General features: G+C 64.9%; 53 protein-coding genes and 1 pseudogene (1 of these 54 cut by a window edge). 20 read left to right on the top strand and 34 right to left on the bottom strand.

Annotated elements, in window-relative coordinates:
- Positions 1-173: pseudogene (locus tag HMPREF3088_RS10405) on the bottom strand (IS256 family transposase); the annotation flags it as partial.
- A 184-nt stretch (positions 174-357) separates the two neighbouring features.
- On the opposite strand from HMPREF3088_RS10405, the gene HMPREF3088_RS06075 reads away from it, so the two are divergent.
- The gene (locus tag HMPREF3088_RS06075) at positions 358-1,056 is read left to right on the top strand and encodes a TVP38/TMEM64 family protein (RefSeq protein ID WP_070758896.1); all 699 of its coding nucleotides are present in this window, start codon (positions 358-360) and stop codon (positions 1,054-1,056) included.
- Positions 1,057-1,162: 106 nt separating this feature from the next.
- Positions 1,163-1,813, top strand: coding sequence for a DNA-binding protein (locus tag HMPREF3088_RS06080; protein ID WP_070758897.1), 651 nt, complete (start codon positions 1,163-1,165; stop codon positions 1,811-1,813).
- A gap of 94 nt (positions 1,814-1,907) precedes the next feature.
- On the opposite strand, the gene HMPREF3088_RS06085 is transcribed toward HMPREF3088_RS06080, so the two are convergent.
- The gene (locus HMPREF3088_RS06085; RefSeq protein WP_070758898.1) at positions 1,908-2,747 is read right to left on the bottom strand and encodes a DUF3097 domain-containing protein; all 840 of its coding nucleotides are present in this window, start codon (positions 2,745-2,747) and stop codon (positions 1,908-1,910) included.
- Here HMPREF3088_RS06085 and HMPREF3088_RS06090 point away from each other — a divergent pair.
- Positions 2,734-3,636: a hypothetical protein gene (locus HMPREF3088_RS06090; protein WP_070759061.1), complete on the top strand. Its 903-nt coding sequence runs from the start codon at positions 2,734-2,736 to the stop codon at positions 3,634-3,636. The genes HMPREF3088_RS06085 and HMPREF3088_RS06090 overlap by 14 nt on opposite strands.
- Before the next feature lie 57 nt (positions 3,637-3,693).
- Here the strand turns inward: HMPREF3088_RS06090 and HMPREF3088_RS06095 are convergent, their stop codons facing one another.
- Complete coding sequence (locus HMPREF3088_RS06095) at positions 3,694-5,667, bottom strand: DIP1281 family NlpC/P60 protein (protein WP_070759062.1); 1,974 nt, start codon at positions 5,665-5,667, stop codon at positions 3,694-3,696.
- A 577-nt stretch (positions 5,668-6,244) separates the two neighbouring features.
- Positions 6,245-6,775 carry an Rv1476 family membrane protein gene (locus HMPREF3088_RS06100; RefSeq protein WP_070759063.1) on the bottom strand — a complete coding sequence of 177 codons (531 nt, stop codon included), beginning with the start codon at positions 6,773-6,775 and terminating at the stop codon, positions 6,245-6,247.
- 358 nt (positions 6,776-7,133) lie between these two features.
- On the opposite strand from HMPREF3088_RS06100, the gene HMPREF3088_RS06105 reads away from it, so the two are divergent.
- Entirely contained in the window at positions 7,134-9,944 is a 2,811-nt protein-coding gene (locus HMPREF3088_RS06105; RefSeq protein WP_070758899.1) for an aconitate hydratase, read from the top strand.
- A gap of 123 nt (positions 9,945-10,067) precedes the next feature.
- Positions 10,068-10,622: a TetR/AcrR family transcriptional regulator gene (locus tag HMPREF3088_RS06110; protein ID WP_070758900.1), complete on the top strand. Its 555-nt coding sequence runs from the start codon at positions 10,068-10,070 to the stop codon at positions 10,620-10,622.
- A 9-nt stretch (positions 10,623-10,631) separates the two neighbouring features.
- On the opposite strand, the gene HMPREF3088_RS10720 is transcribed toward HMPREF3088_RS06110, so the two are convergent.
- Both HMPREF3088_RS10720 and HMPREF3088_RS06115 read right to left on the bottom strand, forming a co-directional pair.
- Positions 10,632-10,799 (bottom strand): hypothetical protein, encoded by a 168-nt coding sequence (locus HMPREF3088_RS10720; protein WP_246818102.1) that lies wholly within the window; start codon positions 10,797-10,799, stop codon positions 10,632-10,634.
- A complete protein-coding gene (locus HMPREF3088_RS06115) occupies positions 10,723-11,010 on the bottom strand; it encodes an NAD(P)H-binding protein (RefSeq protein ID WP_246818078.1) in 288 nt (95 codons plus the stop codon). Before HMPREF3088_RS06115 ends, HMPREF3088_RS10720 begins: the two co-directional genes overlap by 77 nt.
- A 55-nt stretch (positions 11,011-11,065) precedes the next feature.
- Between HMPREF3088_RS06115 and HMPREF3088_RS06120 the strand changes: the two genes are divergently transcribed.
- The 5 genes from HMPREF3088_RS06120 (at position 11,066) to HMPREF3088_RS06140 (ending at position 15,054) form a co-directional block, all read left to right on the top strand.
- The gene (locus tag HMPREF3088_RS06120) at positions 11,066-11,335 is read left to right on the top strand and encodes an ACT domain-containing protein (protein ID WP_070758901.1); all 270 of its coding nucleotides are present in this window, start codon (positions 11,066-11,068) and stop codon (positions 11,333-11,335) included.
- A gap of 11 nt (positions 11,336-11,346) precedes the next feature.
- Positions 11,347-12,711, top strand: coding sequence for a PFL family protein (locus HMPREF3088_RS06125; RefSeq protein WP_070758902.1), 1,365 nt, complete (start codon positions 11,347-11,349; stop codon positions 12,709-12,711).
- Between the two features lie 48 nt (positions 12,712-12,759).
- A complete protein-coding gene (locus HMPREF3088_RS10195; RefSeq protein ID WP_083317341.1) occupies positions 12,760-13,467 on the top strand; it encodes a MerR family transcriptional regulator in 708 nt (235 codons plus the stop codon).
- Complete coding sequence (locus HMPREF3088_RS06135; RefSeq protein ID WP_070758904.1) at positions 13,460-14,059, top strand: hypothetical protein; 600 nt, start codon at positions 13,460-13,462, stop codon at positions 14,057-14,059. Before HMPREF3088_RS10195 ends, HMPREF3088_RS06135 begins: the two co-directional genes overlap by 8 nt.
- Positions 14,060-14,268: 209 nt before the next feature.
- The gene (locus HMPREF3088_RS06140) at positions 14,269-15,054 is read left to right on the top strand and encodes a hypothetical protein (protein WP_246818079.1); all 786 of its coding nucleotides are present in this window, start codon (positions 14,269-14,271) and stop codon (positions 15,052-15,054) included.
- A 69-nt stretch (positions 15,055-15,123) separates the two neighbouring features.
- Here HMPREF3088_RS06140 and HMPREF3088_RS06145 read toward each other — a convergent pair whose 3' ends face one another.
- A complete protein-coding gene (locus tag HMPREF3088_RS06145) occupies positions 15,124-16,755 on the bottom strand; it encodes an ABC-F family ATP-binding cassette domain-containing protein (RefSeq protein WP_070758905.1) in 1,632 nt (543 codons plus the stop codon).
- A 44-nt stretch (positions 16,756-16,799) separates the two neighbouring features.
- On the opposite strand from HMPREF3088_RS06145, the gene HMPREF3088_RS06150 reads away from it, so the two are divergent.
- On the top strand, positions 16,800-18,047 hold the full coding sequence (locus tag HMPREF3088_RS06150) for a lycopene cyclase family protein (RefSeq protein ID WP_083317342.1): 1,248 nt from the start codon (positions 16,800-16,802) through the stop codon (positions 18,045-18,047).
- Here HMPREF3088_RS06150 and HMPREF3088_RS06155 read toward each other — a convergent pair.
- The 7 genes from HMPREF3088_RS06155 to HMPREF3088_RS06185 all read right to left on the bottom strand — a co-directional run bounded on the left by HMPREF3088_RS06155 (position 18,044) and on the right by HMPREF3088_RS06185 (position 24,597).
- Positions 18,044-18,448, bottom strand: coding sequence for a metal-sulfur cluster assembly factor (locus HMPREF3088_RS06155; protein ID WP_070758906.1), 405 nt, complete (start codon positions 18,446-18,448; stop codon positions 18,044-18,046). The two genes, HMPREF3088_RS06150 and HMPREF3088_RS06155, sit on opposite strands and share 4 nt — an antisense overlap.
- 73 nt (positions 18,449-18,521) lie before the next feature.
- Positions 18,522-18,989, bottom strand: a complete 468-nt coding sequence (gene sufU, locus HMPREF3088_RS06160) for a Fe-S cluster assembly sulfur transfer protein SufU (protein ID WP_070758907.1) — start codon at positions 18,987-18,989, stop codon at positions 18,522-18,524.
- A gap of 111 nt (positions 18,990-19,100) precedes the next feature.
- Positions 19,101-20,348 carry a cysteine desulfurase gene (locus HMPREF3088_RS06165; RefSeq protein ID WP_070758908.1) on the bottom strand — a complete coding sequence of 416 codons (1,248 nt, stop codon included), beginning with the start codon at positions 20,346-20,348 and terminating at the stop codon, positions 19,101-19,103.
- 110 nt (positions 20,349-20,458) lie between these two features.
- Entirely contained in the window at positions 20,459-21,220 is a 762-nt protein-coding gene (gene sufC / locus HMPREF3088_RS06170) for a Fe-S cluster assembly ATPase SufC (RefSeq protein WP_070758909.1), read from the bottom strand.
- 44 nt (positions 21,221-21,264) lie between these two features.
- Entirely contained in the window at positions 21,265-22,482 is a 1,218-nt protein-coding gene (gene sufD, locus HMPREF3088_RS06175; protein ID WP_070758910.1) for a Fe-S cluster assembly protein SufD, read from the bottom strand.
- A gap of 5 nt (positions 22,483-22,487) precedes the next feature.
- Positions 22,488-23,918 carry a Fe-S cluster assembly protein SufB gene (gene sufB, locus HMPREF3088_RS06180; protein WP_070758911.1) on the bottom strand — a complete coding sequence of 477 codons (1,431 nt, stop codon included), beginning with the start codon at positions 23,916-23,918 and terminating at the stop codon, positions 22,488-22,490.
- Positions 23,919-23,925: 7 nt separating this feature from the next.
- The gene (locus HMPREF3088_RS06185; RefSeq protein ID WP_070758912.1) at positions 23,926-24,597 is read right to left on the bottom strand and encodes a helix-turn-helix transcriptional regulator; all 672 of its coding nucleotides are present in this window, start codon (positions 24,595-24,597) and stop codon (positions 23,926-23,928) included.
- Positions 24,598-24,724: 127 nt separating this feature from the next.
- Here HMPREF3088_RS06185 and mptB point away from each other — a divergent pair, with 127 nt between their 5' ends.
- The 4 genes from mptB (at position 24,725) to HMPREF3088_RS06205 (ending at position 29,674) form a co-directional block, all read left to right on the top strand.
- Positions 24,725-26,455 carry a polyprenol phosphomannose-dependent alpha 1,6 mannosyltransferase MptB gene (gene mptB, locus HMPREF3088_RS06190; protein WP_256374472.1) on the top strand — a complete coding sequence of 577 codons (1,731 nt, stop codon included), beginning with the start codon at positions 24,725-24,727 and terminating at the stop codon, positions 26,453-26,455.
- 43 nt (positions 26,456-26,498) lie between these two features.
- Positions 26,499-27,530 (top strand): ABC transporter ATP-binding protein, encoded by a 1,032-nt coding sequence (locus HMPREF3088_RS06195; RefSeq protein WP_070758913.1) that lies wholly within the window; start codon positions 26,499-26,501, stop codon positions 27,528-27,530.
- Entirely contained in the window at positions 27,527-28,435 is a 909-nt protein-coding gene (locus HMPREF3088_RS06200; protein WP_070759067.1) for an ABC transporter permease, read from the top strand. Before HMPREF3088_RS06195 ends, HMPREF3088_RS06200 begins: the two co-directional genes overlap by 4 nt.
- Positions 28,436-28,600: 165 nt before the next feature.
- The gene (locus tag HMPREF3088_RS06205; protein WP_070758914.1) at positions 28,601-29,674 is read left to right on the top strand and encodes a COX15/CtaA family protein; all 1,074 of its coding nucleotides are present in this window, start codon (positions 28,601-28,603) and stop codon (positions 29,672-29,674) included.
- A gap of 127 nt (positions 29,675-29,801) precedes the next feature.
- On the opposite strand, the gene HMPREF3088_RS06210 is transcribed toward HMPREF3088_RS06205, so the two are convergent.
- Positions 29,802-30,104, bottom strand: a complete 303-nt coding sequence (locus HMPREF3088_RS06210; RefSeq protein ID WP_371441312.1) for an SdpI family protein — start codon at positions 30,102-30,104, stop codon at positions 29,802-29,804.
- Positions 30,105-30,246: 142 nt separating this feature from the next.
- Entirely contained in the window at positions 30,247-31,173 is a 927-nt protein-coding gene (locus HMPREF3088_RS06215) for a heme o synthase (RefSeq protein ID WP_187440843.1), read from the bottom strand.
- A 351-nt stretch (positions 31,174-31,524) separates the two neighbouring features.
- Here HMPREF3088_RS06215 and tkt point away from each other — a divergent pair, with 351 nt between their 5' ends.
- The 5 genes from tkt (at position 31,525) to pgl (ending at position 38,373) form a co-directional block, all read left to right on the top strand.
- Positions 31,525-33,573 (top strand): transketolase, encoded by a 2,049-nt coding sequence (gene tkt, locus HMPREF3088_RS06220; protein ID WP_070761408.1) that lies wholly within the window; start codon positions 31,525-31,527, stop codon positions 33,571-33,573.
- 100 nt (positions 33,574-33,673) lie between these two features.
- The gene (gene tal / locus HMPREF3088_RS06225) at positions 33,674-34,786 is read left to right on the top strand and encodes a transaldolase (RefSeq protein WP_070758916.1); all 1,113 of its coding nucleotides are present in this window, start codon (positions 33,674-33,676) and stop codon (positions 34,784-34,786) included.
- A 46-nt stretch (positions 34,787-34,832) separates the two neighbouring features.
- A complete protein-coding gene (gene zwf, locus HMPREF3088_RS06230) occupies positions 34,833-36,368 on the top strand; it encodes a glucose-6-phosphate dehydrogenase (RefSeq protein WP_070758917.1) in 1,536 nt (511 codons plus the stop codon).
- A gap of 44 nt (positions 36,369-36,412) precedes the next feature.
- Positions 36,413-37,426: a glucose-6-phosphate dehydrogenase assembly protein OpcA gene (locus tag HMPREF3088_RS06235; RefSeq protein ID WP_070758918.1), complete on the top strand. Its 1,014-nt coding sequence runs from the start codon at positions 36,413-36,415 to the stop codon at positions 37,424-37,426.
- Between the two features lie 44 nt (positions 37,427-37,470).
- Complete coding sequence (pgl, locus tag HMPREF3088_RS06240; protein WP_070758919.1) at positions 37,471-38,373, top strand: 6-phosphogluconolactonase; 903 nt, start codon at positions 37,471-37,473, stop codon at positions 38,371-38,373.
- A 111-nt stretch (positions 38,374-38,484) separates the two neighbouring features.
- Here the strand turns inward: pgl and secG are convergent, their stop codons facing one another.
- The 18 genes from secG to HMPREF3088_RS06330 all read right to left on the bottom strand — a co-directional run.
- Complete coding sequence (gene secG / locus HMPREF3088_RS06245; RefSeq protein ID WP_070758920.1) at positions 38,485-38,718, bottom strand: preprotein translocase subunit SecG; 234 nt, start codon at positions 38,716-38,718, stop codon at positions 38,485-38,487.
- 120 nt (positions 38,719-38,838) lie between these two features.
- A complete protein-coding gene (gene tpiA / locus HMPREF3088_RS06250) occupies positions 38,839-39,630 on the bottom strand; it encodes a triose-phosphate isomerase (RefSeq protein ID WP_083317343.1) in 792 nt (263 codons plus the stop codon).
- A 97-nt stretch (positions 39,631-39,727) separates the two neighbouring features.
- Complete coding sequence (pgk, locus tag HMPREF3088_RS06255; protein WP_070758921.1) at positions 39,728-40,936, bottom strand: phosphoglycerate kinase; 1,209 nt, start codon at positions 40,934-40,936, stop codon at positions 39,728-39,730.
- Between the two features lie 110 nt (positions 40,937-41,046).
- Positions 41,047-42,072, bottom strand: a complete 1,026-nt coding sequence (gene gap, locus HMPREF3088_RS06260; protein ID WP_070758922.1) for a type I glyceraldehyde-3-phosphate dehydrogenase — start codon at positions 42,070-42,072, stop codon at positions 41,047-41,049.
- 133 nt (positions 42,073-42,205) lie between these two features.
- Positions 42,206-43,192, bottom strand: a complete 987-nt coding sequence (gene whiA / locus HMPREF3088_RS06265) for a DNA-binding protein WhiA (protein WP_070758923.1) — start codon at positions 43,190-43,192, stop codon at positions 42,206-42,208.
- Positions 43,193-43,257: 65 nt separating this feature from the next.
- Complete coding sequence (gene yvcK / locus HMPREF3088_RS06270) at positions 43,258-44,295, bottom strand: gluconeogenesis factor YvcK family protein (RefSeq protein ID WP_070758924.1); 1,038 nt, start codon at positions 44,293-44,295, stop codon at positions 43,258-43,260.
- Positions 44,296-44,382: 87 nt separating this feature from the next.
- Positions 44,383-45,267: an RNase adapter RapZ gene (gene rapZ, locus HMPREF3088_RS06275; RefSeq protein WP_070758925.1), complete on the bottom strand. Its 885-nt coding sequence runs from the start codon at positions 45,265-45,267 to the stop codon at positions 44,383-44,385.
- Positions 45,268-45,272: 5 nt separating this feature from the next.
- Positions 45,273-47,363: an excinuclease ABC subunit UvrC gene (uvrC, locus tag HMPREF3088_RS06280; protein ID WP_070758926.1), complete on the bottom strand. Its 2,091-nt coding sequence runs from the start codon at positions 47,361-47,363 to the stop codon at positions 45,273-45,275.
- 3 nt (positions 47,364-47,366) lie between these two features.
- Entirely contained in the window at positions 47,367-47,843 is a 477-nt protein-coding gene (locus HMPREF3088_RS06285; protein ID WP_070758927.1) for a PH domain-containing protein, read from the bottom strand.
- A 51-nt stretch (positions 47,844-47,894) separates the two neighbouring features.
- Positions 47,895-48,377, bottom strand: a complete 483-nt coding sequence (ribH, locus tag HMPREF3088_RS06290) for a 6,7-dimethyl-8-ribityllumazine synthase (RefSeq protein ID WP_070758928.1) — start codon at positions 48,375-48,377, stop codon at positions 47,895-47,897.
- Position 48,378: 1 nt separating this feature from the next.
- Entirely contained in the window at positions 48,379-49,647 is a 1,269-nt protein-coding gene (locus tag HMPREF3088_RS06295) for a bifunctional 3,4-dihydroxy-2-butanone-4-phosphate synthase/GTP cyclohydrolase II (RefSeq protein WP_210401496.1), read from the bottom strand.
- Between the two features lie 89 nt (positions 49,648-49,736).
- Positions 49,737-50,327: a riboflavin synthase gene (locus tag HMPREF3088_RS06300; protein WP_210401497.1), complete on the bottom strand. Its 591-nt coding sequence runs from the start codon at positions 50,325-50,327 to the stop codon at positions 49,737-49,739.
- Positions 50,328-50,407: 80 nt separating this feature from the next.
- Positions 50,408-51,505 carry a bifunctional diaminohydroxyphosphoribosylaminopyrimidine deaminase/5-amino-6-(5-phosphoribosylamino)uracil reductase RibD gene (gene ribD / locus HMPREF3088_RS06305; protein WP_083317344.1) on the bottom strand — a complete coding sequence of 366 codons (1,098 nt, stop codon included), beginning with the start codon at positions 51,503-51,505 and terminating at the stop codon, positions 50,408-50,410.
- The gene (gene rpe / locus HMPREF3088_RS06310) at positions 51,498-52,184 is read right to left on the bottom strand and encodes a ribulose-phosphate 3-epimerase (RefSeq protein WP_070758931.1); all 687 of its coding nucleotides are present in this window, start codon (positions 52,182-52,184) and stop codon (positions 51,498-51,500) included. Before rpe ends, ribD begins: the two co-directional genes overlap by 8 nt.
- 14 nt (positions 52,185-52,198) lie before the next feature.
- Entirely contained in the window at positions 52,199-53,740 is a 1,542-nt protein-coding gene (locus HMPREF3088_RS06315; RefSeq protein ID WP_070758932.1) for an RsmB/NOP family class I SAM-dependent RNA methyltransferase, read from the bottom strand.
- Complete coding sequence (gene fmt / locus HMPREF3088_RS06320; protein ID WP_070758933.1) at positions 53,737-54,726, bottom strand: methionyl-tRNA formyltransferase; 990 nt, start codon at positions 54,724-54,726, stop codon at positions 53,737-53,739. The genes HMPREF3088_RS06315 and fmt overlap by 4 nt, the downstream gene beginning before the upstream one ends.
- Positions 54,727-55,227 (bottom strand): peptide deformylase, encoded by a 501-nt coding sequence (gene def, locus HMPREF3088_RS06325; RefSeq protein WP_070758934.1) that lies wholly within the window; start codon positions 55,225-55,227, stop codon positions 54,727-54,729.
- 9 nt (positions 55,228-55,236) lie between these two features.
- A protein-coding gene (locus tag HMPREF3088_RS06330) for a primosomal protein N' (RefSeq protein WP_070758935.1) crosses the window boundary here: on the bottom strand, positions 55,237-56,482 show its 3' portion. The gene runs 893 nt beyond the window's last position; the window shows 1,246 of its 2,139 coding nt (coding positions 894-2,139); its start codon lies beyond the right edge, outside the window — the gene reads right to left on this strand; its stop codon occupies positions 55,237-55,239.

Raw genomic sequence — 56,482 nt, forward strand, 5'->3', positions numbered from 1 at the left:
GTGGTGCAATGCTCGATGAACTGGGTGAACACTGACGTGTTGGTGATGTCGTTTCGGTGTTTCACGCTGGAGGCGCCGCATTGTTTGCAGCGCCATCTGGTGGTGCCTTTGCTGGTGGTGCCGTTTCGTTTCATTTCACCGCCGCAGTAGCAGCGAGGTTGGTTCTTTGACATTGCGACACCACACCACGCCGCACATAGCACACCAACGCTGCCACACCGTGGATTTCCCGGCCTGAGGCCAGATATATGCTCCCGGAGCATATACTTTCCTGAAACCTACAGGTCAACCCCTGAAAATCGGCGATTCCGGACACACTTTTTGACCCTTAACCCTGGCTGGAAGGGGCGCCCTCAAGTGCTGACCCATCTTCGCGAACGTTGGGCGCAACTTGGAACGTGGGCTCAAATCGGTCTCATCCTTGCCTCGCTCGCCACGGTCGCGTGCCTTTTCTTTATCCCGCTGCCCTCCCCGCACACCATCCGCGACTGGGTGGGGTCAACTGGCCCCTGGGCGCCACTGGCATACCTGGTGTTGATGGTTCTGTGTACCCAGTTCCCGTTCCCTCGCACAGTCTGGACGCTGACCGCGGGGCTGATGTTTAACCCGTTGCTGGGCATCACACTGATGTTCCTGGGGCTCGCGCTGTCAGCCACCATCTCCGTGCTGATTTTCCGCCGCGTCGGCGGTCGGTGGCGGCCGGCCGAGGATGGTGACGACCCGCGCGTTGGGACCTTGCGCGAGCTGATTGAACAGCGTGGTTGGCTGGCCGTGCTGGGGCTCCGGCTCGTGCCAGCGGTGCCGTTCAGCTTGTTAAACTACGCCTGTGGCCTGGTGCGCATCCCCCTCCCGGGTTTCCTTTTTGCCACGGTGGTGGGCAGCGCTCCCAATACTGTTGGCCTCATCATCGCGACCAACAGCCTTACCTCCCAGCACATGGACTCCGGGACGCGAATGCTGTGGCTCGTGGCCTCGGCCCTGTTGATGCTGGCGGGCCTGGCTATCGCGTCCCGTGAGGCCTGGCTCTGGCGCAAGCTCGTGAGCAGCAGGCCTTAGAATAAAAATCACCGGCGCACACGCGCCGCTTTGTTTGGTGTGCCCCCGCCACCGCAGGCCACCAGCTAACGTCCCGCAGTTCCCAATAAGAAAGCTCTGACAGCAAGTGTTCGCAATTTTCGCTTCCTACCGTGGCCGGTCCCGCCGCCGGGCGGAATACGTCGAAGAGGTCACCGAAGCCTTCGCTAATGCGGACTCCGTTTTGAACGTGGAACAGGTCGGGGTCGAGGACCTGCTCTGCCACACCGAGGGGGCTGAGGAGACGCTCGCGGTGGTTCTGAGCCTGATCCAGGCCGGGGACTTCGCCATCGGTATCGGGCGGACGGTGACCATGGCTGAGAACTACCCAGAAGGCGCTGAGGAATGGGAGGAATTGGCACCGCACGAGCAGATGGCTGCCACGGGCGAGGTCGCTCGGCGGGCGGTCCGCATCCGGCAGCGGGCTGGCGAAGTGAGCGTCCGCCTGGAGCTTCCTGGCTCGGACCACACGCAGGCGCCGGCCAAGGGGACGGAGATCGCCGAAGATATTGCCGCCGCGTTTACCCTCATCGCCCATGTGTTGGCCCGGCGGACAAAGGAGGGGCGCGAGGCTACTGCCCTCCTGCGTTCCGGTTACTCGCAGTCGGAGGCAGCGGAGGTCGTCGGCATCTCCAAGCAGGCGATGAGCCAACGGCTCGCTTCTGCGGGTTGGCAGGCCGAGCAGGCCGGATGGAACCTTGCGGTGCACATGCTCGCCCGCGTGGACGAGCTGGGCTGACTCACACCGAGCTTGAGGCAACTGCCGAAGTTGGCACTGACCCTGCCTGGGGCCAACCGTGTGGCGCAAAACGCCCCGTGGAAATAAGGGTTGGCTACTCCCCGACCGTCACGAAGTCGATCAGCCGCTCCACTGCCCCGAGCAGCGAGGAATCGAGGTCCCGGAAGGTCTTCACGGAGGAATAGACCTTCCGCCAGCCATCCTGCGGGGTTCCCCAACCGAGTTGCTGGCACACCCCGGTCTTCCAATCGATCCCACGCGGAACGTGAGGCCAGGCTTTGATCCCAACTGAGGACGGCTTCACGGCTTCCCAGATATCGATATACGGGTGGCCGGTGACCATCACATGGGGGCCAAGGCTCTGCACGAGCCGCATTTCCTTGGTGCCTTCGATCAGGTGATCGGCGAGTACGCCGACCCGCCGATCCGCGGTGGGCTGGAACTCGGCGAGCCTCTCGTGGAGGTTGTCCAGGCCCTCGATGTACTCCACCACGATGCCCTCGACGCGGAGGTCGTGCCCCCAGACCCGCTCGACGATCGCGGCGTCGTGAATCCCCTCCACCCAGATACGGGAAGGGGCGGCGACCTTTGCTTCGACGTTGGCGACCCGTCGGGAACCAGAATTAGAGATCGTTGGCTGAGCGGGCACCTCGCGGGGCGCGACGTACCGGCTGAGGCTGACTCGCTGCCCCTCGAGGAGAAAACCGCCAGGGCGTAGCGGGAACAGGCGCTGGGAGCCATGGCGGTCCTCGAGCTTGACGCACCAGCCGTCGATCGTCTTCTCGCCGCCGACGACCTCTCCCACGAAGTCATCGGCGAGAACCTCGATGATCAGCCCAGGTTCGGCGGGCACCTCCGGGTACTGTGGCCGCTTCGTGCGGGCGTGACCTTGAAAAATGTCGCCTGCGTAGGGGTCGCGATTGTTGAAGCTCATGGCTGTCAAGCTTAGGCTAAGGCGGATGAAAGAGGTCGGTGGCGCAATGCCTAATGCTGAAACGAAGCGGCTGATCCGCAGCCAGCTGTGGTCCCCGGTGCAGAACACGTCCCTATGGTTGGCGTGGTGGCTGCATGGCGTCATTAGCACCGACGAGGTGATCGACTCCTTCCATGCGGTGCAGGGCCGGCATCACCGAGTGCTGGCCCGAGCCGGTGGGACGGTATCCGGAACTGCCGCAGAGGCGGATGAGGCCACCGGTTTGATCGACCTCCTCAAGACCGTGCGCGCAGTCACTGAGGGAGCACCCGTCGGCCTGGAACACCGGCCGTTGGTGAATTTGGTGCTGGCTGGAATGGGGGATCCGCCCCCACTGCCGGCCGGCGAGGCCGCTTCGGCGGTCGCCGCGGCGGGTGCAGGGATTGCCTTTGCGGACGCGACCCCAGATGTCCACCACGTCGCCGTGCCCGAGATCGTTGATTCCTCGGTGATCTACTGGCACTGGCACACCGCCGAGGGCCGGGCTCCGCAACTGCCAACCAACGGGCCGGGCGACGCGGATGCGATGTTGCGGCAGGCGACGGATCGGGCGGTTGCAGGAATCGAATCCAGTGGAGTGATAGTTCGCTGGCCCACCGGCTCGGTCGAGCCACGGATGTTGGTGGGGGCGCTGAGCGATGCTTTCGGTGTGCCGGGGTTGCCGGTGAACGTTCCCTCGCGCGCGGAGAAGCTCATGGCTCGTGCGGACTATGTCGCGGCCATTATTGATGTCGCGCGGAATTCGGCGCCGCAGTCAAGCCTCGACCCTTTTCTCCTGCCGCTGGGGCGGGCGGTGCGTATCGCTCGGATGACCGCGGTGGATTACGCACAACGAGAACTGCTCCGTTAGTCAAGTCATCCACCTTGACTAACGGAGCAGTTCCCTAGGAGCTCTTCTAGCGTCTCATCACTCGATCATGCGCACCGCGTAGGGGCTCATGCCGTTGTAGCGGACGTCGGAAATCTTGACCACATCGCCCGACTGCGGGGCCTCGATCATCTTCCCGTCGCCCAGGTAGATCGCGACGTGGAACTCGGCGTTCGGTCCCCAGAAGAGCATGTCGCCACGCTTGATCTCCGAGACCGGGATCTTGCGACCCTGGTTGTACTGGTAGCCGGTGTAGTGACCGATATCCAGGCCCACTGCGGCGAAGGCGTAGAGGGTCAGACCGGAGCAGTCGAAACCGATCTTCTGGTAGTCGCCGTACGTGTCAGCCACACCCCAGTCGCGGATTCCGAGCGTCGGGCCATTGGCGTTTCCGCCGCCCCAGGCGTATTGCACGCCGAGCTGGCTCATCGCGCGGTCGATCACACGCTCGATCTTCTCTTCAGCGGTACCGCTGGTGTCGACGGTGGTGTCCGCGGCCGGCAGGTTGTCGTTATCCGGTGCCGTGACCGGTGGCATCTCGCCGGGGCGCTCCTCCTGAAGGCCCGTCTCCGGGTTGATCAGGATGCCCTGGGACTCAGCCTGCTGCGCCGGGTTGTCGCTCTGATCCTGGGTCTCTGCCTCTGCGGTCTGCTCGGCCTGCTGTTCAGCGGGCTCCTGCGCAGACTCAGGGGTGGTCGCAGGAGTGGTCGCCGTCTGGTTCTGTGATGGCGCCTCAGTGGCGCTCGGGGCGGTCTGCGCGGTCTGTGCGCTGCCTGCGTTAGCGACGAGCTGATCGTAGTGCTGACCGGCGGTATTCCGGCCTGCTTCCCCGGCGGCGCGCAGCGCGGCGGCACGATCCTGCCCATTGGCGGTGGCGGTGGCGCCTGCCCGGAAGGCGTCTTGGCCGGCTGCAATCAGGCCGTCGATAGCCTTCTGACGGTGGTCGTCGCCAGCGTTGGACTGCTCGAAGGTAGCAGGTGTCTCCGGTGCAGCAATTACCGCGGTATCCGGCATAGGTGCCTCGGATGGCGCCTGGGTCTCGGTAGATGCTGCAGTGCTTTCAGCAGTGTTGTTGCCGGACGTCGCTTCCTCAGTCTGCGGGGTGTTCTGCTGTGGTGCGCTCGGCTGCTCGGACTTCTTATCGGAGTCCTTCTCCGCCTTTTTCTCGACCAGGTTCGCGGCCTTCTCCGCTGCAGCACGCTTTTCAAAGGAGGAAGCCTTGGGCTTCTGGTTTGCTAGCGTCTCGATCGCGCTCTTGGCTGCGCGAAGCTTTGCCTGAGCCTGCTCGGCCTGGCGCTTGAGCTTCTGGTACTCCGCCGAGATCTGCTGCAGCCGCTGCTGGGAGTTGCGCAGCGTGTCCACGGCAGTCTGGTGCGCCTTGACCGCGTGCTGCACCGCGTTATCCGCGGCCTCGCGGGACGCGCGCAGGCGAGACTCCTCGTTCGCGCTCTGGGTGCGAGACAAGTCTAGACGGTTGACTACGCCCTGCTGCTTCTCCGTCGCGAGACGAACATAGCTGGCGCGATCCATCTGGGACGCGGCGGAATCGGCGCCCGCGGCGAGAGTGACCGGAGCCGTGTGGCCGCCCTGCTTATATGCGGAGCGAGCAATTTCGTTCAGCTTTTCCTGGGCGGTGTTGACGTCCTTTTCGGCGCTGTCGAGCCGCTTGCGCGCGGACAGCGTCTTATCCTGCGCTTCCTGGGCGGCCTTCTGGCTACGCTCCAGGTCCACGCGGGACTTATTTGCTGCTTCGCGGATGCCGCCCATCTGGTTGAGGATGTTGTCAACCTCGGACTGCTTGCTGGACGTCTGATCCACCAGGTCCGCGAGATATGCCTCAACGGACTCCTGGTCGTCTGCTAGTGCGGGTGCGGTGGCCGTGTGCGCATAGATGCCGGCGGTCACAGCGACCGCGAGAAGAGTGCGACTAGACCGCGCGATGTTTGCCGTGTCGTTACGGCCGATGCTCGGGCGAGATAGCACGTTAAAGGTCTCCTGGTTGACGGTGGACATCCACAAGAAGGTCACCCGCGGTCCGGTTTATCTCACTTCCCCATGAGATGAAGCACGGTCCAGGGGGGTGTCCGAAGGTTTCGGTGCAGCTCGAGTAACTCGAGTGCCTTCCTGTTTCAGTCGATGACGTTCAAAACCCTAGGGCACAAATGCATAACTGAGCGACTCAATTCACATAAGTATCAAATTAAACACACGCCACTTTGGTCATGCCACATGGCTTGACCAGCGAAAAGGTAAAGAATTGGCAACATTGTGAGGTGGGTCACAATTTGGAAGATGCTGGCGTGTCTGCTTGAAGGGTGCAAGAAAGCGTGTAAATCGCTCAACTCTCGATTAAGGTCTGTCAAGCCTATGGGGTTGACCCCAATTTTTGCCAGTCCGGTTGTATGGTTTTCTTCGCTTTTTCGTGACCTTTGGGGCCTTAAAATGCGCGGAACTGAAGACTTGCCTGTTATTGCCCTGGTGATCCGGTGGAGGCGAGCTGGGGTGATGCGGCTAAAAGTTAAGGGGTGGAGCTTCGGACACGCGCGTATCGCTGAACTGTGTGCGGACCCCTGCGGCTACTTTTGTTTTGCTAGCGGCGCCGCTGCGCGAACAGTGCGGTGATCGCAATCGAGAGAATGGTGATTCCCAGCAGGCCGTTGCTGACGGCAGTTGTAGGTGTTGCTGTGTTTTCTACCGCGCTGAGGAAGTTCTCGACGGCATCCGCGCTGAGGTTGCCGTGGAGCTTTCCGTGGTTTCGTTCCAGGGTGAAGCGTGGGTAGAGGTCGGACACTGACGTTCCCCACTTTGGCGTCATCACGAGAGTCGTGTCCGAACATGTCGCGTCGTGGAGGATTTGCGCGAGGTCGCGTTCGGTCGCTGGCTCTAGCTGGGTGCTGTTAACTACCGCGAGCTGAATCCGCGACCCCCCTTCCGCATCGTCCAGTGCGGCACGCATTCCCGAGACTTCAGGTTCCACGCGAGCCTCAAGTTTGGGATCCACCCACAGGGGACCCTCCTCGAGCCCGCTAATGATCTGCGGGGCATCGATTCCCAACTTGGCGAACTTTTTTACGGTGTCTGGATGGGGTGAGGTGGCTACGGAACACGAAGTGTTGGCCATGAGATCTCCATCCGGAACTTTAAAGGGGAACTTGAGGGTTTGGTTCCATGAAGTGTAGATCATGGCTGTCTCGTCATGCATCTCGGAACGGAAATTCAGTTTTCTCTTGGGGCGCTGCGCAGCCCGTGGGTGTTCGGGGGTAATGCTCCCGCGGGGAGCGATAGCGAAAGATTTCTAAACGTAACGGCCGTACTGTTAATGTCGGTGGCAGACGTCACCGGGAAAACCTGCATAATAGAGGTGTACTCCCCGTGCTACGTCCACGACGAACTCCGGGACGTAATTTTAAGGAGCGCTCCCCCGCGCTCCAGCCCGCGGAGCGACTTATCGACTACGAGAAGAGACTCAGGAGCTAATAGTGACTGAAAGCATCAACTCCTTCGACGCGAAGGGCACGCTGGAGGTTGGCGAGAAGAGCTACGACATCTTCCGCCTGTCCGCAGTGCCTGGCATGGAGAAGCTCCCTTATTCCCTGAAGGTGCTTGGCGAGAACCTGCTGCGGAACGAGGATGGTAAGAACATCACCCGTGAGCACATCGAGGCCATTGCGAACTGGGATCCTAAGGCTGACCCATCCATCGAGATCCAGTTCACCCCGGCTCGTGTGATCATGCAGGACTTCACCGGCGTGGCCTGCATCGTTGACCTCGCAACCATCCGTGACGCAGTGGTCTCCCTGGGCGGCGACGCCGACCAGGTCAACCCACTGAACCCGGCTGAGATGGTCATCGACCACTCCGTCATCATCGAGGCCTTCGGTTCTGACCAGGCCTTCGAGCAGAACGTTGAGATCGAATACCAGCGCAACGAGGAGCGCTACAAGTTCCTCCGTTGGGGCACCGGCGCCTTCGAGAACTTCCGCGTCGTTCCTCCGGGAACCGGTATCGTCCACCAGGTCAACATCGAGTACCTTGCTCGCTCCGTCTTCGAGAAGGATGGCGTGGCCTACCCGGATACCTGTGTTGGTACCGACTCCCACACCACCATGCAGAACGGCCTGGGCATCCTGGGCTGGGGTGTCGGTGGCATCGAGGCCGAGGCTGCAATGCTCGGCCAGCCGATCTCCATGCTCATCCCGCGCGTCGTCGGCTTCAAGCTCAGCGGCGAGATTCAGCCGGGCGTGACCGCAACCGACGTCGTCCTGACCATCACCGACATGCTGCGTCAGCACGGCGTCGTCGGTAAGTTCGTCGAGTTCTACGGCGCAGGCGTTGCCGAGCTGCCGCTCGCAAACCGCGCAACCATCGGCAACATGTCCCCAGAGTTCGGCTCCACCGCCGCGATGTTCCCGATCGACCAGGAGACCGTCGACTACTTGGCTCTGACCGGCCGCGACCAGGAGACCCTGGACCGCGTCGAGGCTTACGCCAAGGAGCAGGGCATGTGGCTCGACCCGGAGGCCGACGTCGAGTACTCCGAGTACCTCGAGCTGGACCTGTCCACCGTCGTTCCGTCCATCGCTGGCCCGAAGCGTCCGCAGGACCGCATCGAGCTCACCGACTCCAAGTCCCAGTTCCGCAAGGATCTGCACAACTACATCGACACCGCAGTCGGCGAAGAGGGCGGCGCCTTCGACGCAGAAGGCCCAAGCACGAACGACACCTCGAAGGCTGAGGGCACCCCGGCCTCCGCTGCTGATGCCAAGGGCAACCTGCCGTCCGCAGCCGCTGGTGCTGAAGGCCGTCCGTCCGCTCCGACCACCGTGAACTACAACGGTCAGGACATGGAGCTGGACCACGGTATGGTCGCCATCGCGTCCATCACCTCCTGCACCAACACCTCCAACCCGTCCGTCATGCTCGGCGCAGGCCTGCTGGCACGCAACGCACGCAAGAAGGGCCTGAAGGCTGCACCATGGGTCAAGACCTCCATGGCACCGGGCTCCCAGGTCGTCACCGGCTACTACGAGAAGGCCGGCCTGTGGGAGGACCTCGAGGCAATGGGCTTCTACCTCGTCGGCTACGGCTGCACCACCTGTATCGGTAACTCCGGCCCGCTGCCAGAGGAGATCTCCGAGGGCATCAACCGTTCCGACCTGGCTGCCACCGCAGTCCTGTCCGGTAACCGTAACTTCGAGGGTCGCATCAACCCGGACGTCAAGATGAACTACCTGGCGTCCCCGATCCTCGTCATCGCTTACGCCATCGCCGGCACCATGGACTTCGACTTCGAGACCCAGCCGCTGGGTCAGGACCAGGACGGCAACGACGTCTTCCTGAAGGACATCTGGCCATCCACCGAGGAGATCCAAGAGGTCATCAAGTCCTCCATCTCCAAGGAGATGTACGTCTCTGACTACGCCGACGTCTTCAAGGGCGACGAGCGCTGGCAGGGCCTGGACGTCCCGACCGGCAAGACCTTCGACTGGGATCCAAAGTCCACCTACGTCCGCAAGGCTCCGTACTTCGATGGCATGAGCCGCGAGCCGGAGGCAGTTGAGAACGTCGAGGGCGCACGCGTCCTGGCTCTGCTGGGCGACTCCGTCACCACCGACCACATCTCCCCTGCTTCCACCATTAAGCCGGGCACCCCGGCTGCTCAGTACCTCGACGAGAACGGCGTTGCCCGCAAGGACTACAACTCCCTCGGCGCACGTCGTGGTAACCACGAGGTCATGGTCCGCGGTACCTTCGCGAACATCCGTCTGCAGAACCAGCTGCTGGACGGCGTTGCAGGTGGCTACACCCGCGACTTCACCCAGGAGGGTGGCCCACAGTCCTACATCTACGACGCTGCAATGAACTACAAGGAGCAGAACACTCCTCTCGTGGTTCTCGGCGGCAAGGAGTACGGCACCGGCTCCTCCCGTGACTGGGCTGCAAAGGGCACCCTGCTGCTCGGCGTTAAGGCCGTCATCGCAGAGTCCTTTGAGCGCATCCACCGCTCCAACCTCATCGGTATGGGCGTTGTTCCGCTGCAGTTCCCAGAGGGCGAGTCCTGGAAGTCCCTGGGCATCGAGGGCACCGAGACCTTCGACATCACCGGTCTGGAGAAGCTCAACGAGGGCGAGACCCCGAAGACCGTGAAGGTCGTCGCTACCAAGGAGAACGGCGAGAAGATTGAGTTCGACGCCGTGACCCGTATCGACACCCCGGGCGAGGCTGACTACTACCGCAACGGCGGTATCCTGCAGTTCGTCCTGCGCAACATGATGGACGAGAACAAGTAGTTCTCTCCATCCGCTGAGGGGCCTTCCGGCCTAGCCGGTGGGCCCCTCTCCCCTTTTCTTAAACTTTTCGACCCCGCGCGACCCCACCCCCAATCCCGAAGGTGCGCAATCAAGGAATCCGCCATGCCCATCGTCAGCGACCGTGAACTATCCCGCCGCCGTCGGGAGATTATCGAGCAAGCCCGTGGTTGCTTCGCGCAATATGGCTACGAGGGGGCGACCGTCGCCCGGCTGGAGAAGGCCACCGGAAAGACCCGGGGTGCGATTTTCCACCACTTCGCGGACAAGGAAGCCCTGTTCCTCGCGGTGGTGCGGGAGGACGCCGCCCGCCAGGCGGAGGTCGTGTCGAACCACGGCCTCATTGAGGTCATGCGGCACATGATCACGCACCCGGAGACCAACAGCTGGTACATCACCCGTGCGGAAACGGTCCGTAAGCTGCGCACCGACCCGGACTTCGAGGCGCGGTGGCGCAAGCACCAGCAGGTGCTCGATGCCGCCGTCCGGACCCGCCTGTCCCATAATGTCTCGATGCGCACCGACGTGCCCCTGGAGGTCATCCAGACCTACCTCGAGACCGTCATGGACGGTCTGATGGCGAAGATGGCGGAGGGGGCCGACACCGCGCAGCTCGAGAAGATGCTCGACCTCGTCGAGCAGTCGGTGCGCGGCGAGTAGCCCCCGCGGTTAGACGTCGGCGACCGGGCCCGTTCCGTTTTCGAAGTCGAGCGGGTTGCGGTCAAACGCCGCCCCTCGCCCGACGGACTCGACGATGACGTCAGCGACCAGCTCGCGCGCCGTCTCGGAGGCGGGGTCCATGGTGCCGTCCAGCACCGGCGGACCAGACGAACACATCGAAGGGGCTCAGTAGACGCGCCCAATCCTCTGTGCTGATCGTAGTGAGATCGCGCACAATCACGGTCGCACCCTCGTCGACGAGATTTTGGACGTGCTCGGGGTTGCGGACCAGGGCCGTGACGCTGTGGCCTGCTGCGACGAGCTTCGGGATGCTGTGGCGCGAGACGTTCCCGCCGGCGCCAAGGGCAAGAACATGCTGCTTTTTCATGGCGCCCACCCTACACCCGTTTCTAGGCGCATTTTTCCAGGTCTATACTGGCCGCATGTATGCAATCATTACCACTACCGGCAAGGATCGCCCCGGTGTTATCGCCGCCGTCGCGAAGGCGGCAGCCGACGAGGGCCTGAATATCGTCGACGTCTCCCAGACCATCATGGATGACTTCTTCACCATGATCATGCGCGTGGAGCTGCCGGAAACAGACGTGGATATGGGCGCCCTCCAGGAGGCCTTTGACGCCGCGGGCCAGCCGCTGGGCATGGTCGTGCGCATCCAGTCTGAGGCTCTGTTCAGCGCCATCAACGATATTTAAGGCGGCCCGGCGTGAACTTCGAATTCTCTTCTGCCCGCTTCCTCGAGGTCATCCGGATGATCGAGGACTACCGTCTGGACATCCGCACGGTGACGATGGGCATTTCACTCATCGGCTGCACCCGCTCCACCATGGAGGCCACGGCTCAGGCGGTCTACGATCGCGTGACCGAGCGCGCCCGCGACCTGGTGCCGGTGTGTGAGGGTATCGAGCGTGAGCTGGGCATCCCGATCGTGAACAAGCGGGTTTCCGTCTCCCCCGTCTCCCTCGTCGCCGCCGGCGTGGAGGGTAACCCGGTGGAGATCGCCAAGGCGCTGGACCGCGCCGCCGGTGAGCTGGGCGTGAACTTCGTCGGTGGCTACTCCGCGCTGGTGGAGAAGGGCGCGACGACCTCCGACGAGCGGCTCATCCGCTCCATTCCCGAGGCGCTGTCCACCACCGGCGCGGTCTGCGGCTCGGTGAACGTCGCGACCTCCCGTGCTGGCGTGAACATGGACGCCGTCGGACTGATGGGCCAGGTCGTCAAGGAGGCAGCTGAGCTGACCAAGGACGAGTCCTCCATCGCCTGCGCGAAGCTCGTGGTCTTTGCCAATGCAGTCGGCGACAACCCGTTCATGGCGGGTGCCTTCCACGGCATCGAGGAGCCGGACACGGTGATCTCCGTCGGTGTCTCCGGACCGGGCGTGGTGAACAACGCCATCTCCCCGATGGCTGGCGCCTCCCTCAACGAGATCGCTGAGGAGATTAAGAAGGCTGCCTTCAAGATCACCCGCGCGGGCCAGCTGGTCGGCACGATGGCCGCCGAGCGCCTCGGCGTGCCCTTCGGCATCGTCGACCTCTCCCTCGCCCCGACCGCCGAGGTGGGCGACTCGGTTGCGCACGTGCTTGAGAGCATGGGCCTGGACCAGGTTGGTACCCATGGCACGACCGCAGCATTGGCCCTGCTCAATGACGCGGTGAAGAAGGGTGGCATGATGGCCTGCTCTCGCGTGGGCGGGCTGTCCGGCTCCTTCATCCCGGTTTCCGAGGACAAGGGCATGATCGATGCTGTGCGTGAGGGCTCCATCACCATGGACAAGCTTGAGGCCATGACCAGCATCTGCTCGGTCGGCTTCGACATGATCGCCATCCCGGGTGATACCTCGGCGGAGCGCATCGCCGGCATGATTGCCGACGAGGCCGCCATCGGCGTGATGAACCATAAGACCACCGCCGCTCGCCTCATCCCAGTGCCGGGCACGAAGCCGGGCGATGAGGTCAACTTTGGTGGCCTGCTGGGCTACGCCCCGGTCATCCCGGTGAACGCGAAGGGCAACGACGCCTTCGTCCACCGCGGCGGTTTCATCCCCGCCCCGGTCCACGGCTTCCGCAACTAGCTTGTTAACCCTTGACCCTCACATTGTGTGAGGGTTTAGGTTTAAAGGGTGAGAATTTCTGATGTCGCTGCCGCAGCAGGATGCTCGGTTCGCTCCGTACGGCACCTGCATGAAATTGGCGCGGTTGCCGAGCCATCCCGCACTAGCGGAAATTATCGAGACTATTCGGTTAAAGACCTTGCGGCGGTCGTTAGAGCCCGGGCTCTTATTGACGCAGGCGTTCCTGTTGCAGACGTTGGCGCAACAGATACGGAAGATTTAAAAAACGCCGTGTCCCGGTCCCTGTACCTGCTGGATAGGCGAATTGCGCATCTCCAACAACAGCGGGAACGGTTATCCACGTTGGCTGCAAACCCTACGGGCACGCCGAAAGAGCTTAGAGGCAAGCTTCGGGGCGTGATAGAGGACGAACAGGCACTACAGCGTGAATTGGATGCGTGGGATCTAATGGCGTTTACAGGAGTAGCCACTGCTGCCACGTGGGAACAGCTTCGACGTAACTTGGATGATCCGCATTGCGTCAGATCCGAGCGTGAAGTCCGTCGACTCTGGAGCTTACTTGGAGAGCTGCGGCCGCGAGACAACGCAGTTAGATCAATCACTGGAAAGCTCCGCGCACTGCTTCCGAAAGGGCTGTTGAGAGATATTCTTCCAACCCTGCGCCATGGCTCGGTACTACTCACTGCGGGTGATGTTCCCACCCGTGGCGCGCAGCGGGTGGTACTGAAGGAACTGGCGGAGCAGTTTGATGCATAAAGTTATCACGGTTTTACTGAAGCATCCTGGCTTCCGACTCGCTCGATACGAACTGGGCCTCTACCACGATTTGTTTCGGTGGATGCGGGGAGACAGCCTGGTGCCTGAAGGGGCGGAGCCACTTCCCCACCCACCTGGACGATTGCAGATGCTCTTATGCGTGATTGCGATCCTTTTTATCGAGATGGTGGTTGTCCATCTACTCTTGCCGGAAGACACTGTGCGCCTCGTTGTGCTCTTACTATCAGTATGGGGTGTCGTGTACATCTGCGCGCTGATTGCTAGTGAGCGGATCCGTCCCAGCTACGTTGCGGATCCAGGAATAGTTCTGCGTCGGGGAAAGATTGTGTTTGTCGAGATTCCTGCAGAACTCGTGGCAGAAAAACACAGTGAGCGCACGTTCGCGTCTGCCATTTTTATAGACGATGACACGCTCACAGTTGGCGGAACTGCCGGGACCGACACTCTCCTGGTGCTCAATAAACCGGTGAATGCTACGGGTGATCGCTTCCCATGGCAAAAGGTACACCCACAAGCAATCTCGCGTATTCGTTACTACGCAGGAAAATCTTGGCGTGGTGCTTATTATTAATTTTTCGTCTACCGTATGTCCCTTGCTTCGTTAAGCCCGTTCATAGAACGATCAGTCACCAGGATCGCCCACAGCGCCTAATGATCGGCGCTGTGCTTGGCTTCAGCTCGGTTTTCCGAGTCCGCAGCTGTGCCACGGCGTATCCTGGGGACACTTTGTTGTCGAGAACACAGCGACGAGGGGCCACAGCTTTGACGCAGCCGACGCGCATGCCGCGCACACAACTGAAGTTCAAATCCGGGCTCGAGAACCCGCTGGTGCCCGAGCGAGACGAGGACTACTACGCCAGCCCCAACCCGATGCGGGACCACAGCGGGGTCTTCGAGGCAGTGAACGCGGCCGGGTCTGCGCCCTATCGGGGAGCGCTGCCCGGGCGCATCGCTTTCTTCCTGATCTTCGTGCTCTTCGGTAGCGTGTTCGCGCTGATTGGCTTCCGGTTCCTGCTCAGCGGTCTGAGTGATACCGGGTCATGGCGCGATAAATTCGACGTCATCGACATCGGCTTTGCCGCCCTCGGCAGCCTCTTTGTCTTCGTCGGGGCGTACGCGATCTCACGCGACGTTTCCCGGCACAGGCGGATCATCACGGCCTGGAAGAATGGCTGGATCGACTACTACCCTGCGTTGGTTGGGCAGTTCTATCACTGCCGCACCGATGTCAGCAGCTCCCGGGACTCCGGTCGAACGTTTTATTACTACTACCGGGCACCGCTGAAAGTGCTCCACCCCGATGGCTCGCTGAAGGAGATGCATTCCTTCGAGTTTCAGATGAAGCGCAACCCCGACTGGTACCGTACACGTTTCAGCATGGCGAGCTCGGCGGAGGATGCCAAGTTAGATGACTGGAACAATAACGGCTGGGCGATCGTCGGAATTAGCCGCCGCCCCGGTCAGACCCACGCGGAGCTGGACTCGGGGCTGACGGAGAAGCAGCGCGAAGCCGTCTTCAACCTCGCTGAGCGCAACTGGTTCGGGAGGACCGGCTGGTCCTGGTAAGCGCCGACTGCGAACCGGCACACCGTGCCGGACAGCCAACCAGCCAACCAACCGCCCAGACAGACGGGCCTAGGCCAGCTCGACGATCTCCATGTACTCGTCGTTCCACAGGTCCTCCACACCATCGGGCAGGACGATGACCCGCTCCGGCTCCAAAGCCCGCACGGCACCCGGGTCGTGGGTCACCAGCACCACTGCGCCCTCGTAGGTGCGCAGCGCGTCCAAGACCTGCTCTCGGGACTGCGGGTCCAGGTTATTCGTCGGCTCGTCGAGCAACAGCACGTTCGCCCGCGAGGAGACCAGCGTGGCAAGGGCCAGGCGCGTCTTCTCACCGCCCGAGAGCGTGCCCGCGGGCTGATCCAACTTCTCCCCAGAGAACATGAACGCGCCCAGCAGGCTGCGCAGCTCCTGCTCATCGGCGTCGGGGCAAGCGTCGATGGCGTTCTGCCATACGGACTTTTCCCCGTCGATGGTGTCGTGCTCCTGGGCGAAGTAGCCGATCTTGAGCCCGTGGCCCGTGACGATGCCGCCCTCCCCGTCCGTGCGCTCCACCCCGGCCAGCAGCTTCAGCAGCGTGGTCTTACCGGCACCGTTGAAGCCCAGGACGACCACTCGGCTGCCCTTGTCGATCGCCAGGTCTACGCCCGCGAAGACCTCCAGGGAGCCGTACATCTTGGTCAGCCCCTTGGCGAACAGCGGGGTTTTGCCACAGGGCGCAGGTTTCGGGAAACGGATCGAGGCGACCTTATCCTCGACGCGCACCTCGTCCAGTTGGTCCAGCATCCGCTCGGCGCGGGCCACCATCTGCTTGGCGGCGCGGGCCTTGTTCGCCTTCGCTCCGAACTTATCCGCCTGCTTCTTCAGCGCGGAGGCCTTCTTCTCCGCGTTGGCCCGTTCCCGACGTCGACGCGCCTCGTCCAGGGCGCGGGCGTCCAGGTACTTCTTCCATCCCATGTTGTAGACATCCGCCTCGGCGCGGACCGCGTCGAGGAACCAGACGCGGTTGCAGACCGCCTCGATGAGCTCGACGTCGTGGGAGATCATGATCAGCCCACCCTCGTGCTTGGAGAGGAAGTCCTTCAGCCAGGCGATGGAGTCCGAGTCCAGGTGGTTGGTCGGCTCGTCGAGCAGCAGGGTGGTCTTGGATCGCCCGGAGCCGGCCGTGGCGGCGAAGAGGATCTGGGCGAGCTCCACGCGGCGGCGCTGACCCCCCGAGAGGGTCTTCAGTTGCTGGTCGAGCACGCGTTCTGGGAGTCCCAGCGCGTCGCAGATGCGGGCGGCTTCGGCATTGGCCTCGTAGCCGCCCAGCGAGTGGTACTGCTCCTCCAGGCGGGAGTATTTACGGATCGCGGAGTCGCGCTTGGAGGCCGAGGTTGCGGTCTCCATGATCTCCTGCTGGCGCTCCATGGATTGGCGGATCCGGTCGAGCCCGCGGGCCGAGAGGACGCGGTCTCGGGCAGTTTGCTCGATGTCCCCTTCCTTCGAGTCCTGCGGCAGGTAGCCCAGTTCCCCGGAACTGACGACACTGCCGCCATAAGGCTCGGTCTCCCCCGCCAGGATCCGCATCGTGGTGGTCTTCCCAGCCCCGTTGCGGCCCACCAGCGCGATGCGGTCGCCCGGCTGCACCCGCAGGTGCTCGCCGGGGGCGGTGAGGAGGGTGCGTGCGCCCACCCGAACTTCCAGATCCTTCGTCACAATCACAGGCAATACCCTAACACTGCCGGGCCCTTGGCTAGATTGGGGGCATGAGCTGGAGTATTAGCGCAGCCCCGGCGGTGCCCGCCCGGGGTGCCGGTCCGCGTCGAATCAACGTCATTGGTTTGGGGCCAGCGGGTGCGATCCTCGCGCTGCGCGCCGTCGAGCGTGGCTGGCAGGTGCACGGCTACGATCCCGGTTCACGCCCGCAAGCAGCGGGGGCAGACGCGTGGCCAGCCTGGCCCGCCACCTATGGTGCCTTCGCCCCGGAGGTCCCCGACTGGGCAGGCAGCTTCTTCTCCCCCGCCGAATCGATCCGCGTGACCCCCACCCCGGGGGTCACCACGCCGCTGGGCTTTGGCTACCGCATGATGGACAAGGACGGCCTGCGCACGGCGGCGGCAAAGGCGGTGGAGCGCACCGGGGGAAGCCTGCACGCCGAAGCTATCGCCGAGGAGCAATTCGCCGACTTGCCGGGGCTCACGGTGGACTGCCGCGGGGCGGCCACCGGTGGGGCGCTGTGGCAGATCGCGCTGGGCTACGTGCTTCGCCCGGTGCGTGGGGCCAGCGCCACGCTGTCCCAGGCGCTGACCACCCCGACCCTCATGGATTGGACAGCCTCCCCTGCGGCGGAACCCGGTGGCTTCAAGCCCAGCTTCCTCTATGTCCAGCGCCTCCCTGAAGGCTGGCTGGCTGAGGAGACGATCCTGGCGAGCACGTCCCGCCCCACCGACGCTGACTTCGCCCTGCTGCGCTCCCGGCTCGAAGCGCGGCTGGCTCGCCTCCAGGGTGAGGGGTGGCGGGAGGAGCTGGAGATCGCCGAGGAGGAGCTCGTCGCCATTCCGATGGGCACCACCGCTGCTGGCTCAGCGGTGCACACCTTCGGTGCCCGAGACGGCTTTATCCATCCCGCGACCGGCTATTCGGTTGGCACGACGCTGCAGGAGGTGGAGTGCTTCCTCGACCGTGCCGAGTTGATGCCCACCGGGATCAGGCGCGTTGGGTTGAGCTGTGCGGGGCTGGCCCGCCGGGCGAACGTGACCCTGGCCCGGGCCCTGCGGCGCATTGGATCCCTGCTGCTCGCCGAGGCTAACACCACGGACGTCCAAAGCTTCTTCGCTGCCTTCTTCTCCCTGCCCACCGCCGACCAGCTGGCCTACCTCTCGGGCCGCAGCGGGCTGCGCACCGCCCGGACAATGTGGCGGCTAAGGAAAAACACCGGGTGGACTCACCCGGTGTTGCTCCCCCTCTATCGCCGCCCCTGGCGCTACCTACGTTTCGGCCTGCAGCGAAACTAGACCGAGAAGCCGAGGTAGCGCAGCTGCTCGCGGCCTTCCTCGTTGATCATCTGCGGGCCCCAGGCCGGGGTCCAGACCCAGTTGATCTGCAGGTCCTCGTACTCCTGGAGAGTGCTCAGGACCGCGGTCTGCGCCTGGTCCTCAATCATGTCGTGCAGCGGGCACGCCGGGGAGGTCAGCGTCATGTTGATCATGACGGTCTTGCCCTCATCCCAGACGTCGTAGACCAGGCCGAGGTCAACGACGTTGATGCCCAGCTCCGGGTCGATGACGTCCAGCAGGCACTCCTCGATCTTGCCGTAACGCTCAAGATCCTCCGGGCTCGGGTTCGCCGGTGGCTCCGGGACCTCGTTGAGCGGCGATGGGTCCATCTCCGGGCTGGAAGGGTTCTGTTCAGACATTGCTTTCCTCGCTTTGGGGGTTGGGCTTAAGTGCCGTGAAAGAAACGGTGGGTTGTCGGTTAACGGTTGATCTTTAAGCGTTCTCGGTCTGCTCGGGTGGCGTGACGCCCGCGTCGATCGCGGCGGCCTCGAAGGCCTTCCAGCCCAGCAATGCGCACTTCACGCGGGCCGGGTACTTGGAGACACCGCTAAAGGCGATGCCGTCGCCGATGAGGTCCTCGTCGCCCTCCAGCTTGCCGCGGGAGGTGATCATCTTCTCGAACTCGGCGAGCTTCGCGAAGGCCTCCGTGACCGGCAGGCCCACGATCTCATCGGCCATCACTGACGTGGAGGCCTGGCTAATCGAGCAGCCCACTGCGTCGTAGGAGATGTCCTGAACCGTCTTGTGGTCCTCGCTCAGGTGCACCCGCAGCGTTAGCTCGTCACCACAGGAGGTGTTCACGTGGAAGACCTCCGCGTCATAAGGCTCGCGCAGGCCGGCGTGCTCCGGGTGCTTGTAATGGTCCAGGATGACCTCCTGGTACATCTGTTCCATTCTCATGTATTTTCACCACCGTTTTGAAGGTTGAGGTTGTGTAGTTGGGTTCAGGTTATCCGCTACGCGAGGGCGTTGACGTCCCAAAAAGGAAGCGTAACCACCCCGGCGGCGGGGCTAGACGCCGAAGAACTCCTGCGCCTTGCGGATGCCCTCGACGAGCCGGTCGATCTCCCACTTCTCGTTATAGACGTAGAAGCTGGCGCGAGCCGTGGCCTGCACGCCCAGGCAGGTGTGGGCCGGCCACGCGCAGTGGTGGCCCACCCGGATGGAGACTCCCTGGTCGTCCAAGATCTGACCCAGGTCGTGCGGGTGGATTCCATCGACCACCATGCTCACCGCGCTACCCCGGTTGTGCATATCCGTTGGACCGATGATCCGCAGGCCCGGGATCTCGCTGAGCTGCGCCAGCGCATAGGCGGTGAGCTCGTGCTCGTGGGCGGCGACCTTATCCATGCCCAGCTCGTTGAGGTAAGCCACCGCGGCACCAAGCCCCACGACCTGGGAGGTCATCTGGGTGCCCGCCTCGAACTTCTGCGGAGCGTCGGCGAAGGTGGAGCCCTCCATCGTCACCTTCTGGATCATCGATCCGCCGGTGAGGAACGGTGGCAGCACCCGCAGGTGCTCCTTCTTGCCGTACAACACGCCCACGCCGTTGGGCCCCAGCATCTTGTGCCCGGAGAACGCTGCGAAGTCCACATCCAGGTCGTGGAAGTCCACGGCCATGTGCGGCACGGACTGGCAGGCATCCAACACGAAGAGTGCGCCGACCTCGCGAGCCCGCCGCACAGCCTCCTTGACGTCCAGCACCGCACCGGTGACATTGGACTGGTGAGTCAGAGCCACGACCTTCGTCTTCTCGCTGAGCTGCAGGCTGTCCAGGTCGATGCGGCCATCCTCAGTGGCGCGGAACCACTTCAGGGTTGCGCCCGTGCGACGTGCCAGCTCCTGCCAGGGCACGAGGTTGGCGTGGTGCTCCAGCTCGGAGACGACGATCTCGTCGCCTTCGGTGACCTGCAGCTCCCCTGCCCGCGAGTCCCCCAGGACGAAGGCTACCTCGTTGAGTGCCTCGGTGGCGTTCTTCGTGAAGGCGATCTCCTCATCCGCCGCACCAACGAAGGCCGCGATGGCCTCGCGGGCGCCCTCATAAGCGTCGGTGGCCTCCTCCGCGATCTGGTAGGCACCGCGGTGGACCGGGGCGTTGTGCTTGGTCAGGAAGTCACGCTCCGCGTCCAGCACCTGCAGGGGGCGCTGCGCGGTCGCCCCGGAATCGAGGTAGATCAGCGGCTGGCCGTCCCGAACGGTGCGGGAAAGGATGGGGAAATCCTGTCGGATCGCTTGGGTGTCGAGATGAGTATCAACCATGAAAACCTTCGATTCTTCGCTTCTCTATCCGCAGCGACGCGGTTGAAGCATTCCTGCGGGGATTGAAAACCCACCCCAGGGGGTCGCGGGGTGGGACTTTCGGTGCGTGTTTAGGCGTTGACGAACTTGTCGTAGCCCTCGTTCTCCAGCTGCTCTGCCAGCTCCGGGCCACCGGAGGTGACGATGCGGCCACCAGCGAAGACGTGCACGTGATCTGGCTTCACGTAGTTCAGGATGCGCTGGTAGTGCGTGATCATCAGCACGCCGCCGTTCTCGCGCTCCTGGTAGCGGTTGATGCCCTCAGAGACGATGCGCAGGGCGTCGACGTCCAGGCCGGAGTCGGTCTCGTCCAGGATGGCGAACTTCGGCTTCAGCAGGCCGAGCTGCAGCACCTCGTGGCGCTTCTTCTCGCCGCCGGAGAAGCCCTCGTTGACGGAACGCTCGGAGAAGGACGGGTCGATGTCCAGTTCCTTCATCGCCTCGCGGGCCTCCTTAACCCACTCACGCAGCTTCGGAGCCTCACCACGGGTGGCGGTGGCTGCGGAGCGCAGGAAGTTGGCCATGGATACGCCCGGCACCTCGGTCGGGTACTGCATCGCCAGGAACAGGCCTGCGCGGGCACGCTCATCGACATCCAGGTCAAGGAGGTTCACGCCGTCGAGCAGCACCTCGCCCTCGGTGACCTCGTAGCGCGGGTGACCGCTGATGGCGTAGGCCAGGGTGGACTTACCGGAGCCGTTCGGCCCCATGATGGCGTGGGTCTCGCCGGAGTTGATGGTGAGGTTCACGCCGTTGAGGATCTTCTTCGGCTCGTCGTTCTCGTCCGAGGGCAGGACCTGGGCGTGGAGGTTCTTGATCTCAAGAGTGCTCATACTAGTGATGTTTCCTTTGAAAGATTCTTGGGAGGATTAGCGGGTTAGAGGACGGTGCGCTCGAGCTCGTTGCCGACGAGCTCTTCCAGGTGCTCGCGGACGGACTCCACCGGGATGCGACGGATCACGTCGGTGAAGAAACCGCGGACGATGAGCATCTTGGCCTGTGCCTCCGGAATGCCCCTGGCCTGCAGGTAGTACATCTGTTCGTCGTCGAAGCGACCCACCGTGGCGGCGTGGCCGGCACCTGCGATCTCGCCGGTCTGGATCTCCAGGTTCGGCACGGAGTCCGCACGGGCTCCGGTGGTCAGCAGCAGGTTGTTATTGGTCTCGTAGGTGTCCGTCCCGGTGGCCTCCGGGCGAATCAGGACGTCGCCGATCCACACGGTGCGGGCGTCGCGCTTACGCTCGGACGCCGGGCGATCCGCGTCGGCCGGGTCGCCCTGCAGTGCGCCCTTGTACAGCACGTTGGAGCGGCAGTTCTGGACGGAGTGGTCGATGAGCAGACGCTGCTCGAAGTACTGATCCGCATCAGCGAAGTTGACGCCCAGCATCTCCACGTCGCCACCCGGTGCGGTGTAGCGCACGTGCGGCACGGAGCGCAGGATCTCGCCGCCGAATGCCGCGTAGGCGTGGCGGACGGTGGCATCTCGGCCAGTCTGGACGTGCGAGTTGGAAAGGTGGACGCCATCGTCCTCCCAGTCCTCCAGCACCACGGTGACCAGCTTCGCGCCGTCGCCGACGACGAACTCGACGTTGTCGGAGTGCGCGCCGGAACCCTGGTAACGCAGGATGACGACGGCCTCGGCGTGACGCTCGAGCTCGACGACCAGGGTGCTGTAAGAAACCTGGTCCTCGCCCGGGCCAGTGATCGTGATCTCGATCGGCTCGGTTAGCGCGGTGTCCTTGGCAACCTGGACGTAGTCCGCGACCGGGGCATTCTCCCAGGCCTGGGCTGCAGCACGGTCGACCGGTGCGCCGGCCAGACCCACGCGCGGGTCGGAAGAGTCAACCTTCGTCACGGAGACGTTGTCCCCGGCATCCTCCGGGACCTCGATGACGACGTTGGCGTCCGTGGGCGCCGCGGCGGTGCCGTCATGCAGACCGCGGAGACGACGCAGCGGGGTAAAGCGCCAGTCCTCGTCGCGGCCCTTCGGGATCGCGAAATCCTCAGCCTTGAAGGAGGTGAAGCGGTCGCCCTTAGTCTGGTGATCGGTTCCCGCCTTGACGGTTTGGTTCTGAACGTTTTCCAAGGTGGTCATCTGGCTTAGCCCACCGATCCTTCCATTTGCAGTTCGATCAGACGGTTGAGCTCAAGCGCGTACTCCATCGGGAGCTCCTTGGCGATTGGCTCCACGAAGCCACGAACGATCATCGCCATCGCCTCGTCCTCCTCGAGGCCTCGGCTCATCAGGTAGAAGAGCTGATCTTCGGAGACCTGGGAGACGGTTGCCTCGTGGCCCAAGGTGACGTGGTCGTTGCGGATGTCGTTGTACGGGTATGTATCCGACCGCGAGATGGAGTCCACCAGCAGGGCGTCACACTCAACCTGCGAGGCGGAGTGGTGCGCATTCGGGTGAACCTCGACCAGGCCGCGGTAGGCCGCGCGACCACCGGAGCGGGCCACGGACTTCGAGACGATGTTGGAGCTGGTGTACGGCGCCATGTGGGTCATCTTCGCACCGGTGTCCTGGAACTGGCCCTCACCTGCGAAGGCGACGGACAGGACCTCGCCCTTGGCGTGCGGACCGGTCATCCAGACGGCCGGGTACTTCATGGTGACCTTGGAGCCGATGTTGCCATCGACCCACTCCATGGTCGCGCCCTCCTCACACTTGGTGCGCTTGGTGACGAGGTTGTAGACGTTGTTCGACCAGTTCTGGATCGTCGTGTAGCGGCAGCGGCCGCCCTTCTTCACGATGATCTCGACGACTGCGGAGTGCAGGGAGTCGGTCTTGTAGATCGGGGCGGTGCAGCCCTCGACGTAGTGCACGTAGGCGTCCTCGTCGACGATGATGAGAGTGCGCTCGAACTGGCCCATGTTTTCCGTGTTGATGCGGAAGTAGGCCTGCAGCGGGATGTCCACGTGGACTCCCGGTGGGACGTAAATGAAGGAACCACCGGACCACACGGCGGTGTTGAGAGCGGAGAACTTGTTATCGCCCGCGGGGATCACGGTGCCGAAGTGCTCCTTGAACAGCTCCGGGTACTCCTCGAGGGCGGTGTCGGTGTCGACGAAGATCACGCCCTGCTCCTCCAGGTCCTCGCGGATCTGGTGGTACACAACCTCGGACTCGTACTGCGCGGCGACACCGGCGACGAGGCGCTGGCGCTCCGCCTCCGGGATGCCCAGCTTGTCGTAGGTGTTCTTAATGTCCTCCGGCAGGTCCTCCCAGGTCGTCGCCTGCTGCTCGGTGGAGCGGACGAAGTACTTGATCTGGTCGAAATCGATGCCGGACAGGTCCGCGCCCCAGGTGGGCATGGGCTTCTTGTCGAAGATCTCGAGGGCCTTGAGGCGACGCTCGAGCATCCACTCCGGCTCGTTCTTCTTGGCAGAAATATCCCGGACGACGTCCTCGTTCAGGCCACGGCGCGCGCTGGCGCCGGCGTCGTCGGAATCGTGCCAACCGTAGCCGTAGGCACCGATCGAGTCGATGATTTCCTGATCGGATTGCAGTTTGTCAGCAGCTTGAGTCATAGATTCTTTAGCTTTCCTTCGTTGCGGAAGGGGTAATGGTGGTCAGCGGAATATGGGTCGTACAGATACCGTTGCCGTCCGCGATAGTAGCGAGCGGCTGAGTGTGCTGGCCGAGTAGCTCCGCAACTACCCGGTGCTCTGCAGCGCACAGCTCGGGGAACTCCTCCGCCACGTCCTGGATTGGGCAGTGGTGCCTGCAGATTTGGACGCCGCCGGCCGCGTGGCTCACGGTGGCCGCGTAGCCACGGTTGGTCAGCGCCTCCGCGATGTTCTTGGCCTGGGCCTTCACATCACGGTCGTCTGCGTAGTCACCGTCGAGTTCGGGGATGTCCCCCAACAGATCATTGATGCGTTGCGCAGCAAAGGCCTCGACTGCTTCCTCTCCGCCCGAGTTTTTCAGGGTGCGCAGTGCGAGGAGTGCAAGGGTGTCGTAATCATGACCGAACTGTGCTCGACCCGCATCAGTGAGGCGGAATAGCTTCGCCGGTCGCCCACGCTGTCCTGACCGTGGCGCGTCAACGGCCTCAGCGAGCCCATCTGCGACGATGTTGTCCAGATGGCGCCTCACGCCAGCGGCGCTCAAACCAAAAGCCTCGCTGATGGTTGTCGCGCTCACCGGCCCGTGTCTCAACACGTACAGCAGGATGCGACGGCGCGTGTCGGTTTCCACTGGTGCCATATCAACCCGCCTTTCATCGTTGAGTGCCGTCATGATTAGACAACACGAGTGTGTCTTAAATAATTCCCCCTGTCTACTAAGGCGAACCTATGTTCCTTAAAAACGCCGGTTTCATTATCGTGGTTGCATGTCTTCGAACCGACCCGGCCGCGCGTTGATCCGCGGCCCCTTCAGCCTGTGGCGCCGCTATTTGGACGTGCTGCCCCGGCTCGGCCTGGCCGGTTCCCGATCGGCACAGCTCCACCAAGAGGGTCGGGTGCTTCCCCTCCACGCGCCGTTGGAGCCCCTGAACCCCGCCTACCGGCTGCGGCTGCAGATCGCGGTGTGGCTGGGATCCATCGGCACCATTCTCATCGCCCTCGGGGGTATTGGCGCGGGCGCCATGCCCGTGGTGGGCAACCCATTCTGGTCCGTTCCCGGGATCAACGTCTTGGCCCGGATGCTGCACAGCACCACCGTGACCGTCTTCGTCGGAATCGGATTCCTAGTGCTCGCCTGGCTCCTACTCGGCGCCTTCGTGCTGGGGCCAGGGGGAAGGCAAGTCCCCCGCCTGCCCATCCGCACCTATTGGCGGATCTTCGCCCTCTGGGTGCTTCCCCTGGCGATCACTGCGCCGATGTTCACCCAGGACATCTACTCTTATCTAGCCCAAGGGGCGATCGCCGCGCAGGGGCTGGACCCGTATAGCGCAGGTCCGGTGGACATCCTCGGGATGCAAGACCCGCTCGCCCGTTCCGTGCCCTTGATGTGGGCGCACTCCCCTGCGCCCTACGGCCCGGTCGCACTGGGCTACGGGGCCGTGATCTCCATGATCACCGGCAACAACATCGTGCTGGGGGTCTTCGGCCATCGGCTGATGAGCATCACCGGCCTGGTGCTCACCGGCTGGGCGTTGACGAGGCTCGCCCAGCGCTGTGGCATCGCGCCCCAGACAGCCTGGTGGCTCGGGGTGCTGAACCCGCTGACGCTGCTCCACCTCGTCGCGGGTATCCACAACGAGGCGCTCATGCTCGGCTTTCTGCTCGTGGGCATGGAGTTCGTGCTGCGCGGCACCGACCATTACGAGCGACCTTTGAGCAGCCGCCTGCTGCTCATGGCCTCCGGCACGGTGCTCGTCACCTGCGCGGGCCTGATCAAGGTGACCGCCCTGATGGCTCTCGGCTTCACCGCAGTGGCGATCGCGCGCTGGTGGGGCGAGGGACTGCGACACCTTATCGGTGCAGGAGTGGCCAGCGCGGTGGTCGCCGCGGCCACTGCGAGTCTGTTCTCCGTGATCACAGGCGTGGGCTTCGGTTGGATCACCTCCCAGGGTGGGGCGGCAGAAATCATCAGCTGGATGAGCCTGTCCACGTTGGCGGGTTTGGCGTCGTCGTTCTTAGGGCCCCTCCTTGGCTTAGGGGACCAACAGTCCGCTGCGCTGCTCGTTTTCCGCTTCCTCGGGGTGATGATCGGCGCATTCTGGGTGGTGCGCATGCTGTGGGCCTCCTACCGGGGCCGAATCCACCCCGTGGGAGGGCTCGGGGTCGCCACTTTGTTCCTCGTGATCTTCTTCCCCGTCGTCCACCCCTGGTATCTGCTCTGGGCCATTCTGCCGCTCGCGGCGTGGGCCAACCGGCCGGTCTTCCACTTCGCGACAATCGTGTACTCGGTGGCTTTCAGCTTCTTCATCCTGCCCCGTGGTCTCGGGCTACCGCCGGCGACGGTGGCCTTCATCTACGCCATGTCCGCGCTACTTTTCCTCGCGTTTCTGGTCGCCAGCTGGCGCTACCTCAAGAAACACCCGGCATATGCCAACGCCCTCGCGTTGCCTCGCCCCAAAGAGATGCCTACGAAGGCAGACACACCCAACAACCGGTGATCCCCCAGCCCGCGCCATCTGGCTAGACTGAATAGCTGTGAAAATGCAGGACTCTTCGGCCCCCCAACTCCAACCACTGCTGCAGGTCACTGGCGCGGTGAAGAAGTTTGGCGCCCACACCGCCGTCGATGGGCTGGACTTCCAGGTCTACCCCGGCGAGATCGTGGCACTACTGGGCCCGAACGGCGCGGGCAAAACCACGACCATCGAGATGTGCGAGGGCTTCGCCCGCCCGGATGCCGGCGAGATCCGGCTGTTCGGCCTGGACCCCGCTAAGGAATCCGACGCCGTGCGTTCCCGCATTGGGGTGATGCTGCAGGGTGGCGGCGCCTACCCCGGCATCCGGGTCGGCGAGATGCTCAAGCTGGTTGCCAGCTACAGCGAGGACCCGCTGGATACCGAGTGGCTGCTGGACATGGTGGGGCTCACCAAGCACCGCTCCACCACCTATCGGCGCCTCTCCGGCGGCCAGCAGCAACGTCTAGCGCTCGCCTGCGCCCTGGTGAACCGCCCGGAACTGGTCTTCCTCGATGAGCCCACCGCAGGGCTGGATGCACAGTCCCGTCACGCGGTATGGGATATCGTGCGCTCCATGCGTCGCGATGGCGTGGGTGTCGTCCTCACCACCCACCTGCTCGACGAGGCTGAGGCGCTCTCCGACCGGGTCGTCATCATCGACAAGGGCAAGGTCGTCGCCGCGGGCACCCCGAAGGAACTCACCTCCGAGCGCGCGGGTGGCGGTAGCGGGCATACCTTCCAGGTCAGCGTCGACGCCGATCTCGACCGGGACCACTTCCACCGTGCCCTCCTCGAGGTCAAGGCCGGTGCGGCCAAGGCAGGACAAGGAGTACTGCTGGATGAGGTCGGCGGTGCCGCGTCGGCGCCTTCGGTACTAGTCCGGGAGATCAAACCACGCCAGTTCGCCGTAGAGGGCATTCCGGCCACACCCGATGGCGTCCTGATGATCGCGCTCGCCGCCCGTGACTGCGCAACGATGATCACGAAGCTCGACAGCACTGAACAGACCCTTGAGGAAGTTTTCCTCTCGCTGACCGGATGGGAGATGCGTTCATGACTTCCGCGAATAACCGAGGCATGCAGAACAGCCATCCCGCAGGGACGCCATCGGGTCAGGGGGCCGGAACTCCGGTGGAGCCTGTGGCCGAGACGGGTGCAGTGATGGAGGACGCGCCAGCTACCGGCGGCCGCTTCCCCGTCGGGACCTTCGAGCCTGCCCCGAAACAAGCCAGCTTCGTGCGGATGCTGTTGGCACAGACCAAAATTGAGTCGTTGCTCTTCCTGCGTCACGGCGAGCAGCAGCTGCTGTCCCTGATCATCCCGGTCGGCTTGCTGCTGGGGCTGGCACTCGTGCCGGTTGTCCCGTTGGACGACCCAGTGGCCAGAGCGTTCCCGATGGTGCTGGCGGTGGCGATCATGGGTGCTGGTTTCACAGGCCAGGCCATCGCCGTGGCCTTCGACCGGCGTTACGGGGCACTCAAACGGATTGGGGCGGCCGGGGTTCCCACCTCGGCTCTCATCGCCGGCAAGATCGCTGCAGTGTTGATTGTGGTCGCCATCCAAGTGCTGATCCTCACGGTGGTCGCGCTGCTGCTGGGGTGGTCCCCGCCAGGGCTCGGCCTTGTGATCGCCGTGATCTTCCTCATCCTGGGGGTGGGGTGCTTCACCTCGCTGGGCCTGCTGCTCGGGGGCACCTTGAGCTCCGAGATGGTGCTGGCACTCGCGAACACCATTTGGTTTGTACTGCTGGGTGCGGTTGGTTACTCCACCGTCGCCTCCGACCTGGGGCCCCAGGTACAAACCCTGTTGCAGCTGATTCCATCCGTGGCGCTGGCTGCCGGGCTGGAAGAATCCTTCGCCGGCGGGGTCGACTGGTTCGCCATCGTCGTTCTCGCGGTCTGGGCGATCGTGGGTGCGGTCGCCGCCCGGAAGCTGTTCTCTTTCACCATCAAGGGCGACTAGCCCTCACCGGGAATCCTCCCCTGTATTCGCTAGCCGACCCCCTGCCCCACTGCCTGAGGTGGAACGCTGCCTGAGCTGGCACGCTGCCAACGAACCGCGGGGTGAAACGAGCCCCGCGCGCCCTTTCGCTTTGCTCCCTCACCACGACTAATCTTGAGTGCTGTGATGGATCCGATTAGCCAACAAGCAGCCCAGACGAACAACCCGTTGAGCCGGGCAATGCTGAAACTCTATGCAGCTATTTACCGCGCGGACCGCAAGGTCGGCTTGCCGCGCCAGGTGGACGCCGATGGCAACAAGGTCGTGAAGGTTCCGCGGCTCAAGACCCAGTGGGTGCTGACCCTTATCCTGCTGATCTGCCAGACGGGGATCACCTTCACCGGTTCCCTCGTGCGCGTTACCGGCTCCGGGCTTGGTTGCGAGACCTGGCCGCAGTGTCACCCGGGTTCCTTCGTGCCGGTCCCCGGGTCGGCGCCGTGGATCCACCAGATTATTGAGTTCGGTAACCGCCTACTGACCTTCGTGCTGGCTGCCGCCGCCCTCGCTGCCTTCATCGCGCTGCTGCGCGCCGGCCGACGCTCCTCGATCCTCCACCTGTCCTTCATCCAGGGTCTGGGCATTATCGCCCAGGCAGTCATCGGTGGCATCAGCGTGCGCCTGGATCTGGCGTGGTGGATCGTCGCCGCCCACTTCCTGCCCTCCATGCTGCTTGTCTTCCTGGCTGCGGTCCTGCTCGTCAAGGTCACCGAGGACGACGACGCCCCCATCAAGGAGCAGATGCCTGCTGCCCTGCGCGTCCTCACCACCATGAACGCCGTGGCGCTGGCCGTTACCCTTTTCACGGGCGTGCTCGTCACGAGTGCCGGCCCGCACGCCGGTGACGAGGCCATCAAGCCGGAGCACCGCCTGCAGGTGAGCCTTGAATCCATCGCCCACATCCACGCCCACGCCATGTACCTTTACCTGGGCTTGACGATCGGCCTGATTGCCGCCCTCATCGCCGTGGTGGCCGCGTCGCGTGTGCGGAAGGCTGCCGCCTGGATGTGCGCCGGAATCCTCTTCCAAGCAGTGGTAGGCATCATCCAGTTCTGGCTGGGCGTGCCACGCTGGACCGTCCCGGTCCACGTCATCGGCTCCGGCCTGGTCACCCTCGCAACGGGTTACCTATGGGCGCTGCGTTACCAGAAGACCCACGAGGAGCAGAGCGAAACGGTGAGCCACGCCGTTCAGGGAGACTAAAATTCCCTCCCCGGCCGGGCCCATGAGACCAGCCTCCCCCGGGGCCATAGCTCGCCCACCGGGCGAGTGCATAAGAATTCAGCCCGCGTGGACAGCGTCGATCGACGACGACCACGCGGGTTTTTTGCTACGGCTGGGCTGGCCCCTCATCGCCGATGGCGGCTTTGGCCTTGCGGGCCGCAAGGATCACGAACACGAGCATGACTCCGACCGCCACCAGGCTGGCCCACGCGATCTGCTCCTCGGTGGCGAAGGCGAAGAAGATTCCGCCGAGGATCATCGGCAGGCTGCTGGCCTTGAGATAGCCCGCAGCTGCCTTATGCCCGGTCTGCCATGCCTCATCGCTAGCAAGAGTCCTGGAGGTCCTGATACCGATCCATGCGTTGCGGGGCAGACTTTCTGTGCCGGCTTTAATTCCGGTCCAGAGCAGTAGACCCCCGAGACCACGTAAACGGAAGCCATGAGGATGTTAAAGATGCTCATCGAATGCCTTTCGATACGAATAAATCAAGGCCGCATCCTCCCGGATGCGGCCTGCAGATCGGGGCGAATCCCCGGGTTAGGGCTACAGCTTAGTTGCCGAGCATCTGCCAGACGGTGTTCCAGCCAATAACGGCGTCGACGGAGAGGGCAACGAAAAGCAGGGACAGGTAGTTATTCGACAGGAAGAACAGCTGCATCGGCTTCACCGGGGTGCCCTCCTTGACTCCGCGGTGCAGGCCGTGGGCACGGAAGATAAACCAGGCGCCCGACACCAGCGCTGCGACGGCGTAGATCCAGCCCGCGGCGGGAACGAGCAGCAGCGAGGTGATGACCGTCGCCCAGGTGTACCAGAGGATCTGGCGGGTGACCTCCAACGGCGGCTTGACCACCGGCATCATGGGAACGCCCGCGGCCTTATAGTCCTCGCGGTAGCGCATACCCAGCGCCCAGGTGTGGGGCGGGGTCCAGAAGAAGATGACCATGAACAGGATGATCGCCTGAATCCAGGAGCTCCAGCCCGCGTTGAAGGCGCCGCCGTTGTTGTCCGTGACAGCAGCCCAGCCGACCATGACGGGCATGCAGCCGGCGGCCCCACCCCAGATGACGTTCTGCCAGGTGCGGCGCTTCAACCACTTGGAGTAGACATAAACGTAGAACCAGATCGTCAGCAGGATGAACGCGGCAGACAGCGGAGAATGCACGAGGAAGGTCAGCCACAGCACACTGGCGATCATCAGCACCCAGGCGAAAATCTTCGCGTGCTCGACCGGAACCGTGTCCTTGGCTAGCGGGCGGCGACGGGTGCGGCGCATCAACTGGTCGATGTCATAGTCGACGACCATGTTGAAAGTATTTGCGGAGGCCGCGCCCATCCAGCCACCGATGAGGGTGAGGATGATCAGGCCGAGCTCAATCTCACCGCGATTGGCCTGGAGCATCGCCGGGATCGTCGCGACGAGGAGCAACTCGATGACCCGGGGCTTAGTCAACGCTAGATAAGCCTTGACCGCATCCAAGATTCCATTCACGAAGCCTTCTGCCTCCACTTCTCCACGTCTTATCCGCCTATACGCTACCCGAGCGCATTCTGTGGGCGAAACTGCGCCGATACCGCGAGTCGCCAGAATTGGGGGCTGGATTGGCGACGTTTCATCAAGCCCTCTTGAGTAGTCGAAAAAGGAGGCTGAAAAGTTCCGGCTGCCCCAAGAACGCAGAGTTTTGCCGTGGCCGGTAGATTGAATATGCATAGTCAAGCCTCGCTCGCGCGTCCGCGGCGGCGAGAGCTACAACCCGAGTACGTCACACCCCGAGGAAGGCCCAAGTTCGTGTCTTATAATCCGAATCTCCCTGCCGAGCTCCAAGCATTGATGGTCCGCAACTTCCCGGCGGACTGGTCTGAGAAGGACACCCGGGCGGTTGACCTCGCCCGCGTGCTTGCCGCCGACGCCGTGGAGAAGTGCGGTTCGGGCCACCCGGGCACCGCGATGAGCCTCGCGCCCCTGGCCTACACGCTCTACCAGCGCGTGCTGCGCCACAACCCGAAGAACCCGACTTGGGTTGGTCGCGACCGTTTCGTCCTCTCCTGTGGCCACTCTTCGCTCACCCAGTACATCCAGCTGTACTTGGGTGGTTTCGGCCTGGAACTCGAGGACATCAAGCAGCTGCGCCAGTGGGGCTCCCTGACCCCGGGCCACCCGGAGGTCGGCCACACCGACGGCGTGGAGATCACCACCGGCCCGCTCGGCCAGGGCCTGGCTTCCGCCGTGGGCATGGCGATGGCCGCCCGCCGCGAGAAGGCGCTCTTCGACCCGAACGCCGGCGACGGCGAGTCCCCGTTCGACCACTTCGTCTACGTCATCGCCTCCGACGGCGACGTCCAGGAGGGTATCACTGCCGAGGCGGGCTCCCTGGCCGGTACCCAGGAGCTGGGCAACCTCATCGTCTTCTGGGACGATAACGGCATCTCCATCGAGGACGACACCACCATCGCCTTCACCGAGGACGTCGCCGCCCGCTACGAGGCCTACGGCTGGCAGGTCCTGGAGGTCACCGGTGAGGACGTCGAAGGCATCCTGGACGCCGTGGAGCGCGCGAAGCAGGAGAAGAACAAGCCGACCTTCATCCGCATGCGCAGCGTCATCGCCTACGGTGCGCCGACCGCAGTGAACACCGGCGCCTCCCACGGTGCGGCTCTGGGTGCCGAGGAGATCTCCGGGGTCAAGAAGAACCTCGGCTTCCCGGACGAGGCCTTCCCGGTCGAAGAGGAGATCATCGAGCACACCCGCCAGCTCATCGACCGCGGCGAGGCGGCGGAGGCCGAGTGGCGTAAGAGCTTCGACGCCTGGGCTGAGGCTAACCCAGAGAACAAGGCGCTCTTCGACCGCCTTTTCGCCGGCGAGCTGCCGGAGGGCTTTGATGCCGAACTGCCGAGCTACGAGGCCGGAGAGTCCGTCGCGACCCGCAAGGCCTCTGGTGCTGCGCTGCAGGCTCTGGCGAAGAAGATGCCGGAGCTGTGGGGCGGCTCCGCCGACCTGGCTGGCTCCAACAACACCCTCATCAATGGGGAGGACTCCTTCGGCCCGACCAGCATCTCCACCTCCACCTTCACTACCTCCCCGACCGGCCGGAACCTGCACTTCGGCATCCGGGAGCACGCGATGGGCGCGATCATCAACGGCATCGCCCTGCACGGCCCGACCCGCCCGTACGGTGCGACCTTCCTGCAGTTCTCCGATTACATGCGCGCCTCCGTCCGCCTGGCTGCGCTGATGAGCACGGATAGTTACTTCGTGTGGACGCACGACTCCATCGGCCTGGGTGAGGACGGCCCGACCCACCAGCCGATCGAGCACCTGGCTGCGCTGCGCGCAATCCCGAACCTCGCGGTGATCCGTCCGGCTGATGCCAACGAGACCTCCGCCGCATGGGCGGAAGCCCTCGAGGCTCCGGCCGCGCCGAAGGCCATGATCCTCACCCGCCAGAACGTCCCGGTCCTGGAGGGCACCAAAGAGAAGGCCCGCGAGGGTGTGCGCCGCGGTGGCTACATCCTCCGCGAGTCCTCCACCGAGACCCCGCAGGTCATCCTCATCGGTACCGGCTCCGAGGTGCAGCTGGCCGTGGCTGCGGCCGAGGCGCTGGAGGCCGAGGGCATCGGCACCCGCGTGGTGTCCATGCCGGTCGTCGAGTGGTTCAAGGCCCAGGACCAGGCTTACCGCGACGAGGTGCTGCCACCGTCCGTGACCGCCCGCGTCTCCGTCGAGGCGGGCATCGCGATGCCGTGGCACGAGTTCACCGGCTTCGGTGGGCGCAACATCTCCATCGAGCACTTCGGTGCCTCGGCGGACTACCAGCGTCTCTACCAGGAGTACGGCATCACGGCAGAGGCTGTCGCCGACGCCGCCCGCGAGCTCGTCTAGCTAGTTCGTTACGGCGCGCTCCCCCGGCGTTTTTCGGCGGGTTTTCTGCCCGGGGGAGCAAAGTCGAAACCATCGCCTGCCAGCAGTAGGCTGGTGAGCGATGAACACTCCAAGCAATATCCAGAAACTCGCTTCCGCTGGCACTTCCGTGTGGCTCGACGACCTGTCCCGGCCACGCCTGACTAGCGGTGAGCTCGCCTCCCTCATCGATGCTAAGGGCATCGTGGGAGTGACGACCAACCCAGCCATCTTCGCGGCTGCCATGTCCCAGGGGGATGACTACGACGAGCAGCTGCATCAGCTCGCTGCCGACGGCGTCGCCGCCGACGAGGCGGTCTTTGCCATGGCGGTCAAGGACGTGCAGGATGCCTGCGACGTCCTGGTGGGCGTCCACGAGCAGACCGGCGGTGTCGACGGCTGGGTCTCCCTCGAGGTCGACCCTCGCCTCGCCCACGATGCTGCCGGGACGGTCGCGCAGGCCAAGGAGCTGGCCGCTCAGGTCAATCGCGCAAACCTGATGATCAAGATCCCCGCGACCACCGAGTGCCTGCCCGCGATCTGCGAGGTGCTGGCCGCAGGCATCAGCGTCAACGTGACCCTCATCTTCAGCGTGGAGCGCTACGAGCAGGTCATGGAAGCCTTCGTCGAGGGCATCGCCGCCGCCGAGAAGGCGGGCAAGGACATCAGCAAGATCCACTCTGTTGCCTCCTTCTTCGTCTCCCGCGTGGACAGCGACATCGACCCGCAGCTGGCTGACAAGGGTGCGGAGGCCACAGCGCTGCAGGGCAAGGCGGCACTCGCCAACGCCCGCCTGGCCTACGCTTCCTACCTCGACAAGCTGGCCAATAACCCCCGCTGGCAGGAGTTCGTTGGTCGTGGGGCGAACACCCAGCGCCCGCTGTGGGCGTCCACCTCCGTGAAGAACCCGGAGTACCCAGACACCCTCTACGTCACCGAGCTCGCGGGCCCCAACACCGTCAACACGATGCCAGAGGCCACCCTCGACGCGACGATTGACCACGGCGAGACCACCGGCGACCAGCTGAGCGGGCGGGCCAGCGAGTCCCTCGAGGTCTTCTCCGCGCTCACCAGCGCCGGCATCGACCTGCCGGAGGTCTGGCAGCGCCTGGAGACCGAGGGCGTGCAGAAATTCGAGCAAGCCTGGAACGAGCTCCTCGTGACCCTGCGCGAGCAGCTCGCGAAGGCCAAGTAGTTTTTCCGCCACGAGTACTGCCAATCGGAAAGGGGATCGCTTCGACGTGGGCGCATCACAGGAGAACCTGAACAACCCGCTGCGCAATCCGCAGGATAAGCGCCTCCCGCGCATCGCCGGCCCCGGCGGCTTGGTGATCTTCGGGGTTACCGGTGACCTGGCACGCAAGAAGCTGCTGCCCGCGATCTACGACCTCGCCAACCGCGGTTTGCTGCCCCCGGGCTTCTCCCTGGTGGGCTACGGGCGACGCGCGTGGAGCAAGGCGGAGTTCGAAGCCCAGGTTCTGGAGAGCGTGAAGGCGGGAGCCCGCACCCCGTGGCGTAACGCGGTCTGGGACCGGCTCGCCGAAGGCATCGAGTTCGTCCAGGGCGACTTCTCCGACGACGCCGCTTTCGACAAGCTCGCTGCTGTCACCGCCCAGCTCGACGAGCAGCGCGGCACGTCCGGGAACTGGGCCTTCTACCTCTCCGTTCCGCCACAGCACTTTTCCAGCGTGATCCACCAGCTGCAGCGCTCCGGAATGGCCCGCAGCGAAAACGGCTGGCGCCGAGTGGTCATCGAGAAGCCCTTCGGCCACGACGAGGCCTCCGCGAAGGAGCTCAATGATGTGGTCAACGAGGTCTTCCCCGAGTCCGATGTCTTCCGCATCGACCACTACCTGGGTAAGGAGACGGTGCAGAACATCCTGGCGCTGCGCTTCGCCAACCAGCTTTTCGACCCGCTGTTTAACTCCCACTACATCGACCACGTGCAGATCACGATGGCTGAGGACATCGGGCTCGGGGGGCGCGCAGGCTACTACGACGGCATCGGTGCCGCCCGGGATGTGCTGCAGAACCACCTGCTGCAGCTGCTCGCCCTCATCGCGATGGAGGAACCCGTAGCCTTCAACCCCGCAGAGCTGCAGAGCGAAAAGATCAAGGTGCTGCGCGCCACCCGCCCCGTCGGCCCCTTCGCGAAAACCACCGCACGGGGCCAGTACACCGCGGGCTGGCAGGGCAGCGTTCCGGTGTGCGGCCTGCGGGAGGAGGAGGGCTTCGACCCGGAGTCCACCACCGAGACCTTTGCGGCGGCCACCTTCGAGATCTCCTCCCGCCGCTGGGCGGGCGTGCCCTTCTACCTGCGCACCGGCAAGCGCCTGGGCCGCCGGGTCACGGAGATCGCGCTGGTGTTTAAGAAGGCCCCGCACCTGCCCTTCGTGGACGGCCAGACCACCGCCCAGGGCAGCAATATGCTGGTCATCCGCGTTCAGCCCGAGGAGGGCGTGCTCATGCGCTTCGGCTCCAAGGTGCCTGGCTCCGGGATGGAGGTCCGCGATGTGAACATGGACTTCTCCTACTCCGAGTCCTTCACCGAGGAGTCCCCCGAGGCCTACGAGCGCCTGATCCTGGATGCCTTCCTCGACGAGGCGAGCCTCTTCCCCACCAACGAAGAAGTCGAGCTCTCCTGGCGCATCCTGGACCCCATCCTGAAGTCCTGGGAAAGCCACGGTACTCCAGAAGATTACCCAGCCGGCACGTGGGGTCCACCGGGAGCAGACGAACTCATGTCCCGCAGCGGCCGCCAGTGGCGCCGCCCATAAGCCCGCTTCCCCACCATTCAAGCGAGAGAAGGAAGAGTTCAGGCATGATCATCACGCTTCCGAACACCAGCACCCGTGAGGTGACCCAGCGGCTCAACAAGGCCCGCGAGGAACGCGGTGAGGTCGCGTCTGGCCGCGTGCTCACCGTGGTCGTCAGCTCGACCGCAGCCACCCCGCTGGAGACAATCTTGGTGCCGGTCACCGACGCCGCCCGCGAGCACCCCGCCCGTGTGATCATCCTGCAGGAAGCGGGCGGCCCCAGCGTTGAGCCGCGCTTGGACGCGCAGATCCACCTTGGTGGCAAGGCCGGTGCTTCCGAGATCATCGTGCTGAGCCTGCACGGTGGTTTGACCGAGCACGAGGACTCCATCGTCCGCCCGCTGCTGCTGCCGGACACCCCGATCGTCGTCTGGTGGCCGGGAGATGCGCCCCGGAACCCCGCCGCCGACCCACTTGGGGTGCTAGCGGATCGCCGCATCACGGACGTCAACGCGGAGACCACCACCCGCAGCATTTACCGCCGCCGTACCACCTACTCCCGCGGGGATTCCGACCTCGGGTGGAGCCGCATCACCCTGTGGCGGGCGCTGCTGGCATCCACGCTGGACCAGCCGCCCTTCGAGCCGGTGGAGTCCGCGGAGGTCACCGGCCCGACCGACGATGCCGCCGTGGATCTGGCAGCGGGCTGGCTTGCCGACCAGCTGGGGGTTCCGGTGAAGCGGATTAATTCCGACGCCCCCGTCCCTCCCGTTGACGCTGCTGGACACGAGACCATCCCGGTCCAGAAAACGGTTCTCAACCGCGCGGGTGCGGACATCACCGTCGCTGTTCAGGACGCCCACACCGCTGAGGTCACCGTCGGGACGCGACGTTCCTTGGTGGCCCTGGCTCCCCGAGATCTGGGCGACTGCCTCGCCGAGGAGCTGCGCCACCTGGATTCCGACTACGCTTTCGGGCGGGCCCTCCGTGGACTGGTGCGTGTGAATCGCCCCCGCCGCAGCGGTGAGACGGTCACCCGCATCGTCGAGGACCTGGAGAGCCTCGAGTCCCAGCGCTAAGCACTTCTTTCCCACCCAGTTGTGGCTGAACACAAGGAGAAAGCATGACCGCAGAACACCGTGGAGAACACGGCACCATCGACGGCACAGTGAGCGAAGGTGGCGTCACCGTCGTCCAGAATGCTGACCAACGAGGCCTGGCTGCTGCCGCGGCCCGGGAACTCGTGCGCACGGTCACGAAGATCCAGCGCGAACAGTCCGGCGTCCACGGCGATGGGGTCGCACGCATCGTGCTGACCGGCGGGGGTGCCGGCATCCAGACTCTCCGCGAGCTCGCGGTGCTAGATCACGCCGCTACGACGGCCGCGGAGGACTTCCCCATCGATGCGATCGACTGGTCCCGGGTGCTGATCTTCTTCGGCGACGAGCGCTTTGTGCCCGCAGGTGATTCCGAGCGCAACGAGAAGCAGGCCCGCGACGCCCTGCTGGACCACATCGCGATTCCGGCTGAGAACATCGTGAGCTACCTCGCCCCCACCGGTGCCGGTCCAAGTGATGGTGCGGAGCTGGATGAAGCGGCCCGTGACTACGAGGAGAAGCTGGCCCGCCTGGCGCCACAAGGCTTTGATGTTCACCTGCTGGGGATGGGGCCGGAGGGGCACATCAACTCCCTGTTCCCCCACACCCCTGAGCTGCTGGAGGCCACCGGTGAGGTGGTGGCGGTGCGTGACTGCCCCAAGCCCCCGCCGGAGCGGGTCAGCCTCACGATCAGCGCGGTGAACCGGGCAGCCCAGGTGTGGCTGCTGGTCTCCGGGGCCGAGAAGGCCGAGGCTGCCCAGCAGGTGGCCAACGGCGGCAATGGGGCCCAGTGGCCGGGCGCGATCGTGGCGGGCGTGGAGCGCACCGTGCTGTGGGTCGACGAGGCCGCCTCCCCATGGCTGGCCGAGAGCGCCAGCGACTCTGCTACGGTCGCGGCCACAGAGGACGCCGAGAACGCCGAGAATTAGGTATAGGTAGCACGAAGCCCCGCTCGCAGAACCGACGAGCGGGGCTTAAATCTATGCGGGCGTCGCTAACACTATGCAGCGACGCGGGAAATGTGGTGTCGCGAGAACTGCTTAGCCGTAGTGCAGAACCAGGTTCAGCGCGATGATGCACAGCAACCACACGACGCCGGTGCCGACGGTGAGTCGGTCCAGGTTCTTCTCTGCGACCGTGGAGCCGGAGAGGTTGGTCTGCATACCGCCGCCGAAGAGGCTGGACAGGCCGCCACCCTTGCCCTTGTGCAGCAGCACGGACAGCCCCAGCAGCAGGCTGGTGATGACAAGGAGAATCTGGAGAGTGAGGATCAAAGCCTTAAACCTTTAAAAACTTCTCGCTGAAGAATCTAACTAACAGAATAAATCTACCCAGCCAGGCGGGCGGCGGGCAATTCGGCGCGCCGCCCGGTTGGCGGGATTGTTGCGTGCCGACTAGCTGACGGACGCCGCGACGAGGCGGGCGAGCTCTGCACCGTCGAGGCTTGCGCCGCCGACCAGGCCGCCGTCGATATCCGGCTGCGCCATCAGCTCGCCGATGGACTCCCGCTTCACGGAGCCACCGTAGAGGACCCGGACGCCAGCGGCGACGTCCTCCCCTCCCAGCTCAGCGAGCGCCTCGCGGACCGCGGCGCAGACCTCCTGCGCGTCCGCGGCGGAGGCGACCTTGCCGGTGCCGATGGCCCAGACGGGCTCGTAGGCGATCACGATCTTGGAGAGTTCCTCCCCACCGAGGCCGGAAAGCGACGCCTTGAGCTGGTCGACGACGTAGCCCACGTGCTCGCCCGCCTCACGAACCTCCAGCGGCTCGCCGACGCAGACGATTGGGGTCAGACCATGCTTGAGCGCGGCACGCGCCTTCGCAGCGACCGTCGCATCGTCCTCACCGTGGTACTGACGGCGCTCAGAGTGACCGACAACCGCGAAGTTGCAACCCAGCTTCGCGAGCATCGCACCGGAGACCTCACCGGTGTACGCGCCGGAGTCGTGGGCAGAGACGTCCTGGGCGCCATAGCTGATCTGCAGCTTGTCACCCTCGACGATCGTCTGCACGGAGCGGATGTCGGTGAACGGTGGCAGAACCGCAACGTCGACTCGCTCGTAGTACTCCTTCGGCAGAGCGAAGGAAAACTTCTGCACCACCTGGATCGCCTCAAGGTGGTTGAGGTTCATCTTCCAATTGCCCGCGATCAGGGGCTTGCGCTTGACGGCGCTGTGAGCTGCCACTCAAGAATCCTTTCTGTGACTTCCCCGCCCCGTGCCTCGGGTGCGGGAAAAACGGCGGGTTGCGGCCCGGTACCTCGGACTAACCCGGTATCTCGGACTAACCCAGTACCTCGACGCCCGGCAGGGTCTTGCCCTCCAGGAACTCCAGGGAGGCGCCACCGCCGGTGGAAATGTGACTGAAGCCCTCCTCATCCAGCCCCAGGGTGCGCACAGCGGCAGCGGAATCCCCGCCACCAACCACGGAGAAGGCACCGGCGTCGGTGGCCTTGATGATGGCCTCAGCGACCGCCTTGGTTCCAGCGGCGAACGCCGGGAACTCGAAGACACCCATCGGGCCGTTCCAGAAGACGGTCTTCGCCTCGCCGAGTACCGCAGCGAACGCGGCCGCGGACTCCGGTCCGATATCCAGGCCCATCCAGCCGGTCGGGATCTCGGACAGGCCCACGGCCTTGTGTTCGGCGTCCTTGGAGAAGTTTTCTGCTGCGACGACGTCCGTCGGCAGGACGATGACGTCGCCGTAGCGCTCCAGCAGGTCCTTGCAGGTGTCGATCATGTCTTCCTGCAGCAGGGAGCCGCCGACGTCGTGGCCCTGGGCGGCCAGGAAGGTAAAGCACATGCCACCGCCGATGATGAGACGGTCGATCTTCGGTGCCAGCGCCTCGATCACGCCCAGCTTGTCGGAGACCTTGGAGCCTCCCAGCACGACCGCGTACGGGGCCTCCGGGGAGCCCGAGACCTTCTCAAGAACCTCGAGCTCCGCGGAGACCAGGCCACCGGCGTAGCTCGGCAGCTTCTTGGCCACGTCGTAGACACTGGCCTGCTCGCGATGAACCACGCCGAAGCCGTCGGAGACGAAGGCGCCGTTATCGGCGGTGAGCTCGGCCAGCTCCGCGGCGAACTCCGCGCGCTCGGCCGCATCCTTAGAGGTCTCGCGGGGGTCGAAGCGAACGTTCTCCAGCAGCAGGATGTCGCCGTCGTCCAGGCCGTTGGCGCGCTCGTGGGCGTCCTCCCCCGTCACGTCGCCAGCCAGCGGCACCCACTGGTCCAGACGCTCGGCGAGCGCCTCGGCGACTGGTGCCAGGGACAGCTCCGGGTCGACCTCGCCCTTGGGGCGGCCCAGGTGGGCGGCGATGATGACGCGAGCCCCCTCGTCCAACAGGGCGCGCAGCGTCGGGATGGACGCGTCGATACGGCCCGGGTCGGTGATCTCCCCGTCAGCCAGCGGAACATTCAGGTCCGAACGAACCAGCACGTGGCGGCCTTCCACGCCTTCGGCCAGAAGGTCCTTGAGGGTCTTTACTGCCATGAAACTCGACATCCTTTGAAAGAAGCTTGAGGGAAAGTTTTCTGCTCGCACCCACGCTCAGCGGCTGGAAGCCACCGGGCGTGTGCGATAAGTAACCGCTGCGATTCTACCTAGAGGCGGGCGCCGATATAGTCAGCCAGGTCCGCGAGTCGGCAGGAGTATCCCCACTCGTTGTCGTACCAGGAGACAACCTTGACCTGAGAGCCGATCACCTTCGTCAGCTCCGAATCGAAGATCGTGGAGTGCGGGTCACCGATGATGTCGGTGGAGACGTAGGGCTCCCCGTTGGAGTACAGTGCGATGCCCGCCAGCGGCCCCTCTGCAGCATTGCGCAGGGCGTTGTTGACGGCCTCGACGGTCACCGGCTTGCTGGCCTCGAAGGTAAGGTCAACCAGGGATCCGTTGATGACCGGCACGCGCACGGCGTAGCCATCCAGCTTGCCTTCCAGCTCCGGCAGCACCAGGCCGACGGCGCGGGCAGCACCGGTGGAGGTCGGGACGATGTTCTGGGCGGCGGCGCGAGCACGGCGCAGGTCCTTGTGCGGGGCGTCGTGGATGCGCTGGTCACCGGTGTAGGCGTGCACGGTGGTCATCAGGCCACGCTCGATGCCGAAGGCGTCGTTCATGACCTTGGCCAGCGGTGCAAGGCAGTTCGTGGTGCAGGAAGCGTTGGAGACGACGGTGTGCTTCTCCGGGTCGTAGTCCTCGTGGTTGACGCCCATGACGAGGGTGGCGTCGACCTCCTTGCCCGGTGCGGAGAGCAGCACCTTCTTCACGCCGGTCTCGAGGTGGCCGTGGGCCTTTTCGTTCTTCGTGAACTGGCCGGTGCACTCCACGACGATGTCCACCCCGGCCTCGGACCATGGGATGGATGCCGGATCCGGCTCCGCAAAGGTGCGGATGGTCTCCTCGCCGATGCGAAGAGAGTGCTCGGAGTGCAGTACCGGCTCGCCGAGGCGTCCCATGACGGAGTCGTACTTCAACAGGTTCGCCAGGGTGGCGTTGTCGGTCAGGTCGTTGATCGCGACGATGTTGAGGTGGGGGTGCATCTCGCGCACCGCGCGGAAGAAGCTGCGTCCCACGCGGCCGAAGCCGTTGATGCCGATGTTGATTTTCTTCTGGTTGCTAGCTGGCATGCTTATTGCCTCTGTCCTTTCGCTTCCTCGGTCCCGTGGGGCCGGGTGCCGGCGGATGTCATCAGCCGCTGGCGGGGTATCTATTGGTCGTGGTGTTTGGGTGCTGGAGGCTTCCAGTTCCCGATCTTAGGGATTATTCGACGTCCTGGAAGAGGTCCTCGGTCACCGCGGCGTGGGTATCCGGGATGTCCAGCTCCTCGGCCCGCTTATCCGCCATCGAGAGCAGACGGCGGATGCGGCCGGCCACCGCGTCCTTCGTCATCGGCGGTGACGCCAGCTGGCCGAGTTCCTCCAGGGAGGCCTGCCGGTGCTTGACGCGTAGCTGGCCGGCTTCGGCGAGGTGGGTGGGAACATCCTCACCCAGGATCTCCAGAGCCCGCTCCGCCCTGGCGGCAGCGGCCACCGCCGCGCGGGCGGAGCGGCGCAGGTTCGCATCGTCGAAATTGGCCAGGCGGTTCGCCGTGGCACGAACTTCCCGTCGCATGCGGCGCTCCTCCCAGACCAGGCGCGTGGCCTGCGCCCCCATCAGGGTCAGCAGCGCGCTGATCGATTCGGCATCCTTGACCACCACGCGGTGCACCCCGCGGGTCTCCCGGGTTTTCGCGGTCACGCCGATTCGGCGCCCCGCACCCACGAGGGCGAGCGCCGCCTCATTGCTCGGGGTCGCGACCTCGAGCGCGCAGCTGCGACCAGGCTCCGTGAGGGTGCCGCGCGCGAGGAAAGCGCCCCGCCACGCTGCCACGCAGGCGGACTTTGGGCCGCCGATGATCGTCCGTGGCAGCCCCTGCACGGGCCTTCCTGCGCGGTCGATCAGCCCGGTGCGGCGGGCGATCTCCGTGCCGCCCTTGATCCACTTCACGATGTAGCGCGCGCTCTTGCGCAGGTTGCCTGCGCCGATGATCTGCAGCTGCGCCTCGTGGTGGTAGAGCTGCTCCACAAACTCCATCAGGCGTCGCGCCGTCGCGGAGCTGTCCACCTCGGACTCCACCACGATCTGTCCGGCGACCAGATGCAGCGCGCCGCTATAGCGCAGCAGTGCTGCCACCTCGGCGTTCATGTCCTCAGCGCGAACGACGCTGACGCGGGCGATCTCGTCCTTCACATCGGCGGTGAGAGCCACGGCTTGATTACCTCTTTCCTCTTCACATTCTCTTCAACCTGGGTGCCGCGTGGGCCCCGTGGGTTTTACCGGGTGCGGTGCTTCGCGGCGATGTCCGCCAGGGCGGCGGCCAGCTTCTTGGGTTTGTGCCGGTCAGTCCAGCGCCCCCGGTTGTCGTCCTCCCGGACGTCAGCGCAGATCAGCTCCGCCCCCATCGACGCCGCCGCACGTTCGATGTGGGTGCCCATCGTCCCGCCCGGCATGGTGGACTGGTCAATGAGCATGTAGTCCACGTTCAGGTCGCGGGCGTGTTGGTGCAGCATGTGGACGTGATGCTCCTGGGAGAAACCGGAGGTCTCCCCGGCTTCTGCTACGAGGTTCAACACCACCACGGTCGGGGCCTGTGACTCGTTGAGAGCTTCAACGATCCCCGGAACCAGCAGGTGCGGAATCACCGAGGAGAACCAGGACCCGGGACCAAGGGTGATGAGGTCAGCGTCCTTGATCGCTGCCACGGCCGGCGCAGCAGCCGACGGGTTGGCCGGGTGGACACGCACCCGGCGCACCTCCCCGATGGTGGTGGCCACGGCAACCTGGCCGCGAACCTGCACGCTCTCTCGGGGATCCTTCGCCAACCCCAACACATCCGCCTCTAAATCCAGAGGCACGGTGCTCATTGGCAAAACCCGGCCCTTCACACCCAGCATCTTCGCGAGCGTATCCAGGGCGGCGATGTCGTCACCCAGCACCTGGGAAATCCCGGTGATGAGGAAATTACCGATGGCGTGACCGTTGAGAGCACCCTGCCCGCCGAAGCGGTGCTGGATGACCTCCTCCCAGAAGCGTCCCTTGTCGCTGTCCTCGGTCAATGCTGCCAGCGCCATGCGCAGATCTCCCGGCGGGAGGCAATCCAGTTCCCGGCGCATGCGGCCCGAGGAGCCGCCGTCGTCCGCGACGGTGACGACGGCGGTCACGTGATCCGCGATGGTGCGCCCCGCGCGCAGGGTGGCGAAGAGTCCGTGGCCACCACCGAGCGATACGAGGCGCTCGAGGGGCTTGTTACCCGTGTCAGTAGCGGGCGGGGTGGTCGGGTTATCGACCACGGGGTGATCGTTATGAGACATGAGGTGCAACTTCCCAGTGAGCAGTGTGCGCTCCCCACATGACGGGGAACGAAAGGGTGAAGGAAAAGTTCAGTGCGTCGGCGACCTTCAGCCGCGTTCCAGATCGCGGTGCCTGGTCCGAACCTCCACTCCCCGCTCCCGCAACCTGGCGGAAACCTCCTCGGTCACTGCGACGGACCGGTGGTGGCCGCCGGTGCATCCAATCCCGATGCTTAGGAACCCCTTCCCCTCGCGGTGAAAGCCCGGCAGCATGGCCAGCAGCATCGACTCGAAGGACTCCAGGAATCGCGGGGCGTCTTGCTGGCTCAACACGTAGTCGGAGACCGGCTTGTCCACGCCCCGCAGTCCCCGGAGCTCGGGAACCCAGTACGGGTTTGGCAGGAAGCGCACGTCCAGGAGGATGTCCACATCCCGAGGAGCCCCGTGCTTGAAGCCGAAGGACTGCAAAACCACCCGGGTGCTATCCCCGGCCGCATCGGAGAACTTCATCTCCAGGATGCGGCGCAGGTCATGGATGCTGGTGCTGGAGGTGTCGACCACAATGTCGGCCTCCTGCTTAATCCCGTTCAGCATCTCGCGCTCGCGGTCGATCCCGCTCTGCAGAGAATCGCCGTCCTGCAGCGGGTGGGAGCGGCGCACCTCGTCAAAGCGGGAAATCAGGGCCTCGTCGGACGCCTCCAGGAAGAGCACGATGGGCTTGCGCCCGGAGTCGACCAGCTTCTCAAGCACCCCTGTCAGGCTGCCGGCAAAAGAACGCGACCGCACGTCGGTGACGATCGCCAGCTTCTCCACCGGGGATTCCGCGTCAAAGCTGAGCTCCACCATCCGCACGATCAACTCCGGCGGGAGGTTATCCGTGACGTACCAGCCCATTTCCTCGAGCACGGCCGCGGCGGTGCGGCGGCCAGCACCGGACATGCCGGTGACGAGGATTAAGGAGGGTTCTTTCTGCGGCGAGGTCATGCTGACCATAGTAGCTACCCCGCAGGCTTAGTGGGGCGGTGCTGTACCGCCTCGTGCACCTTCTCGGCCAGCGCAGGGCCGAAACCAGGTACCTCTGCGATCTCCTCAACGGTGGCGGCGCGCACCTTCGCCACGGATCCGAAGTGTTTCACCAGCTCCTGCCGGCGTTTCGGGCCCAGCCCCGGCACCTCATCCAAGACGGAGGTGCGCATCCGCTTGCTGCGCTGCTGACGGTGGAAATTGATCGCGAAGCGATGCGCCTCATCGCGGATGTGCTGCACGAGATAGAGGGCGTCGGAATCGCGCGGAATGATCACCGGGTACGGGTCCTCCGGCAGCCATAGCTCCTCCAGGCGCTTGGCGATGCCCACCAGGGTGACATCGTTGACCCCCAGCTCGTCCAGCACCTTCTGCGCGGCGTTGACCTGCGGTGGGCCGCCATCGACGATGAACAGCTGCGGCGGGTAAGCGAAGGCTCGCTTCGGCTCCTCACCTGCCGCCTGCTCCAGTTCTTCCTCGCCTTCCAGCCGGTCGCCGGCGTCATCGCCGGTCGGGACGGCGGTGATGTCCTCCTTGTGCCGCAAGAAACGGCGACGGACGACCTCAGCGATGGAGGCGACGTCGTCGGAATGTCCGTCGCCCGCGGCGTCCCGGATCTTATAGCGACGGTAGTCGGCCTTCTTCGGCAGGCCGTCTTCGAAGACGACGAGGCTGGCGACGACGTCCGTTCCCTGGATGTGCGAGATATCCGTGCACTCAATGCGCAGGGGTGGCTCGTCCATCCAGAGAGCCTCTTGAAGGTCGCGCAGGGCTGCGGAGCGTGCGGTGATGTCCCCGGAGCGCTTCAACTTGTGCTGTGCCAGCGCCTGGGTGGCATTGGTGTGCGCGTTGCTCAGCAGCGCCTTCTTATCGCCGCGCTGCGGAACCCGGATGGTGACCTTGGAGCCACGCAATTCGCTGAGCCACGCACCGAGGCGGGCATTGCCGGCGGGCAGCTCGGGCACCAGTACCTCGCGGGGCACGGGCGAGATCTGCACATCCCCCACCAAACCGCCGAGCTCCGCGGCGGAGGCCGGGTTGATGGCGGTCGCCAGGTCGACATCCACATGCGAGCTTGCGGCACCACCAACCGCCGTCTCCGTCGCGGCGACCAGCTCGGCCTCCCCGCCGTAGAACTGCGTGATGAACTGGCCGATCATCTCCGCACGGGACTCGTCCGAATGCTCCACCACCCAGCCGCGCTGGCCGTGGATGCGCCCACCGCGGACGTGGAAGATCTGGATCGCCGCTTCCAGCTCGTCCTGCTCGATGGCGAGGACGTCGGCGTCCGTGGCGTCGGAGAACACGACGGCCTGCTTCTCCATCGCCTTCTCCATGGCCTGCAGCTGATCACGCAGGCTCGCAGCCCGCTCGAAGTCCAGGTTCTCAGCGGCCTCCTCCATCTCGCCGCGCACCCGGCGCAGCACGGGCTCGGTGTTGCCGGCCAAAAAGCTACTGAACTGGTCGACGAGTGCGCGGTGCTCGTCCTCGGTCACCTTGCCGACGCACGGTGCGGAACAACGGTCGATATAGCCGAGCAGGCACGGCCTACCCAGGGCCTCGTGCCGGCGGAACACGCCGGGCGCGCAGGTACGGATCGGGAAGACCCGGGTCAGGGACTCCAGGGTCTCCCGGATCGCCCAGGCTTTCGGGTACGGGCCGAAGTAGCGCACGCCCTTACGTCGCGGCCCACGGTAGAGATAAGCGCGCGGGAAGCGATCCTTCACGCTGATGGCCAGCATCGGGTACGTCTTATCGTCCCGGTACATGACGTTGAAGCGCGGGTTGAAGCGCTTAATCCAGGTGTACTCGAGGTTGAGGGCCTCGAATTCGCTGCCCACGACGGTCCACTGCACCCGGTTGGCAGTTTGCACCATCGTGCGGGTGCGCGGGTGCAGCTGGCTGAGGTCCTGGAAGTAATTGGACAGGCGCGCCCGGAGGTTCTTGGCCTTGCCCACGTAGATGACGCGGTCGTGCTTATCGCGGAAAGTGTAGACCCCCGGCTGCGTGGGGATAGTGCCGGGGGCTGGCCGATAATCGACGGTGTTGGGGGCGCGTTCCGCCACCGGCTAGTCCTCCGGCATATAGCGGTCCTCAAGCAGGCGGAACCGCTCGACGTTCGCGGCGATGGTCTCCTTGTCGTAGATATTCAGCGCCATCATCGGAACGAACTCGAAGTCCGGGAGCTCCAGCCGCGCCATTTTCGCCTTAGCCGGGAAGGAGAGGCCGTGGATGATCTGCCAGGGGTAGAACTGCGCGTTGGCGATGTTGCGCACCTCAACCCCGCGCTCATCAATGCGGACGCGGGGACGCAGCAGGAAGAGGCAGACGCCGGAGAAGAGCAAGCCGATGCCGACGAAGGACCACTGATCCGCCGAGGTCAGCGTCACGCCGGTGTCGCCGATGCCAACGATGATGGCCATGACGATGTGGATGATCATGATGACGATGACACCGATGATCGCGATCCGCTTGAGGAACGGCGAACGGGCCTCAAAGAGCCACTGCCCCTTGGCCGGTGCTGCCTGCGACACTGGGTTACTCATCTGTGAAACTCGACCGCTCTCCTCATTCGTACTGCCACAACGTATCGGCTACTACCCTACCGCCGCGATCTGGCGGAGAACCAATGCGGCGTGGATGGCCGCGGTCGCGGAGTCCGCGCCCTTGTTTTCCTTGGCCCCCGGACCGCCCGCACGGTCGACGGCCTGCTGGTGGTTGCCGACGGTGAGTACGCTGTTGCCGATCGGCACACCCGTATCCAAGCCGACGCGGGTCAGCCCGTAGGTCACTGCGTCGCAGACCACGCGGAAGTGCTCGGTCTCACCTTCAATGACGCAACCCGTGGCGATGACGGCGTCGAAGTTCTTGCAGGCTGCGGCTACGACAACGGGCAGCTCGAGGGCGCCTGCCACCCGCCAGTCCTCGACGCTGGCGCCGAGCTCGCGGGCAGCTGTGATGGCCTCGGCGTGGAGCTTATCGGTGATCTCGGCGTTCCACTGGGCGCTGATCACGGCGACACGCAGGCCCTCTGCTGCGCCGGGACCCAGGTTGATCTGCGGGATACCTTCGGCTGGCATGCTAGTTCTCCTTCTCGGCTGTGGCAGCAGCCGGTACGACGTTGAGGTTGTCGAGCTGGTGGCCCATCTTGTCCCGCTTGGTCTGCAGGTAACGAGCGTTATCCTTCGTTGCCGGTGGCTGCACTGGGATGCGGCCGGTGACAGAGACCCCGAAGTTCTCGAGGCTCTGCTTCTTCGCCGGGTTATTGGAGATCAGGTGGACGCTCTCGATCCCGAGTTCCTTGATGATCGACGCTGCCGCGCTGTACTCGCGGGCGTCGGCTGGCAGGCCCAAGGCGGTATTCGCCTCCACGGTGTCCAGTCCCTCGTCCTGGAGGACGTAGGCGCGCAGCTTCGGAACCAGCCCGATCCCGCGGCCCTCCTGGTTGCGCAGGTAGATGACGACGCCGTGGCCCTCGTCCTGGACAGCCTCCATGGCGGCGTGGAGCTGTTCGCCGCAGTCGCAACGCAGGGAGCCGAAGACGTCGCCGGTGAGGCACTCGGAGTGCACGCGGACTGGGACGTCCTTCTGGCCGGTGACGTCCCCGTGGACGAGCGCGACGTGCTCGGTGCCGTCGACGAGGCTGGTGTAGCCCACCGCGCGGAACTCGCCGCGGGTGGTCGGCAGGCGGGCCTCGGTGCTGCGCTCCACGGTCTGCTCGGTGGCGCGGCGGTACTCGATGAGCTGCTCGATGGAGACCATGCGCAGGCCGTGCTCGTCGGCGAAGCGGCGCAGTTCCGGGCCACGGGCCATGTCAGTGGGGTCGTCCTCGGAGACGATCTCGCAAAGCACGCCGACGGGTGCGCGGCCGGCGAGCCGGGACAGGTCTACGGAGGATTCGGTGTGGCCATCGCGGGCGAGCACGCCACCGCGGCGGGCGCGCAGGGGGACGATGTGGCCCGGCCGGGTAAAGGCCTCGGGGCCAAAGCTCTCGTCGGCGAGGCGGGTGATGGTTTCGCAGCGGCTGCGGGCGGAAATGCCGGTGGAGCCGGTGGCCGCATCCACGGTGACGGTGTAGGCGGTCGAGCGGGCATCCTCGTTTCGGGCGACCATCGGCGGCAGGTTGAGCGCGTCGGCGCGGTCATCTTCCATGGCGACGCAGATGTAACCGGAGGTGTAGCGCACCATGAAGGCCACGAGTTCTGGGGTTGCCAGATCCGCGGCGAAGATCAGGTCGCCTTCGTTTTCGCGGTCCTCATCATCGACGACGACCACCGCTTTGCCGGCGGCAATATCGGCGATGGCGGATTCGACGGAATCCAGGACTAGCGAGTCTCGTTCAGCGGTCATAGCTTCTTTCCAACGATGCCACCCTCGCCCGGTCGGGGCGGGTGGCTTAAGGCTTGTCGAATTCTTCTTTGTGGTTCTGTTGCGGCGGGTCAGCGGTCGAGCATGGCGCGGACGTATTTCGCAAGCACGTCGCATTCGATATTGACCTTATCCCCCGGCTGGAGTTCGCCCAGCATCGTGGCCTCCAAAGTGGCGGGGATGAGGCTGACCTCGAAGAGTCCATCGGCTAGTTCCGCGATGGTCAGGGAGGTGCCGTTGATTGCAATCGATCCCTTTTTCACCAGGTAGGTGGCAAGTTCCGGGTCGTCAAGCTGGAAGCGGAAGACCTCCCAATGCTCGGAGGGTACGCGTTCCTGCAAGGTGGCGGTGCCGTCGACGTGCCCCTGGACGACGTGTCCGCCGAAGCGCCCCTGGGCGGACATCGCGCGCTCCAGGTTGACGGACGCCCCCTTGGAGAGTGTGCCCAGCGACGTGTAATCGAGGGTGACCTTCATGACGTCAGCGGTGAAGCCGGTGTCGTCGAAGTCGGTGACGGTCAGGCAGACGCCATTGACGGAGATGGAGTCTCCCAGGCCGGCATCAGAGACCACTCGCGATGCGGCGACGCGGATGCGCCCGGCGTCGGGAAGCCTCTCGATCTTCTCGACGTGACCGATCTCTTCGATGATTCCGGTGAACACAGCCATCCTCTCTGACGTCGGGGCCAAAACTACCAATGATGATATATCTTCTTGCGCTTGAGCACGGGTCAATCCCCGGTCTAGCGTTGCGCCAGCCAGAGGATGTCCTCGCCGATGCGCTGCACACTACGGGTGGCGAAGCGCTGCAGATCCGTGATCGAAGTACTGCCGATGCCGCCGGCTCCCAGTGCGGGGAGGCCGCGCGGCAACCAGGCGGGGGCAAGATAGGCCCGGATCTCGTCGACCAGGCCGTGGGCAAGGAAGCTTCCCGCTAGTTCGGGTCCGCCCTCCACCAGCACATCCGAGATGCCCTGCCGGCGCAGCTCCGCCAACGCCGCATGGAGGTCCCGGGTTGCCAGGAGCTGGCCGGCCGGCGCGTGAGTCCCAGCTTGCAGGAGGCGAGCGTTAGTGGGGAGCTCCCGCTGCCCCAACGCGAAGCGCAGCGGCTGACGGGGACCCTCCGCCCCGCCGGGGCGGGCGGTGAGCTGCGGGTCATCGGCCAGGACGGTTCCGGTGCCCACGAGGATCGCCTCCCGGTACTGCCGGTCTGCGTGGACGTCCGCGCGGGCGGTCGGGCCGGTGATCCACTGGCTCGTGCGGTCCGTGGCAGCAGCCAGGCCATTGAGGGTGCTGGCGAACTTCAGCGTGACGTGCGGCCTGCCCAAATGTGCGGCGCGCAGCCAGGGTTCCACGCTGAAACGGTGCTCCCCCAGGTGGAAGGGCTCGAGGTAGGGGCCGGTGACGGTCACGCCGGCAGCGTGCAGGCGCTGGCCTCCCCCGCCCTCGGTTTTGCCCGGGTCGGCGAAGAGGTAATGTACCTCCGCGATTCCTGCGGCGATCAGGGCTTCCGCGCACGGCCCGGTGCGTCCGGTGTGATTGCAGGGCTCGAGGGTGACGTATGCGGTGGCACCAGCGGCGCTCGCACCGGCAGCCTGCAGCGCGACCACCTCGGCGTGCCTACCACCCGCCGGTTCGGTAGCGCCCCGGCCAAGAATCGCGCCGGCCGAATCCACGATCACGCAGCCCACTGGCGGGTTCGGCCGGGTATTGCCCGCAGCGTGCCAGCCCATCTCGTCGGCCAGCAGAAATTCCGCTGGGAGGTCCGCTGGTACCTCGGTCTGCGGCGGGGTCGCCCCCTGCGTCGCAGCCTGGGAACCGCGCTGGGGGGTGTTAGGCACCTGCGTTGGCCTCCGCGGCCGCGCGGATCTCGCCGATCGCCTGATTACGGTCCTCCTTGCCAAAGACCGAGGAACCCGCAACGTAGACGTCGACCCCGGCCGCAGCAGCATCCGCTGCGGTCTCCGGTCCGATACCGCCGTCGATTTCGATGAGGGTGTCCAGCCCCTCAGCGTCGATTCTTTCGCGCAGGGCACGCACCTTATCCAGCACCTCGGGCATGAACTTCTGTCCGCCGAAGCCAGGCTCCACGCTCATCACCAGGACGAGATCGAACTCGGCCAGATGCTCCAGCAGCGGCTCCACCGGGGTATTCGGCTTGATGGACACACCGGCCTTGGTCCCGGCGGCGCGCAAGGCGCGAGCCAGAGCCACCGATTCCTCAACCCCTCCGGCGGCCTCCACGTGGAAGGTGACGTTGTCGAAGTCGGTGTACTCCTTCACCCAGCGCTGTGGGTCCTCGATCATGAGGTGGACGTCGAGGAACTGCTCGGTCTTCCCAATCAGAGACTTGGCCACTGGGGCGCCGAAGGAGAGGTTGGGGACGAAGTGGCCGTCCATCACGTCAATGTGCACCCACTCGGCGTCCGAAATGGCCTCGACTTCCGCGCCAAGGGCGGAAAAATCCGCGGCGAGGATGGAGGGGGCGATGATGGTCTGCTGTCCGTTGGCTGTGCTCATAACACTCACTCTACTTAGGCTTTTCTGATGCCCGCGATGAACATCGCGTCGGTGCCGTGGCGGTGCGGCCACAGCTGGATATAAGGGCCGACCGCTCCCCCGGCGGCCGCTGCGGCAGCCAAGGCCGGTACCTCGGAGCCAAGGTCGATGGGCTGGGCTCCCGCCTCCCGGCAGAAGGAGTCCACCAACTGCGTGGTCTCCAGCGGATGCGGCGAGCACGTCGAATAGATGACGACTCCGCCCGGTGCGGTGGCCTCCCACGCCGAGCGCAACAACTCGCGCTGGAGGGGGACCAGCTCGGTGACGTCCTTCTCCTGCTTGCGCCAGCGGGCCTCCGGGCGGCGGCGCAGCGCGCCCAGGCCGGTGCACGGGGCGTCGACGAGGACCCGGTCGAAACCGTCCTCGGGCAGCTGGAGGCCCCGCACCTCAGCGAGATTCCGGCCGTCGCCGGTGTGAACCTGCACCGGCAGTTCCTTGGTGGATTTCGCAACGAGGTCGGCGCGGTGCGCGGAGATCTCGGTGGCGTCCACGGTGGCTTGTTCTGCCTGCGCCCACGAGCCGATGAAGGCGGTCTTGCCTCCCGGTCCCGCACAGAGGTCGAGCCAGCGCCCGCGGTCCTCCCGTTCCAGCGGCGCCTGGACCAGGGCCAGGGAGATCAGTTGCGAACCTTCGTCCTGGACGCTCGCCAGGCCTTGGGTGATCGCCTCAAGCTCGCCCGGCGCTCCGGAGTCCAGGCAGACCGCATAATCGGACCAACGACCCTGTTCGCCTCCGGTGATGAGGGCGAGCTCTTCAGCGGAGATCTGCCCTGGTCGGGCGGCGAGGTGCACGATGGGTCGGGCGTCGTCGGCTTCCAGAGCCTCGGCCAGATCAGCCGCAGGGTTCTCCGCCGTCCCGCCGAGCGCCTGGTTGAAGGCGGCGGCGATCCACTCCGGGTGGGAAGAGCGCAACGCCATGCTGGCCAATCCCGAACCGGGTGCCACCCGGTCCAGCCATTGCTCGGGTGTGCTGCGGGAAATCGTGCGCAGCACACCATTGACGAAGCCGCTGGCCTTGCCCCCGCCATTGGCCTTGACCAACTCCACCGAGGTGTCCACCGCGGCGTGCGACTCGACCCGGGTGCGCAGCAGCTGATAGGCACCGATGCGCAGCGCGTCCAACGCCACCGAGTCAATCTTCTCTACTGGCCGTCCCGCGGCCTTGGCGATGATTGCGTCGAGCAGCCCGGTGGCTCGCAGCGTTCCGTAGGTCAGCTCGGTGGCGAAGTTCGCATCCCGGCCGCTGATCCCGCGCTCCCGCAGGACGGCGGGCAAGGCGAGGTTGCCGTAGGCGTCCTCCTCGGTGACTTGCCGAAGCACGGTGAATGCGGCGTCGCGGGCCTTATCCCCGATCCCGGCACGTCGGCTCTTTTCCTGGCGGTGTACCGGGCGGCGCTGCTGATAGCCCCGGGCCCGCCCCGATTCGAGTTGCTTAGCACGTCCGGTGCCACGGGAGGCCGTGTTGGGGCGCGCCTTGCCGCTACGCGCGGACTCGGACCTCGAACGAAAAGAACTCATTTAGCCGTGTCTTCCTCGATATCAAAGCGTGGAGACTGCGCCAGCAACTCCTGCTGACCTCGGGCCCAGTCGGCGGCCCGCATCATCTTCTTGCCTGGTGGCTGGATGCTTTCCACCAGCAGTGGATCGTCACCAGTGCCGACGAGCACCCGCGTCTTATCTGCCCACAGCTGGCCGGGGGCCAGCTCCGGGAACTCCTCCTCCTTGGCTACCGGTAGCATCAGCCCGAACTTATAGCGCTGGCCATCCAGCGTGCACCACGCACCCGGTGCCGGGGTGTGGGCACGGGCGCGGCGTTGAATCACCTTCGCCGGCGTAGAAAAGTCGATACGCGCGTCAGCGGGGTGAATCTTCGGGGCGTGTGTCGCCCCCTCCTCCGGCTGCGACTGCGGGATGGCCGTACCTTCGCCGAGCTCAACCAGGGTGTCTGCCAGCAGCGACTTGCCAGAGTCGGTCAGCTCGATGAGCACGTCCTCGGCGGTATCGCGGATACCGATCTCATAAGCCTTCTTCGCCAGCATCGGGCCGGTGTCCAAGCCCTGCTCGATGCGGAAGATCGTCGCACCGGTCTCTTCGTCGCCCGCGGCGATGGCGGCCTGCACGGGTGCGGCACCACGCCAGCGTGGCAGCAGGGAGTAGTGCAGGTTCACCCAGCCGTGCTCAACGGCGTCGAGCAAATCGGCCGGGATCAGGTTTCCATAGGCCACCACGGCCACCGCCGTGGCGCCCGCCTCGCGGTAGGCAGCCAGCGTGTCGCGGACATCGCTTGCATCCTCGGCGCTCGCCCCGAGGGAGGCCCACTTGTGAACCTTCAGCCCCGCGGCCTCGGCGACCTCCGCGACGGGGCTGGGGTGCAGGCTCCGGCCCCGGCCCCGGCGAGCGTCGGGCTGTGTAATGACCCCGAGGACCTCCAGCCGCGGATCGGCGAGCAGATGCTCCAGAACGATAGCGGCGGGCTTGGGCGTGCCAGCAAAAATAATCTTCATCTAAAACCACTCCGAGCGTCGAATATCTGCCATAGCTTGCTTGCGGTCCTCGGGCGCGAGGTGCTGGAGGAAAAGCACGCCGTCCAGGTGATCGGTCTCGTGCTGCACGCAGCGAGCCAATAGGCCCGAGACCTCCCGGTCGACCAGTTCGCCCTCCAGGGTCTGTCCGCGCAGTCGCACAGTCTCCGCACGCTCTACCTCGCCGCGGATCCCGGGAATGGACAGGCAGCCTTCCGGGCCTGTTTGCGTCTCCTCTCCCACCGGCTCCCAGGTGGGATTGATGACGTGCCCACGGTCGGACTCGCAGTCGTAGACGAAGACGCGTTTGGTGACCCCGACCTGGTTTGCGGCTAGGCCGACTCCACCGTGGTGATCCATGGTTTCCAGCATGTCGGCCACGAGGGTGGCGAGGGTAGCGTCGGAAGAAAAATCGGCCCCGACCTCGGTGGCAGGAGTGCGGAGGACGGGATCGCCGAAGTAGCGCAGGGACAGAACAGCCATGGGGATACTCTAACCGATACGGACCGGGTCCATGACCACGCGTAGGGGTGCGGAGTGCCGCTGCGAGGAGCGCACGGCGACAGCGCTTTTGAGTGCGCTGCCCAGGGACAGCGCGTCGGAGTGCGGCACGCGAATGATGAGCCGGCGGGCTTCATCCGCATGGCCGCTCGACAGCCCCGCGGGAAGCCTCACACCGCTTGGAAGCTCGACGGGGCCTAACAGTTCCGCCGATTCCGGCAGCTCCCAAGCCTCCTCCAACTCGGCCAGGCTGGCCGGGATGCCGTCCACGACCGCAACCACCGCCGCCGGTGGGAACTGTGCCTCCGCCCTGCTGGCCAACTCTGCGGCGGCTGCAGCATCCGGGTTCCAGCGGATGAGCTGCTGAATCGCGCTCAGCCGGTAGTCCCCTGCGATGATGACCCGGCCACCGGCCTCACGGGGTGCGACGAGTGCGGCAGCGCCCATCCACTGGCGCAAGGCGTTCTCCTCGGCTCGCAGATCCGCGCGGGTCAGCGGCGCCCAGGGGTCCAAGATGATCGAGGCTCCGTAGTGCCCATTGGGCTGCTCGGGTGGCGTATCGGGGTCACGGAGGATCGGCTCGGAGCCTGGGGTGGCGACGACGATGCGGCGCCCGAGTGGGACGGACGTTTTTACTTGTTCTCCGCCCGAGACCGTCACCGGGACGCCGGGGAATGCGCGACCCAGCTCCTCAGCGGTGCGGTCGTGGCCCACCACGCTCATGCGCAATGCGTGGTTACCGCAGTTGGTGCAGGTGAAAGTCGGGTGCAGGTGTCCGCACCACCGGCACGTGGGCGCTGAGTGGTCCCTGCCCTGTGGCAGTTCGAGTGGGCCATTGCAGTTCCGGCACCGGGCCGGGGTGCGGCATCGAGCACAGGCCAAGGCCGGAGCGTAACCACGGCGCGGCACCTGGATCAGCACGGTGCGGTCCGCATCCAGGGTCTCGCGAATCGTGGCGAAGGCCAGAGCCGGCAGCCGGCTCCCCGGGCTGTGACTCTCGGCCTCGAGCTGGCGTTCGGTGTCCCCAAGCCCTCGAATCCAGGGCAGCTGCTCACGAAGGGTTTCGGGCGTGGGGCGGATGGAAGCCAGCTCCCCCGCCGCGACCCACTGCTGAACCTCGGCGGTGCGGTGGTGACCGATGATTGCCAGCGCCGCGGACTCACCCTGACTGCGGGCCTTCGCTACCTCCCTGGCGTGCAGGTAGGGAGCGCGGGGGTCGACAAGCGAATCATCCCCC

It is taken from the genome of Corynebacterium sp. HMSC22B11, from assembly GCF_001815965.1.
Classification (GTDB): Bacteria; Actinomycetota; Actinomycetes; order Mycobacteriales; family Mycobacteriaceae; genus Corynebacterium.

Excerpts from the sequence above, each read along its gene's own strand:
- HMPREF3088_RS06200 (WP_070759067.1), top strand. The coding sequence starts at position 27,527 with ATGACTTCCGCGAATAACCGAGGCATGCAGAACAGCCATCCCGCAGGG.
- mptB (WP_256374472.1), top strand. The coding sequence starts at position 24,725 with ATGTCTTCGAACCGACCCGGCCGCGCGTTGATCCGCGGCCCCTTCAGC.
- pgk (WP_070758921.1), bottom strand. The coding sequence starts at position 40,936 with ATGGCAGTAAAGACCCTCAAGGACCTTCTGGCCGAAGGCGTGGAAGGC.
- fmt (WP_070758933.1), bottom strand. The coding sequence starts at position 54,726 with ATGAAGATTATTTTTGCTGGCACGCCCAAGCCCGCCGCTATCGTTCTG.
- ribH (WP_070758928.1), bottom strand. The coding sequence starts at position 48,377 with ATGCCAGCCGAAGGTATCCCGCAGATCAACCTGGGTCCCGGCGCAGCA.
- def (WP_070758934.1), bottom strand. The coding sequence starts at position 55,227 with ATGGCTGTTCTGTCCCTGCGCTACTTCGGCGATCCCGTCCTCCGCACT.
- tkt (WP_070761408.1), top strand. The coding sequence starts at position 31,525 with ATGGTCCGCAACTTCCCGGCGGACTGGTCTGAGAAGGACACCCGGGCG.
- HMPREF3088_RS06205 (WP_070758914.1), top strand. The coding sequence starts at position 28,601 with ATGGATCCGATTAGCCAACAAGCAGCCCAGACGAACAACCCGTTGAGC.
- HMPREF3088_RS10720 (WP_246818102.1), bottom strand. The coding sequence starts at position 10,799 with ATGTGTTCGTCTGGTCCGCCGGTGCTGGACGGCACCATGGACCCCGCC.
- HMPREF3088_RS06185 (WP_070758912.1), bottom strand. The coding sequence starts at position 24,597 with ATGGCACCAGTGGAAACCGACACGCGCCGTCGCATCCTGCTGTACGTG.
- gap (WP_070758922.1), bottom strand. The coding sequence starts at position 42,072 with ATGCCAGCTAGCAACCAGAAGAAAATCAACATCGGCATCAACGGCTTC.
- HMPREF3088_RS06095 (WP_070759062.1), bottom strand. The coding sequence starts at position 5,667 with ATGTCCACCGTCAACCAGGAGACCTTTAACGTGCTATCTCGCCCGAGC.
- HMPREF3088_RS06155 (WP_070758906.1), bottom strand. The coding sequence starts at position 18,448 with ATGTCTGAACAGAACCCTTCCAGCCCGGAGATGGACCCATCGCCGCTC.
- HMPREF3088_RS06120 (WP_070758901.1), top strand. The coding sequence starts at position 11,066 with ATGTATGCAATCATTACCACTACCGGCAAGGATCGCCCCGGTGTTATC.
- HMPREF3088_RS06165 (WP_070758908.1), bottom strand. The coding sequence starts at position 20,348 with ATGGTTGATACTCATCTCGACACCCAAGCGATCCGACAGGATTTCCCC.
- HMPREF3088_RS06110 (WP_070758900.1), top strand. The coding sequence starts at position 10,068 with ATGCCCATCGTCAGCGACCGTGAACTATCCCGCCGCCGTCGGGAGATT.
- HMPREF3088_RS06085 (WP_070758898.1), bottom strand. The coding sequence starts at position 2,747 with ATGAGCTTCAACAATCGCGACCCCTACGCAGGCGACATTTTTCAAGGT.
- HMPREF3088_RS06100 (WP_070759063.1), bottom strand. The coding sequence starts at position 6,775 with ATGGCCAACACTTCGTGTTCCGTAGCCACCTCACCCCATCCAGACACC.
- HMPREF3088_RS06195 (WP_070758913.1), top strand. The coding sequence starts at position 26,499 with ATGCAGGACTCTTCGGCCCCCCAACTCCAACCACTGCTGCAGGTCACT.
- rapZ (WP_070758925.1), bottom strand. The coding sequence starts at position 45,267 with ATGGTCAGCATGACCTCGCCGCAGAAAGAACCCTCCTTAATCCTCGTC.
- HMPREF3088_RS06115 (WP_246818078.1), bottom strand. The coding sequence starts at position 11,010 with ATGAAAAAGCAGCATGTTCTTGCCCTTGGCGCCGGCGGGAACGTCTCG.
- sufU (WP_070758907.1), bottom strand. The coding sequence starts at position 18,989 with ATGAGAATGGAACAGATGTACCAGGAGGTCATCCTGGACCATTACAAG.
- sufD (WP_070758910.1), bottom strand. The coding sequence starts at position 22,482 with ATGACCACCTTGGAAAACGTTCAGAACCAAACCGTCAAGGCGGGAACC.
- tal (WP_070758916.1), top strand. The coding sequence starts at position 33,674 with ATGAACACTCCAAGCAATATCCAGAAACTCGCTTCCGCTGGCACTTCC.
- HMPREF3088_RS06140 (WP_246818079.1), top strand. The coding sequence starts at position 14,269 with ATGCCGCGCACACAACTGAAGTTCAAATCCGGGCTCGAGAACCCGCTG.
- HMPREF3088_RS06295 (WP_210401496.1), bottom strand. The coding sequence starts at position 49,647 with ATGACCGCTGAACGAGACTCGCTAGTCCTGGATTCCGTCGAATCCGCC.
- pgl (WP_070758919.1), top strand. The coding sequence starts at position 37,471 with ATGACCGCAGAACACCGTGGAGAACACGGCACCATCGACGGCACAGTG.
- HMPREF3088_RS06285 (WP_070758927.1), bottom strand. The coding sequence starts at position 47,843 with ATGAGTAACCCAGTGTCGCAGGCAGCACCGGCCAAGGGGCAGTGGCTC.
- sufC (WP_070758909.1), bottom strand. The coding sequence starts at position 21,220 with ATGAGCACTCTTGAGATCAAGAACCTCCACGCCCAGGTCCTGCCCTCG.
- sufB (WP_070758911.1), bottom strand. The coding sequence starts at position 23,918 with ATGACTCAAGCTGCTGACAAACTGCAATCCGATCAGGAAATCATCGAC.
- HMPREF3088_RS06135 (WP_070758904.1), top strand. The coding sequence starts at position 13,460 with ATGCATAAAGTTATCACGGTTTTACTGAAGCATCCTGGCTTCCGACTC.
- HMPREF3088_RS06235 (WP_070758918.1), top strand. The coding sequence starts at position 36,413 with ATGATCATCACGCTTCCGAACACCAGCACCCGTGAGGTGACCCAGCGG.
- rpe (WP_070758931.1), bottom strand. The coding sequence starts at position 52,184 with ATGAGCACAGCCAACGGACAGCAGACCATCATCGCCCCCTCCATCCTC.
- yvcK (WP_070758924.1), bottom strand. The coding sequence starts at position 44,295 with ATGTCTCATAACGATCACCCCGTGGTCGATAACCCGACCACCCCGCCC.
- HMPREF3088_RS06315 (WP_070758932.1), bottom strand. The coding sequence starts at position 53,740 with ATGAGTTCTTTTCGTTCGAGGTCCGAGTCCGCGCGTAGCGGCAAGGCG.
- HMPREF3088_RS06150 (WP_083317342.1), top strand. The coding sequence starts at position 16,800 with ATGAGCTGGAGTATTAGCGCAGCCCCGGCGGTGCCCGCCCGGGGTGCC.